This is a genomic window from Streptomyces sp. NPDC058295, assembly GCF_042880655.1.
Taxonomy (GTDB): Bacteria; Actinomycetota; Actinomycetes; order Streptomycetales; family Streptomycetaceae; genus Streptomyces; species Streptomyces coriariae.
Window position 1 is genome coordinate 1 of sequence record NZ_JBHVYO010000012.1, and the last position, 57,671, is coordinate 57,671.

A 57,671-nucleotide genomic window follows, 5' to 3' on the forward strand; every position below is an offset into this window, starting at 1 on the left:
CAGCCCGGTATCCTCCGGGTGCCCGCGTCGCATTGCGTTCAGCGGCGAGTTACTCTGAGTTGTCCCGTTCCCGCTTGTGATGGAGCGCACACTCTCCGTGAGTTTCACTGTGGTAACCCTGGGGAAAATCGCTGTCCGCATGCTGGTAACGTGCACCGTGGTCCCGGTGGCCAAAGGCATGCACACCGTGACCCCGGCCGATGAACACATCCGGTCTTCCCACCGGACACGGCTGACTTTCCGCAAGGCGCCTTCGGGGGGCGGGGTCCTGTGCACAACCCGTCCGCCCCGCTCACCGGCGCCGACGGACAACCAGGGATGCGGCCGTGCTGAGCATCGACACGGTCTCTTCCCGACCATGCATGACGTGGTGCGGCTTAGAGGTCGCCGTAGAGGAGGGGATGTCGATGACCGACGCCCATGAGTTCGTACCGGCCGCCAAGCCCGTGATCGGCGAGGAGGAGATCGAGGCCGCGGTGCGCGTGCTGCGCAGCGGCATGGTCGTCCAGGGGCCCGAAGTGGCCGCCTTCGAGGAGGAGTTCTCGGAGCTCGTCGACGGACGCCACTGCGTCGCGGTCAACTCCGGTACCTCCGCCCTGCACCTGTCGCTCCTCGCCCTCGGCCTCGGCCCGGGCGACGAGGTCATCGTGCCGTCGTTCTCCTTCGCCGCCTCCGCGAACGCGGTACGGCTGGTCGGCGCCGACGTGGTCTTCGCCGACATCGACCCGGAGACGTACTGCCTTCACCCGGCCGCCGTCGAGGCCGCCCTGTCGCCGCGCACCGCCGCGATCATGCCGGTGCACCTGTACGGCCATCCGGCCGCCATGGACAAGATCATGGCGATCGCCGAGCAGCACGGGCTCGCCGTGATCGAGGACGCCTGCCAGGCCCACGCGGCCGCGCTGAACGGCACCCCGGTCGGCGCCTTCGGTGCCGCGGGCACCTTCAGCTTCTACCCGACGAAGAACATGCACAGCCTCGAGGGCGGCATGATCTCCACCGGCGACGCGGAGACCGCCCGCACCCTGCGCCTGCTGCGTAACCAGGGCATGGAGAAGCGCTACGCCAACGAGATCGTCGGCGCCAACGTGCGGATGACGGACGTGTCCGCCGCGATCGGCCGCGTCCAGCGCCGCAAGCTGGACGGCTGGACCGAGCAGCGCATCGCCAACGCCGCGTACCTCACCGAGCACATCACCACGCCGAACGTGATCACGCCGAAGGTCGCCGAGGGTGCCCGGCACATCTACCACCAGTACACCGTGCGCGTCCTGGGTGACCGCGACGCCGCCATGGCCAAGCTGACCGAGGCCGGCATCGGCAACGCCGTGTACTACCCGACTCCCATCCACCGGCTGAAGCCGTACTGGGAGCCGGACCAGAAGGCGGGCCGTGACTGGGACCTGCCCGAAACGGACCGCGCGGCCGCCCAGGTCGTGTCCCTGCCCGTGCACCCGGCCCTGTCCGCCCAGGACCTGGAGCGCATCGTCACCGCCGTCAATGCTCTGGGGGAGCAGCTGTGAGTACCGGGAAGTCGCTGCGAGCCGGACTCGTCGGCCTCGGTTCCATGGGGCGTCACCACGCCCGCGTGCTGTCGGGTCTGGAGGGCGTCGACCTCGTCGGCGTCGTCGACCCGATGGGCGACAAGTTCGGTGCCGCCCACGGCGCGCCGATTTTGGACACCGTCGAGGAGCTCATCGCGCTCGGCGTGGACTACGCCGTCGTGGCCTGCCCCACCGCCCTGCACGAGCCGGTCGGCCTGGCGCTCGCCGAGGCCGGCGTGTGCGCGCTGGTCGAGAAGCCGGTCGCCGACACCGTCGAGGGCGCCCGTCGTCTCGTCGAGGCCTTCGAGTCGCGCGGCCTGGTGGCCGGCGTGGGTCACATCGAGCGCTGCAACCCGGCGCTGATGTCGCTGCGCGCCCGTCTGGAGGCCGGTGAGCTCGGTGACGTCTACCAGGTCGTCACCCGCCGCCAGGGCCCCTTCCCGCACCGCATCGCGGACGTCGGCGTCGTCAAGGACCTCGCCACCCACGACATCGACCTCACCGGCTGGGTGACCGGACGCCAGTACGTGTCCATCGCCGCGCACACCGTCTCCAAGAGCGGCCGTGAGCACGAGGACATGGTCTCCGCGGTGGGGCGTCTCGACGACGGCACCATGGTCAACCACCTGGTGAACTGGCTGAGCCCGCTCAAGGAGCGGTTCACCTCGGTCACCGGTGATCGCGGCTGCTTCATCGCCGACACGCTCACCGCCGACCTGACGTTCCACTCCAACGCCGCCGTGACCACCGAGTGGGAGGCCCTGCGGGCGTTCCGCGGGGTGTCCGAGGGCGACATGATCCGGTACGCCATCCCGAAGCGCGAGCCGCTCCAGGTCGAGCACGAGCTGTTCCGGGACGCGGTACTCGGCAAGCCCGCCGACATCTGCACCCTGCGTCAGGGCATGCGCACCGTCGAGGTGGCCGCGGCGCTCCTTGAATCGGCCACGACCAACACCAGCGTTACCCTTCCGGTGGAGGACCTGGCCGTCCATGGCAGCTGAGCATCACACATCGGGGGAACGATGCGTGCTCGGTAGGACTCCTATGTTCTGTGAGACTTTCCCCGCAGGACCCAGCCGCGCCGGCTGGCGGAGACCAGGAGCCCGAGAATGAGTGCTGCGCCTGACGTCAGCGTCGTCGTCGCGGTCTACAACACGATGCCGTACCTGACGGAGTGCCTGAACTCCTTGGTGGAACAGAGCATCGGACGGGAGCGGCTGGAGATCGTCGCTGTCGATGACGGTTCCACGGACGACAGCGGCCGCGAACTCGACCGGTTCGCGGCGCTGTACCCGGACACCGTCAAGGTGATCCACCAGCCGAACTCCGGTGGCCCGGCAGCGCCCAGCAACCGGGCGCTGGAGGTGGCCACCGGCCGCTACGTGTACTTCATCGGCTCCGACGACTACCTCGGCGAGGAAGCGCTGGAGCGGATGGTGGGCTGCGCCGACAAGCACGGCTCCGACGTCGTGGTCGGCAAGATGGTCGGCACCAACGGCCGTTACGTGCACCAGGCGCTGTACAAGCAGAGCGACCCGGACGTCAGCCTGTACCACTCCGCGCTGCCCTTCACGCTGGCCAACACCAAGCTGTTCCGGCGGGACCTGGTCGAGAAGTACAAGCTGCGCTTCCCCGAGCACCTGCCCGTGGGCAGCGACCAGCCGTTCACCATCGAGGCGTGCGTCCGCGCCAAGAAGATCTCGGTGGTGGCCGACTACACCTGCTACTACGCGGTCAAGCGCGGCGACGCCAGCAACATCACCTACCGCGCCGACCACCTGGCGCGGCTGCGGGCCGCCGCCGAGATCATGGACTTCACGGCCGGTCTCGTCGAGGCGGGTCCCGAGCGGGACGCGCTGCTGCGCCGGCACTTCACCTGGGAGCTCGCCAAGCTCGTCCAGGACGACTTCCCGGGCCTGGACCGCGAACTCCAGCGGCAGATCTGCGCGGGTATCGCGCGGCTCGCCGACATCTACTTCACCGACGGCATCCGTGACGCGATGGACGTCAAGCGCCGGGTGCGCATAGCCCTGGCCAGGGCCGGGGCGATCGACGAGCTCGCCGAGGCGATCAGCTCGGAGAAGGAGCACGGGGCGCCGCCGTTCGTCCTCGAGGGCGAGCGCGCCTACGCCCGGTACGCCGGTTTCCGCGACCCGCGCATCGGCCTGGCCGACCGGGTCTACGAGCTGGTCGGGGAGTCGGTGCCGGGCCGTCTCGCCCAGGGCACCGAGCTGCTGGCCTCCGCCTGGGAGCAGCAGGGCGAGGCGCTCACGTACACGCTGTCCGTGCGGGTGCCGGTGCTCGGCGATGTCGACGGCGCGGTGCTGCGGCTCGCCGACAAGGCCATGCCCAAGTCGGCCGACAAGCCCGGCGCGCGCCGGCTGAAGGCGGGCCATGTGCTGCCGGCGCCGGTGGGCGGGTTCACGCTCGAGCCTTCCGCGGACGGCGCGGCCACCGTGCTGCACGCCCGGGTCCCGCTGGCGTACGTCACCGCGAAGCGGGGCGTGCGGGTATATCTGGACGTGGCCGGTTCGACGTACGAGATTCCCGTCCGTGGCAAGGACCTGCCCATGCCGCTGGCGCGTCAGTGGGGCCGGGAGGGGGACCCCTACCGGGCGTCGGCCCTGGTGAACGACAAGGGGCGTGTCGTGATCGACACGGCCCAGATGTACCCGCCGAGGATCGCGGTGCTCCGCCGGGGGCTCGAGAGACTCGCGCGGAAACTGAAGTCCGGGGCCGGCCGCCTGAAGCGGGCCGTCGGCGCCAAGAAGTCCAAGCCGAACGGCTCCAAGAAGCCGACCGGTTCCAAAAGGAAGTAGCGACCCTCCATGAACATCTGTGTAGTAGCACTCGGCAAGATCGGCCTGCCGCTGGCCGTGCAGTTCGCCGCCAAGGGCCACCGGGTCATCGGCGCGGACGTCAACGAGAAGGTCGTCGAACTGGTCAACGCCGGCGTCGAGCCGTTCCCCGGCGAGCACGACCTCGACGTCAAGCTGAAGCAGGCCGTCGACGCCGGGCTGCTGAGCGCGACCACGGACACCGCGTCCGCCGTCGCCGAGTCCGAGGCCGTCGTCGTGGTCGTCCCGCTGTTCGTGGACGCCGAGGGCACCCCGGACTTCGGCTGGATGGACTCCGCGACGAAGGCGATCGCGCAGGGCCTCAAGCCCGGCACCCTGGTCTCGTACGAGACGACCCTCCCGGTCGGCACCACCCGCACCCGCTGGGCGCCGATGCTGGCCGAGGGCTCGGGGCTGACCGCGGGCGAGGACTTCCACCTGGTGTTCTCGCCGGAGCGCGTCCTCACCGGCCGCGTCTTCTCCGACCTGCGCCGCTACCCCAAGCTGGTCGGCGGCGTCGACGAGGCGTCCGCCGCCCGCGGCGTCGAGTTCTACGAAGCCGTCCTCGACTTCGACGCCCGCGACGACCTGCCCCAGCCGAACGGCGTGTGGGACCTGGGCACCGCCGAGGCCTCCGAGCTGGCCAAGCTTGCCGAGACGACCTACCGGGACGTCAACATCGGCCTGGCGAACCAGTTCGCGCGCTTCGCCGACAGCAACGGCATCGACGTCAAGAAGGTCATCGAGGCCTGCAACTCGCAGCCCTACAGCCACATCCACCAGCCTGGCATCGCCGTCGGCGGTCACTGCATCCCGATCTACCCGCGGATGTACCTGTGGAACGACCCGGCCGCGACCGTCGTGCGCTCCGCCCGTGAGGCGAACGCCGCGATGCCCGAGTACGCCGTCGACCTGCTGGCCGCCGCCTACGGCGACCTGACCGGCGTGAACGTGCTGGTGCTGGGCGCCGCCTACCGCGGTGGCGTGAAGGAGACCGCCTTCTCCGGCGTGTTCCCGACCGTCGAGGCCCTCAAGGCGCGGGGCGCGGTGCCGTTCGTCTCGGACCCGATGTACACGGACGAGGAGCTCACCGCCCACGGTCTCACCCCGCACGCGGGCGAGAAGGTCACCGCGGCGATCCTCCAGGCCGACCACGCCGAGTACCGCACGCTGACCCCGGCCGACCTGCCGGACGTCACGGTCCTGGTCGACGGTCGCCGTACGACGGACCCGGAGGCCTGGAAGGGCGTCCGCCGCGTCGTCATCGGCGGCTGAGCGACACCCGCGTAACAGACGGCTCGGGCCCTTCCTCGTACGGACGAGGAAGGGCCCGAGCCGTTCTTCTGGTCGACTACTGTGCGCCCACGGTCGGCCGGGGTTCGGGTCGGCTGGAGCGCTGCACGGACGGTCCGGCGCGGCGCAGCCACCGTTCGGCCGGGTGCTCCACCCAGTGGTAGGCCGTGCCCGCGGCAGCCAGGCTGACGACCAGCACACCCGCCCAGAACAGAAGCGTTTCGGCGCCCGGGGCGGGCTTGCCCCAGTGGAAGACGGCCGCGCGGATCACGATCTCGTGGATGAGGTACCAGGCGAACGACCAGTGCCCCAGTCTGATCATCCAGGCCCCGCCGAGTCCGGTGCGCCTGCCGTCCAGGTCGGCGCGGGCGGCGGCGCAGATCAGAGCCGCGAAGATCGGTGCCGACAGCCATTGCGAGGCGGTGTAGGGGCTGTACCAGAGGGCGTCCGGGACGGCGTGCGACCAGGGGATCAGGGCCAGGTGCCAGCCGACGACGAGTCCCGCGGCCGCCCACAGTGGCACGGGCGGCCGCCAGCCGCGCTTGAGCGCGAGACCGGCCACCACGCCCAGCACGAACTGAAGGGCGCGGGTCAGCGGCAGATAGTCCAGCGCCCAGCTGCGCGTGGTGGGCGAGAGGCCCGACAGGGCCGGCCACAGGACGAGGGCGGCGAAGGTGACCCCGAGAGCCGTCCAGAGCCAGACCCGGGCGCGGCGACCCGAGAGGGCCGCCAGCAGCGCGGGGAAGAGCAGGTAGAAGAAGGCCTCGTCACTGAGCGACCAGGCCGCCGGGTTGCCCCCGGTGAACATCACCGGCTGCGGGAACCAGGCGTGCACCACCAGCAGCGTCGCGGCCACCGCCTTGAGCGACACGGCGTGGTCCATCACGGCCCATACGGCGACCGACAGCCCGACGCTGACGGCCAGCAGCGGCCAGATCCGGGCGAAGCGCCGCCACAGGAACACCTTGGTGGGCACGTGTGCGCCGTCGTACGTCCAGGCGAGGACGACACCCGACAGGACGAAGAAGAACGTCACACCGCTACGGCCGTACCAGACTGTGTCGCTGAGGTACGGGACGGTGCCGACCTGGCGGGACAGGTGATACAGAACGACCAGCAGGGCCGCCCAGAAGCGGAGCCCGGTCAGCGACGGAAGCCGGTCGCGACCGGGCCCGGGTATGGAGGTCAATGGGGATCCTTGTCAGGGAAGCAGAAGGCGGTCGAACTCCTCACGGACGACCGGCCAGTCCCATGCTGCCACCGCGTGCGCGGACGCCGCCTGTCCGGCGCTCCGCCAGCTCTCGGGTGTCGCGGTGACCTTCAGGATCCGCTCGGCGGCTTCCTCCGGCGAGGCGACGACCCAGTCGGCGGGGAACAGCGTGCGGGCGCCGTTGGCCTTGCCCGCGAAGAACGGCCAGTCGCGGCCGACCGGCACGGCCCCGCTCGCGGCGCCCTCGACGAACCCGCAGTGGAAGCTCTCCCGCACGGAGGAGCTGAGGATCACGCCGACGTCGGTCAGCGCGGCGGGGACGTCGTCCACCTGGCCCAGCCTGCGGACCGCGCCCGAGGGCTCCAGCTCGGCCAGGTCGCCCCGGTAGAGCCGGGCGTAGGCGCGGGCCGCGGCACTGAGCTTGGCGTCGACGTCCTCACCGATCAGCAGGAGCCGGTAGCGGGGGTCCTCGGCGCGCAGGATGCGCAGTACCTCGATCGCCCAGCGGGGGTCCTTGGCCACCGACGAGATCCCCGTCACCCCCAGGGTGAAGCGGGCATCGTCCGACTTGTGGCGCACCTGGCCCGTCAGGTCCATGGCGTTGGCGATGACGTGCAGCCGGGGTACTCGCTGCCGCCCCGTGGGCGCCAGCTGGGGCGCCACCGCGACCGTCAGATCCCGCAGATGGGCACCGACGAACACCAGGTCGTCGATGCGGGAGAAGTCGACCAGGAACGGCCAGGGGCTGAAGGTCTCAGCGCTGTGCAGCCGCACGACGATCCGGGTGCCGCCCGGATCCACCGAGGTCAGCAGCGCGGCCGGTCCGACGCACCAGTCGACGAAGACGGTGTCCGCCCAGTCCAGGTGGGGACGCAGGAGTTCCTCGGCCTGTCGGCCGAACTCCTGGTCGTCGCCCAGACGGTGGGCCGCGATCCGGTGGAGAGAGCCGGCCAGCTCGTCGAGCTCCGGGACGTCCTTCAGGTCGAGGGAGCGCACCTCGAGGCCCGGGTGCGCCCGGTAGTGATCGTGGATCGGCCGGAGAAAGTTCGCGTTGCCCCAGGTGACGAACAGCAGGCGCAGCGGCCGGTCGGCCGGCGGGGTCGCGGGCTCGGCGGCGCGGCCCGCTCCCTCGGTCAGCGCCCGGACGGCCGTACTGCTCCGCAGCGGGGCCAGGTAGGCGTCGGGGTCCTTGGCGAGCGGCGACGTGGTCCGGTCGAAGTGCAGCACCCGGTGGAAGGCCAGTTGGAGCGCCCGGACCACGGAGGCGGCGGCCGCCGCACCGTCACCTCCGGCCAACTGGGCGTCACCGTAGGCGAGTTCGGCGGAGACGGCGGCGGTCAGGGCGCGTGGGGCCCGGCCGCGGGCCAGCTCCAGACGAGCCGCGTCGCCGAGCAGGTCGGCCCGGTGCCGCGCGCTGGTCGTGCGGCGGGCTGCCGAGCTCAGGGTGAGGACCGCGCCCTCGGGCCGGTTGGCCTTGTCCAGGCCGTCCCGCACGCGCTGGGCGATGCGGAAGCGCAGCGAGTCGGACAGACCGGGAGCCGACACCACGAACCGCCAGGCGCGCGCACCCGCCCCGGTCCGCAGCAGCCTCGGATGCAGAGCGCTGCGGGCTACCGCTCCGGGCAGCCGCCGGACCCCCCGTTTGCCCGTCGTCATGCCCGCGGCCTCCCCGCGAGCGCCGGACGGATCGCCTCGCTCAGCTGCTCGGCCGCGGGGGCCATCAGCAGGCCGCGGGTGAACCGGGAGGCGTGGGCGCGCGCCTCGGCCCGCTGTTCGGGAGTCGTCTCCACGGCCATCCGGGCAGCCTTGACGAACGAGTCGGCGATGCCCTCGGCGTCCAGGCCGCAGGCCCCGGTCCACAGCGGGTGCCCCGCCAGCACGGCGGAGGCGTCGTGGTCCACCTCGTGGGCGGAGACCACCGGCAGCCCGGAGGCCATGAACTCGTATACCTTGCCCGAGGTGACGAAGCGTCCGCCGACGAGCATCAGGACCAGCGCGTCCCAACGGCCGTAGGTCGGTCCGACCTCCGCCTTGGGCACCGGGCCGCCGAAGAGCACGCCGTCGGATTCGGCCTGCCGGATAAGCGTCATATGGGCGTTTGCCTCGCGGCTGGCGCCCGCGCCGATGTGCCCGCGGATCTCGAACCGGGACCGGGCGACCAGCGGGTCGCGCTCCCGAGCCGCCCGCCAGCCGTCCAGGACGGTGGCCAGGAACGCCGGCTTGAAGTTGACCGAGCCCAGGTAACCGAAGGTCAGGCCCTTCTCGGGGTCCGGTTGGCCGTGCACCTCCGGGACGCTGTCCGGGTCGAACCCGTTGCGCACCACGTGGACCCGTTCGGCGAGCTGCGGGTAGCGCTCCCGGTAGAAGTCCGCGATCGGGTCGTTGACGCACCAGATCGCGACGGCGTCCGACAGGACGCGCTCCTCCCACTCACCCGCCACGGAGTCACGGGTGAAGGCCTCGCCGCCGCCGATGACGTCGACCGACCAGCCGTCACGGAAGTCGATGGCGTAGGGGACCTGGTGCGTCTCCCACAGCTTCCAGGCCGCGGCCAGGTTGACGTACGGCGCGCAGCTCGCCAGCAGCAGGTCGGCCGGGAACTCGCGGTGGATGTCCACGACGCCCTGCTCCAGGGCCGACCGCCAGCCGCCGAAGACCGGCTCGGGGAAGTGCTCCAGGTGGCGGTCCCGCTCCCGCTGCATCCAGCGGATCGGGTTCAGCGCCCGGTCCTCGGTGAACAGCCGGATGTCGGTCTCCAGGTCCTCGCGGGCCAGCGGGAGTTCGACGATCCGCACCCGCGGGTCCACCGGGTCGGAGAGCGTGTGGTCGAGACCGTACTCACGCTCCCAGGACTCCTCCGCGATGGTGAGCACGGTCACGTCCCAGCCGAGTTCGACGAACTTGTTCGCCGTCTCGCGCATCCGGTACGCACAGCTCTTGGCCGCCGGCGGGAAGCCGATGGCCAGGTAGATCATGTGCGGACGGACTCCGTCGGGTCGCGGGCCCGTCGTCCTGGGGCGCTTGATCACGTTTCGCAAGGGGTGCTCCGAGAGACTGATGGAACGGTGACGAGAGCGGCTGCGGGGTCAGGCCTCGACGATGGCCTGGACCGCGCGCACGGCGGCGTTCCCGTCACCGTACGGCGTTCCGCGCGGGGTCTCGGGCGCCGGACGGGTGGCGAGTTCGGTGAAACCGGGGGTCTCGTGCGGGTCGGGCACGAGGTGGTTCCAGCCGCCCTCGAGGGTCTCGACCCATTCGGTCTCCGGGCGCACCGTGGTGCAGGCGCGGCCCAGCAGGAAGGCTTCCTTCTGAAGACCACCCGAATCGGTGACAACGCCGGCGGAGCCGAGGACCGCGCCCACGAGCCCGGCGTAGGGAAGGGGACGGCCGACACGCACCGCGCCCTGGTTCAGGTCGATGCCGTGCTGCTCGGCGCGGGCCACCAGGCGCGGGTGCGCCAGCAGCGCCACCGGGACGGGCAGGGCGGCCAGGGAACCGATGATGGCGGCGAGCCGCTCGGGGTCGTCGGTGTTGTCCGGGCGGTGCAGCGTCGACACCAGGTAGGGGGCGTCGGCGTCGATGCCCTCGGGCAGCGTCGGGCGGGGGTGCTCACCGGCGAGTACGGCGTCGCGGATGCGCAGGCACACGTCGACCATCACGTCGCCGACGAGGGCGGAGCGGTGTGCCAGGCCCTCGTTCGAGAGGTGGCGCATGGCCTCCTCGGTCGGCGCGAGCAGCAGGTCGGCGGCGTGGTCGGTGAGGACGCGGTTGTGCTCCTCGGGCATCCGCCGGTTGAAGGAGCGCAGACCGGCCTCGAGGTGGGCGACGCGGTAGTGCAGCTTCACCGCGGAGAGCGCGCCGGCGACGGTCGAGTTCGTATCGCCGTACACCAGTACCCAGTCGGGCTTCTCCGTCTCCAGTACCTTGTCCATGGCCGCGAGGACCGCGCCGGTCTGCTCGCCGTGGCCGCCGGAACCGACACCGAGGTGCACGTCGGGGTCCGGAATGCCCAGGCCGGAGAAGAAGACATCGGAGAGGTCCGCGTCGTAGTGCTGGCCGGTGTGCACGATGACGTGCTCGTGGGGGGTGTCGGAGAAAGCCGCCGCGATGGGCGCGAGTTTGACCAACTGGGGGCGTGCGCCCACGACACTGATGACCTTCACGTGCGCTGCTCCTACCGAATAAAACGTATGGACGGCCGAACCCAGATCATACGGGCGCGTCAGGTACCGACGACGCGGCCCGGCGACAGCCCGGCGACAGCCGTGCAACGGCCCTGCAACGGCGCGGCCCGTGCCGTTGGGCGACTCTTCACTGACGGTATGCTTCGGTGGGCCGGGTTATCGGTTTATGCAGCCGTGCCGTCAGCGCCCCAGTGCACTGCGCGAGACGCCCGCTTTGGACGGAAACTGGTGTGCGGGCCCGAACATTCTTGCGGGCTCCAGCAACGTGCCAGACGCTTCAGATTCAGGAAAGGCACACATACATGGAGCTCGACAGCACCGACGGGCAGAGAAGGCCCAGAGCGGCCTCCCGAGGCCGAATTGTGATGCTGGTCGACAACGGTGTCCGAAATGACTCGCGTGTCCAGAAGTCGGCTCGATCCGCCGCCGAAGCCGGGTGGGAGGTCGTGCTCTTCGGAATTTCGCCCGCTCCCGAGCTCCAGACCTGGAACATCGGCGACGCCGAGGTCCGGCTGGTGCCCAAGCCGAGCCCGCTCGGCCCCAGCAGGCAGGACAGGCACGGCCTGCGCTGGCGCAGCCCGCTCGCGTACCGCTCGCCCCAGGTCGCCAAGTACCGCAAGCAGCAGGTGAAGGCCTGGCGCGCGGACCTCCGGTTCCGCGCCGCCGCCGCCAAGGCCGCCGGCCCCGGCCGGCCGAGCGCCAGTGGCGCGGCCGCCCGACTGTTCGTGCCCAAGGCCGCCGCGAAGGCGACGAGCAAGTGGGTCTCGCTGCGTTCCCGCCTGACGCACCGCGCCAAGCGCAAGCGCTCCAGGTTCGACACGCCGCTCGACAAGTTCCAGATCAAGTTCTGGCAGCTCACCATGGGGCAGCGCGCCTGGCGTCGGCTGCTGCCGTACCTGTGGGACTTCGAGCTGGCCTTCGGCCCGCACATCGACGAGCTCAAGCCCGACCTGATCCACGCGCACGACTTCCGCATGCTGGGCGTGGCCGCCAGGTCCGCCGTCCGTCTTCGGGCCGCGGGCCACCCGGTCAAGCTGGTCTGGGACGCGCACGAGTTCGTGCCCGGTCTGCACTCCCACCACGACCGCTGGATCCCGGGTCACGTGGCCTGGGAGAAGGAGCACGCGGTCTTCGCCGACGCGGCGATCACCGTCTCGCCCTCGCTCGCCGAGCTGCTGGTCAAGGGCCACAAGCTCAGGGAGACGCCCTACGTCGTCCTGAACGCCCCGGTGATGAAGCCGGCCCCCGACGAGGTGGCCGACGTGGAGCCGGTTCCCGACCTGCGGGAACTGTGCGGCGTCGACGCGAGCACCCCCCTGCTGGCGTACTGCGGTGGTATCAACCCGGTACGCGGCGTGGAGACCATCATCGAGGGTCTTACGCGGATGCCGGACGTGCATGTCGCGCTGGTCTCCCTGCCGCCGTCGGGCAAGCACTTCCCCGCCACGAAGAAGATCATCGAACTGATCGAGGAGCTGGGCGTGGGCGACCGCGCCCACATCCTGCCCTTCGTGCCGCACTGGCAGGTGCCCGAGTTCCTGTCCACGGCGAACGCGGCGGTCAGCCCGCTGCACCACCTGCCCAACCACGAACTGGCCCTGAGCAACAAGTTCTTCGAGTACTCCCAGGCCAGGCTGCCGATCGTGACCAGCGACATCCGCACCATGGCCGAGATGGTCGAGAAGACCGGCCAGGGCGAGATCTTCAAGGCGCAGGACGTCGAGGACTACGTACGTGCCGTCAAGGCCGTCCTCGCCAACCCGGAGCGCTACCGGGCCGCCTACGACGACCCGGGGCTGCTCGAGAAGTGGACCTGGGAGGCCCAGGCCGTGGTCCTGGACCAGATCTACAGCCGGCTGCTGCCCGGCGACGGGAAGACCGTGTGACGGGACGGCTGTGACCACGGCGTCGGTCCGGTGAGGGGACGGGGAAACGTCCCTTCGCCGGACCGACGTCCACAGCACGCCCCCCGCACGGACGCAGAACAGGTGGAGGACCTCCTCGCATGACCCACGTACTTCTGGTCGCCGGTACGGCGCCGACGCTCTCGATGCTGAAAGCCGCCGTCGAACAGTTCCGGGCCGCGGGAGCGACGGTGCGGCTGGCCGGCTACTTCGATCGCGAAGCGGTCGACGGCGTGCTCGACGCCGCGGACGTCTGCTCGCTGACCGAAGCGGCCGCCGAGCGGGGCGAAGTCTTCGCCAAGCGCGTCGCGAAGCTGCCTCCCGCCCGTAGGACCTGGGCGAGCGCGGAACGCACGCGGTGGATTCTGCGTGACGCCCGCCGGGCGCAGGTTCTGGTCGCCCTGGACGCGAACGCCGTTTACACCGTCTGGCGGCTCGCCGAGCGCAACCGGCGGGCCGACGCGGTCTTCGGCGTCGCACCCGGTCTTCGAGCTCTCCAGGCACGCGGCGAGCGCCCGGTGCAGTACGCGCTGCGTGACGCCGTCCGTACCGTTCCCTCGCCCACCGTCACCCTGCGCTCCACCAAGCGCGGGGTGCGGCACAGCGCCGGTGCCGTGCTGCGCCGGGCGTCGTCGCCCGCCGTGATGCGCACCGCGATCGGCGCCAAGGCCTGGCGGACCGCGGTGGTCGCGCCGCGCGTCCCGGACGCGATGCGGGCCAAGCTGGCCCGCCGGGTGAGCCTGAGCATGACGAAGGGCGGCCGCAAGACCGGCGCCACGCTGGTGCTGGACCAGGCCGCCGAGCGGATCGGCAACCGCAAGCTCAGCGCCGCCCTGCTGGCGGACGCCGCCCGCGCCGACCTGGCCCGTGGTCACGACAACCCGAAGCTGCGCAACAAGGCCATCGGGGCAGCGCTGAACATCGCGGACCAGCGCTTCAAGAAGCAGGACCTGGCGACCGCCGCCGACCAGCTCTCCACGGCGTTCGCCCTCGCCTTCAACCGGGGTCTGCACTTCGACGGGGTCTCCTCGCCGATGGCCGACGATCCCGACGCCTACCTCGCGGTCTTCCGCAAGAACGCCGCGTTCAAGGCCCTGTCCGCGCCACGCGGCCGTGCCCTGCCGGCCGCGCCCGCTCCGTCCGGACGCCCGCTGCGGCTGCTGGTCACGACGTACGCCAACGCCGCCTTCCTGAAGGCGATCCGAGACCGCTACGAGAACCACCCCGACGTCGAGATCCGCTATCTCGACGTCAACGAGGACGACACGCTGCGGCCGCTGGTCCGTGGCATCAAGCGGATCATGGAGCACGCGCTGGGCGGCCAGCCGGCCTTCCACGACAAGGTCGAGGAGGCGCTGCGGCCCCACCTCGACTGGGCGGACACCGTCTTCGTCGACTGGTGCACCAACGCGGCGGCGATCTTCACCGCCGTCGACCCCGGCACCACGCGCATGGTCATACGGCTGCACAGCTACGAGGCTTTCGCGTTCTGGCCGCATCTCGTGGACTTCACGCGGGTCGACGACCTGATCCTGGTCAGCGACCATCTGCGCGAGGTGGTGGAGAAGGTCCTGCCGCAACTGGCCGGAGCCGACACCGCCACGACGCACGTCGTCGCCAATGCCATGGATCTGCTGCCCTTCAACCGGCAGAAGACCGACCCGGACGTCCGTTTCAACCTCGGTCTGGTCGGCGTCAGCGCCGTGGCCAAGGACCCGCGCTGGGCGGTGCAGGTGCTGCGGCTGCTGCGCGAGAAGGACGAGCGCTACCGTCTGGTGGTCATCGGCGAGGGCCTGCCCCGCAAGGCGAGCGCGGCCGTCCGCGCCTACGACGACCTGCTTCAGGCGGACCTGGAGGAGCTGGAGGCGGCCGGCGCCGTACACCTGGTGGGCCAGACGGACGACGTGCCGGCGGCGCTCACCGAGGTCGGCGTCATCCTGAGCAGCTCGGTCCGCGAGAGCTTCCACTGCGGCCTGGTGGAGGGCACCGTCAGCGGTGCGCTCCCGGTGGTCCGCGACTGGCCGTTCTTCGCCTCGCTGGAGAACGGGCCGCGTACGCTCTTCCCGGCCGACTGGGTCGTCGCGACGCCGGAGGAGGCCGCGGAGCGGATCCTCAAGCTCACCGCCACGGAGGACAGCTGGCGCGCGGCGACGGAGCCGGCGGCGAAGCACGCGCTGACGATGTGGGACTGGTCGGTGGTGAGCCGGGAGTTCGACCGGCTGCTGCTGGGCGCGAAGGCGTAGCCGGTCACGGCGTCCGCCGAGGTGCCCGCCGCGGCGGGGATCGTCCGATCGTGGAAAAGGGTTCGGCCGCGTCCGACTGGACGTGGCCGAACCCTTTCTCCGTGACGGGGGGACGAGGGAGGGGCTAACCCGCGGCCCGCTCCACCAGCACGCCGTCCTTCTCGTCGTACAGCGCACCGGTCTGCGGGCACTCCCACACGTCGGCCTCACCCGCGCGCGCGACCAGCTTGACGCCCACCTTGCCGACCCAGCCGACCCGCCGTGCGGGAACACCGACGACCAGGCCGAAGTCCGGCACGTCCTTGGTGACGACGGCGCCGGCGGCGACCATGGCCCAGCGGCCGATGGTGAGCGGCGCGACGCACACGGCGCGGGCGCCGATGGACGCCCCGTCGGCGATCTTCACTCCGACGGCTTCCCAGTCGCCGCCCCGCTTCTGCTTGCCGTCGGGGTCCACGGAACGCGGGTTGTGGTCGTTGGTGAGGACCACGGCGGGGCCGATGAAGACACCGTCGCCGAGCTCGGCCGGCTCGTAGACGAGCGCGTAGTTCTGAAGCTTGCAGTTGTCGCCCATGTGGACGCCCGAACCGACGTACGCGCCACGGCCGATGACGCAGCCCTCACCGAGGCGCGCGCCCTCGCGGATCTGCGCGAGGTCCCAGACGCTGCTGCCGTCGCCGATCTCGGCACTGTCGTCGACCTGCGCGCTGGGCTGGACCCTGTAGTTCACTTCTGCTGCCTTCCGGTGTGGGGCTTCGGTTGGCGAGCATACGGGGCCGGGCGGACGGCGTTCACGCGCGGGCCGCAGCCGGTGCGACCGGCTGCGGCCCGCGCGTGAACGTGCCGGACGGCGCAGCCGCCGTCCGCTGCCGCCCGTCCGCTATCCGTCCGTCAGGACCGGCCCGTTCGGTACCCAGTACCCGGTCAGCCCGCCCGCGGTGATCCGCAGCATGGACCGGCCGTTGACGATGGCCCGCTGGTCGAAGGGGGCCTTGGAGCTCTTCGCGAACTTCACCGTCTTCGTCGTGCCGGTCTTGCCGTCGCTGCCGAACTTGATGCAGGTGATCGAGACGTCCGGCGGGAAGGTGGCGGTGCGCTGACCCAGGCGTCGGGAAGACGCAGTACAAGAGAGCGCGGCGCTCTGTCGAGAAGGTCCGGCGAGGGGGAGTCCAGAACCCCCGTGGCCTGCGCGGTGAAGGTTTCCCCCACTCACCACCGCGACTCCGGCGACCGAACCGCCGACGACCCTTGTGAATCGACTGCGCACCAGCTCGACACGTCTCTTCCAGGCATGACTTGTCCATCCCTCGGTGTTGATGGACCTCACGCGGTCGCGGTGACTGCTCCCTGCAACCCCTGCATCCCCGAGCCAGTAAAGGAGTTCAACTGAGCTGAGGAGAATAGGTAATTGGGGCATGTGTGTGTGAGATGGGGTATTCGGCGACGACCGTGGGGTTTCTGTGATGGAACTGTGACTATCTGAATGCGGCCATGTCGGACATGCATGTCTGGCGAGACGTAAGAGGTCGGTAAAGGATCTGGACGATCGACCGACTGTACGGGGATGGTGACTTCTGGTGGCCGGGGGCGGGGATGCGGCAAGGGCGCGGGGGCGCATGGCGACCCATGTCGAGACGATGACACTTCTCCAGTCAGGTCCGGAGCGAGATCGCTTCGATGTGACCGGCGCGTGCGGCGGGACGCGCCGGCGGATCCGGTGCCGACTTCAGCGGCGTCGTGGATCGTGACACCGCCGTCACGGATCCTCCGGCAACGCTGTCAGAGCGGTGCGCGCGTGCCCCCGGCCCCGTAGAGGCGTCTCGATCGTTGCCGCAGGCCGGTCCTGTACGGCCGGCGTTCCCAGCGTGGGCACGGTGACGACCGACTTCGCGGTTGTCGTCCGGACAGTGCGCCGGGTGTGAGTTCGCCCGGCCTCTGCCCCGCCCGGCCACCTGTTCCCGCCCGACCACCCGTTCCGGGAGATGGCGGTCGGCGTCGGGCTCGGCTGTGGAGTCACCGCGCGTGACGACGCGTCAGGAATCGTGTGCGCCGGTTCGTCGGGTTCCGCGCCCCCACAAGGCCATGGTCTGCCGGTCGGTCTCCTTGACCTTTTCCTCATGAGGTTCTCCTTCGATCAGGAAGTTGCCGAATGTTTCTGCGTGGCCGCTCACTGAGCCGCCGCATGCCCAGATCGACGGTTGTCGCGACGGTGCTCGGGCTCACGCTCGCGCTGTCGGCTTCGTCGGTTCAGGCATTGGCGCTCGACGACGGGGACCGGGGCCGTACCAGCCGCCCCGGCGTCCAGGACGACGGGGATCCCGCCAAGGGATCCGACGCGAAAGCGAAGTCCCGTCCCTCCGACCCTGCGCGCAAGGCGGCGGTCAAGGGCCTCGACAAGGCGGTGTGGCCGAAGCAGGGCGGCGCCGAGATGACGGTGGGCGCGGCCGGCGTGACCGAGGCCGGCGGTCTGCCGGTCAAGGTAGGCAAGGCGCTGAAGGCGTCCAAGGCCGCGAAGAGCGTTGCGGCGTCCGAGGCTGGGACCGCTGCCGAGAAGGTCCGTGTCGACGTCCTCGACCCGAAGCGCGCGGGGCAGCTCGGCGCCGGTGTTCTGCTGGGTGTGGAGCGTGCCGACGGTGAGGACGCGGCCGCGAAGGTCCGTCTCACGGTCGACTACTCGGAGTTCGCCGAGGGCTTCGGCGGCTCCTACGCCTCCCGCCTCCGGCTGGTCCAGCTTCCGGCGTGTGCGGCTGTCGCGACTCCGGGCAGCAAGGCCTGCCCCGAGCAGCCGAAGGCGCTGCCGACGGTGAACGACGTGAAGTCGGGCACGGTCTCCGCCGACGTGACGGCCGCCCCGGCTCCCGCCGAAGGCGTCTCGACGATGGCCGGCACCGCGACCTCCCTGGTGGCGGTGGCGGCGGGTCCGTCGAGCGCACAGGGCACGTACAAGGCGACGGCCCTGGCCCCGTCGTCCAGTTGGAGCGTCGCCCCTTCGTCCGGCGGATTCAGCTGGAACTATCCGCTGAACTCCGTCCCGACCCCGGGCGGTCTGACGCCGACCGTGGGTCTCGGCTACTCCTCGCAGTCGGCGGACGGCCGCACGTCGGCGACGAACAACCAGGGTTCGTGGATCGGTGAGGGTTTCTCCTACGACGCCGGTTACATCGAGCGGCGCTACAAGCCCTGTGCCGAGGACGGTCACGACAGTTCCGGTGAGCAGTGCTGGGCGTTCGAGAACGCCACGGTCATGCTCTCCGGTTCGTCCGGTGAGCTGGTCAAGGACGACGCGACCGGCACGTGGCATCTCTCGTCCGACGACGGTGCGAAGGTCGAGCGGCTGACGGGCGCCACCAATGGCGACGACGGCAGCACCGGTGACAAGGGCGAGCACTGGAAGATCACCACTTCGGACGGCACGGAGTACTACTTCGGGCTGAACCGTCTGCCGGGCTGGGCGACGGGCAATGAGGAGACCAACTCGGTCTGGACGGCTCCGGTTTTCGGTGACGACTCGGGTGAGCCGTGCTACAACGCGACGTTCACCAGTGCCAACTGCCAGCAGGCGTGGCGCTGGAGCCTGGACTACGTCAAGGACACGCACGGCAACGTGATGTCCTACTTCTACGACCGTGAGACGAACTACTACGCGCTCAACGGCAAGACGGACGTCAACGGCACCGCCTACCACCGCGGCGGTTACCTGAAGCGGATCGACTACGGTCAGCGCGACGGCAGTGTCTACGCGGCGAAGGCCCCGGCCCGGATCGTGTTCAACACCGCCGAACGCTGCCTGACGACGGCGGACTTCGACTGCGCGGAGAGCAAGCGCACGAAGGCGAACGCCTCCCACTGGCCGGACGTTCCGGTCGACCAGGAGTGCAAGTCCGCCACCAAGTGCACCTCGCCGGTCCAGACGTTCTTCACGACGAAGCGTCTGACTTCGGTCGTCACGCAGATGCGCAAGGACGCCACGACCTACCAGGACGTGGACGCCTGGACGTTCACGCACCTGTTCACCGACAACGGCGACGACTCCAAGACGCTCTGGCTGTCGAAGATCGAGCACGAGGGCCGCGTCGGCACCGCCGTGAAGCTGCCGTCCGTGGACCTCTTCGGTGAGCAGCTCGCGAACCGCGTCGACGCGATCGGCGACAACATCGCCCCGTTCTACCGCTACCGCCTCTCGATGGTCCTCAGCGACACCGGATCCCAGCTCGACGTGACCTACGCGCCGGCCGACTGTGCGAAGGCCTCGTTGCCGAAGCCGGGTGAGTCGACGAAGCGCTGCTATCCGGTGAAGTGGGCGCCGCCGGGCTATGTGGACCCGATCACGGACTGGTTCCACAAGTACGTGGTCTCGGCGGTCATCGAGACGGACCGCACCGGCGGCAGCGACTCGATGGTCACCCGCTATGACTACCAGGGCGACGCGGCCTGGCGGAAGGCGAAGCCGGACGGCATCACCGACGCGAAGTACCTGACCTGGGGCGGTTGGCAGGGCTACGGCAAGGTCAAGGTCACCAGCGGTACGGCCGACGTGCAGAAGTCCCGTGTCGACTACACGTTCATGCAGGGCATGGACGGCGACAAGGATGCCGATGGCAACACCCGCTCGGTGACGGTCAAGGACTCCACAGGAGCCTCCTACACGGACTCCGAGGAGTTCACGGGTCACCAGCTGGAGGTCGCCACCTACGACGGTGCGAAGCTCGTCTCCAAGACGATCGACACCCCGTGGAAGCACTACACGGCAACTCAGACCCAGAGTTGGGGCACCACTCACGCGGCGATCGTGAATACCCAGACCGGCCGGGGCTTCAGTCTGAAGTCCGACGGCACCTGGAGCGAGACGAAGTCCACGACGACGTACGACACCTCCAACGGCACAGGGCGCGTCCTGCAGGTCGACGACCAGGGCGACCTGTCCACCACCAAGGACGACACCTGCACGCGTACGACCTACGCGGACAACGCGGCGAAGAACATCCTGTCGCTGCCCGCCCGCAGCGAGGTCGTGTCGGTCAAGTGCGCCACGACACCGGACCGCAAGACACAGGTCCTGGGAGACGAGCGCACCTCGTACGACAACCTCGCGTTCGGCGCGGCACCGACCAAGGGTGACGCGACCAAGACCGAACGGCTGACCTCGCACAACGGCACCGCGGCGACGTATCAGGTCACCGGCGCCACGACCTACGACGACTTCGGCCGTCCGAAGTCCCAACAGGATGCCAAGCAGTACGGGACGTCCGACGCGACGAAGACCGTCTACACCGAGACCAACGGACTGCTGACGAAAACGGTCGTCACCAACGCCCTCGGGCACAACACCACCACCGACTACGCCCCCGCCTGGGGCATGTCGACCGGGCAGACCGACCCCAACGGCGAGCGCACCAGCCTCGCCTATGACGGCCTGGGCCGTTTGACGTCGGTGTGGCTGGCGGACCGGGCGTCGACGCAGACGCCGAGCATCAAGTACTCGTACAACGTCCGCAAGGACAAGGTCACCTCGATCAAGACCGAGAAGATCGAGAACGACGGCTCGTACGGCGCCGAGTACCAGCTCTACGACAGCATGCTGCGGGCCCGCCAGATCCAGACCGAGGGCGTGGACGGCACCCGCATGGTGGCCGACACGTGGTTCGACGGCACGGGCAACGTCAAGAAGACCAACTCCACCTACAACGCGGATGGCGTCCCCTCGGACGAACTGCTCCTCGTGAGCAACGGGCAGGTCGGCGCGCAGAGCCTGCTGGAGTACGACGGCCTGGGCCGGACGACCGCCGAGGTGTTCGCGTTCTCGGGCGCAGAGCAGTGGCGGACGAAGACCACCTACGACGGTGAGCTGACGCATGTCGACCCACCGGTCGGCGGAGTGCCCACCACGACGATCACCGACGGCTCGGGCAACCTCTCGGAGATCCGCCACTACAAGGGCGCCTCGCCGGGCGCGGGCGTGGCGTACGACTCGACGAAGTACACGTACAACACGGCCGGTCTGCTGGAGACGGTCACCGACGCCAAGAGCAACGTGTGGCGCTACGAGTACGACCAGCTGGGCCGCAAGACCAAGTCGGTCGACCCCGACGCGGGTACCTCCCGCACGGAGTACGACGAGCTGGACCGTCCGGTCGCGGCGTACGACGGGCGCAACAAGAAGACCTCCACGGTCTACGACAAGCTCGGCCGCGTCCTCACGACCTGGCAGGGCGACGCCGGTACCGGCACGAAGCTGAGCGAGACCAAGTACGACAAGGCGGGCTGGCTGGGACAGGCCTACGGCCACCTCAGCTACATCACGCCGACGGAGTACTTCGCCACGGCCGTCCAGTCGATGGACGAGTTCTACCGCCCGCTGCAGACCGCGTACCAGGTTCCGGCCTCGCAGGGATCCCTGGCCGGCACGTACGTCTACACCTCCACGTACAACCGGGACGGCACGCTCCAGAGCTCCGGCCTGCCCGCCATCGGCGACCTTCCGGCTGAGGCGCTGACCTACACGTACGACTCCCTGCAGCGTCCGATGACGATGACCGGCGGTACGTCGTACGTCACCAACACCGTCTACTCCAAGAAAAGCCAGCTGCAGCAGCTCGAACTGTCGTCGGGCAGCGGCAAGAAGGTCTGGCAGAGCTTCTTCTACGAGAAGGGCACCGACCGGCTGACCCGCTCGGTGGTCGACGTCTACGGGGCGACCGCCCCGGCCAAGGACTCGAACTACTCCTACGACCAGGTGGGTAACGTCCTGTCCATCGCGGACACGGCGAACTCCGCTTCGCCGGACGTGCAGTGCTTCGCCTACGACAGCAGGCAGCGACTGCAGGACGCCTGGACCCCGGCGGCCACGGCCACGACCGCGGCCGGTTCCGGAACCCGTGGCTCCACCACACCGGTGGACGGCACCGGGCCCACGGCCTGTGACCCGGCCGCCGGTTCGAGCGCGCTGGGCGGTCCGGCCCCGTACTGGAAGTCGTACGAGACCGACGCCATCGGCAACCGTGTCTCCGAGACCAATCACGACACCGCGCTCAACGCGGCGAACAACATCACCCGCAGTTACGAGTACGGCGGCGCGGGCACGCTCGGCGACGGACCGCACCAGGTCACCAAGGTCACCGAGCAGACCCCGACCGGGAACAAGCAGTCCTCGTACGAGTACGACGACTCCGGCAACACCACCAAGCGCACCATCGGCGGCAACGCCCAGTCGCTTCTCTGGAACGACCAGGGCAAGGTCAACGAGGTCACCGAGGCGAACGGCTCGAAGACGAGCTACCTGTACGACGCCTCCGGCAACCGTCTCGTGCGCAAGGACCCGACCGGCACGACGGTCTACCTGCCGGGCACGGAGCTGAAGCTGTCGGCGGACGGCACCAAGAAGGAGGCGACCCGCTACTACGACTACGCCGGCCAGACCGTCGCGGTCCGCACAGCGGCGAAACTCTCCTTCTCGGCTGCCGATCACCACGGCACGGGCGAGCTGGCGATCGACTCCGCCACCGGGGCGATCTCCCAACGGCGCTTCGACCCCTACGGTGTGGAGCGCGGCGAGAAGCTCGGTCCCTGGCCGGGGGAGAGGGGTTTTGTCGGCGGCACGATCGACGCCTCGACCGGTCTCACACATCTGGGAGCGCGCGAATACGACTCGGTGATCGGCAAGTTCATATCCGTCGACCCGATCATCGACTACACCAGGCCGAGCCAGATCAACGGCTACGCATACGCCGACAACACCCCGGTGACCCTGTCCGACCCGTCCGGCCTGGAGAGCTGCTTCCCGGTCTACTGCTCGGCCTACGCGGGCACCTACCCGAAGGAGACCGGCAACAAGGACGTCGACGACGCACAGTCGGATGCCGACGCTGCCTCCGCGAACGTGGCGTCGGCGCAGGCGCAGCAGTCCTCCGCCAAGCAGCGCATGAAGTCGGCCGGCAAGGCGCTGATCAAGATCGCCCGGGACATCCTGGGCGTGGACGCGGCGCTGGACTGCATCTCCAGTGGTGATGTCGGCGCCTGTGGCGAGACCCTGCTCAACATCGCAGGCAGCTTCGCGGGTGGCCTGGCGGGCAAGATCCTCGCCAAGTACGGCGCCCCGTGGAAGTGGGCCAAGGGCCTCAAACTTGTCAAGCGTGTCGCTGGGCTGGTCAAGGACCTGATCGGCGGCGCGAAGGGTTACTTCAAGGCGAACAAGGCGCTGGGCAAGGCCAAGATGGGGCTGGCCAAGGCGACGGAGAAACTGGCTGCGGCCAGGGCGAAGGCAGCGGCGGCCCTCAAGAGAGGCAAGGGCTCCTGCAAGACGCCCCACAGTTTCTTGCCCGGTACCAAGGTCCTGCTTGCACATGGCAAGGTCAAGCCGATCGAAGAGGTCAAGCTTGGCGACAAGGTCAAGGTGACCGACCCGAAGCTGGGCGGAACGACGCTCCGCGAGGTCGTGGGCACGATCACCACCAAGGACGACAAGCACTTCGTCGACCTCGCGGTGAAGGGGGCCTCCGGCAAGCAGGAGGCGCTGACCTCCACCACCACTCACCCGTTCTGGGTTGAGTCAGAGAAGCGGTGGATCAATGCCGGCGATCTGATGCCCGGTATGCAACTGCTCACGCCGTCCGGCGACACGGTGAGTTTGACATCGGCGCGCGAATACCATAAGACGCAGCGCACGCACGACCTGACGATCAGTGACATCCACACGTACTATGTCCTGGCCGAGTCGACCCCCCTGCTGGTGCACAACTGTGGCGTCAATACCCCCGATGACCCGTCCGGTACGGCGACGGTCCACCTGGACTACGGCGGCAATCCCCAGCACGCCTCCATCGAGGTCGAGCATGGCGGGACGGTCATTCACAGCGAGCAGGTCGGTGTTCCGGGCTCGGATGCTGTGGGCGCGTTCTTCGAGGGGGAGGTGTCGAGTAAATCGTTCACGATCAGGATCCCCCTGCCCAACGCGAAGAGGGCCCAGGCCTATCAGAAAGCAACCGAGGGACATACTTTCGGTTCCTACGACTACGACACGCAAAGCTGTGTCACCTACTGCGCGGACGTGTTGCGCGCAGGCGGGATCGGGCCGGAGGACCTCCCGAAGGGGATGGTCAACAATGACATCACCAGCTGGCTGTTCAGCAAGCATTGAGCACTGAGCACCGCCTGGAAAGACCGACGAAAGGAGAAAGGAGGAGACCGTGGAGAAAACATTCGACACGACGGGTGAGGCCCTCTGCTGCGCTGCGAGCGTCCGGTTGGGCGGAGCTTTGCGGGTGCTCGCCGCCCGGGCGGGACTGTCCGACCGCTACGACACCGTCATGGCAGGGATGGAGCACCTTGCGGCCTCCCTCGACGGGGGTGAGCTCGACGACGCCGTGCTCGGCCCCGCCTTCGGGGCGAACTGGAACCTGGGCACCAGGTACCCGGACGACCTGTCGGGCGTGGAGTTCTTCAGGAGCGGGCTGAAGATCGTGTTCGTCGCGCTCGTCCACACGCGGCCGGATCGGCAGGCCGTGCCGGCCGAAGGGCTGGAGTTCGCTCTGGAGGCGGCCGAGGCCTGGCCGTCGGACGTCCGCATCGACTCGTTCACGCGGCTCGCCGACTTCGAACAGGCCTGCCAGCAGGAGGCGGAGATACGGCTCCGGACGGATGGGCTGGCTGCCCTGTGGAAGCTGGCCGAGGAGCGCTGCGAGCAGTATCGGGGGGCGGCGGAACTGCTCGTCGGGTAGAAGCCCGGAAGGGTGTCGGATTAAGGGCGGGGGACCCGGTTCGACCCCTCAGGATGGGCTTTACCGGGTGCCTTGGGTGCGAGCGCTCGGCTGGGTTCTCCCGGCCGAGCGCTCGCCGCCGAGTCGACCTCGGACTCGACCCGGGATGTCGACCGGATCGACACGATGGAGTCGTACGGGCGGGTTGTCCCCGTGTATTTGCTTATGGACATGGGGAGCAGGGAGATCGACGTCCTCCGGCATCCGTCTCCCGAAAGCCGTCGGTCCCGGACCGATGTTCCCTTCGGGTGGCCCGTGTGTATCCCGGCGCCCTTTGGCTTCGAGCGGGACACCTCGGGGTCCTGTCGTCCGGAGATGATGACGAAGCCCTCCCCACCAGCGCGGGAAGCCGGCACCGAGGCCGGTGATCCTTGGGGTCGACGCCCCGCGTCCAGCCGTCGTGAGGATACGTGAGTCCATCGGCGGCCCCTTCCTTCGGCGGCGGGTCCGGATTGCCCGACTGCCTGGCATATGCCGGGAGCCTCTAGGGTGACGCGCTTTCTTATGTGATTCATGTCATGCTCAGGGAAACATGACAGGTGTTGCATGTGCACTTCATGTAAAGGGATGATCCCTTGACCTTCTTTAATTCCTCTTTATTTACGGGGCATTTGTGTCAAGGGTGGGGAAAGTGTGGCGGCGTGGTTCCGTCACCGTTTTGGCAGGGGCATTGCTGACCTGGGGGCTGGGGATCGGCGGTACGCCCGCCGTGGCCGCCGTCGCGTGTCCCTCGGGCGTCGAGTCGGACTTCAACGGGGACGGGATCAGGGACACGGCGGTCGCCGACCCCGAAGCCACCGTCAGCGGCGCGGCCAGGGCGGGGGAGGTGCAGATCGTCTACGGTGGCGGCAAGGGTGTCCTCACCCTGTCGCAGGCCCTCGACAACATCCCGGGGGCGCCCGAGGCGGGCGACCAGTTCGGCCATTCGCTGGCCGTGTACGACGCCGACCTCGACGGGTGCAGCGACCTGGTGGTCGGCATCCCCTACGAGGACATGGGCACCGTTCCCGACGCCGGCAACGTGCACCTCATCTACGGCTCCACGAGCGGGCTCAACGCCGGCACCAAGGCCGTCAAGGAGCTCTACCAGGGCACTGACAAGATCCTCGGCGGTGGTCAGGAGCCCGAGGACTGGGTGGGCTACGCGTTGGCCGCCGGCAAGACCTCGGCCGGCACGCCGTACCTGATCATCGGCGTCCCCGGTGAGTCGATCGGCGACATCGAGGACGCGGGCGGGTTCCACTACCTCAGCGGCACCGCGCAGACCATGGCCTTCGTCCACCAGGACACCGACGTCGCCGGCGCTGTCCCCGGCACCGCCGAGCAGGACGACCGCTTCGGCTCCACGCTCGCCGCGACCCCGACCCACTTCGCGGTCGGCACGCCCGGCGAGGCGCTCGGCACCGTGACCTTCGCGGGCGGCGTGGCCTTCTTCAACCACACGCTCACCTCCAACTCCCCGAAGCCGCTCGGCGGACTCGGCCAGGACCAGGACGTGATCTCCGGGGCCGAGGAGGTCGGCGATCAGTTCGGCGCCGCGCTCGCCATGGTCCCGTACCGGGCCTCCGGCGCGACCTCCACCACCGAGTCGCTGCTCGCCGTGGGCGTCCCGGGCGAGGACCTGTCGACGACCGTCGACGCCGGCGCCGTCCAGGTCTTCAAGCTGGCCGCCAACGGCACCTTCACCGAGACCGCCTGGATCGACCAGAACTCGGCCGATGTGGAACAGGAGTCCGAGGCGGGCGACTTCTTCGGCAAGCGGCTCGCCGCCGTCAACTCCTCCCCGAACGCGGTCTCCACCGCCACCACCACCCGGCTCGCGATCGGCGTGCCCGGCGAGGAGTCGTCCGAGGAGCACGCGGAGAAGGGCGGAGTCCAGATCGTCCCGCTGGTCGGCGCGCCCGGCGCCTCCGACCAGTGGCTCGACCCCGGCTACGGCGTCGGGCCCACTCCCGCGCCGCGCATGCTCACCGGTATCTCCCTGGCCGCCACCCCGTCGTTGCTGTACGTCGGTGTGCCCTACGGCCCCGCGGAGACCCGCGCGGTCTACGGCTTCCCGTGGAACGTGGCGTCCGGCGGGGCCGCGACACAGACGATCAAGCCCGGTGAGGGCGGAGTGCCGGCGACCGGTGTCGCGTTCGGCGCGGTCATCGGCTGATCACCGCGGCCCTTCAGCCCTGGCGGCTTTCCGCTCCTTGGTTCGTCACCGCCGCGTCCGGTTGTCCGGGCACGGCGGTGACGAACCGCACAGACACCACCAGCACACCCAGCCTCACGGGGAGGAACACCCATGTCCGCACGCGGACACCGGCCGGAAGACCAGACGGTTCGCCGTCGCCTGCCCGGTCGAAGACCCCCGACACCCGCCGGTTCAGGCGCCCGTCGCACTGCCGCCGGATCGCTCGCGGCGGCGCTGCTGCTCCTGGGCCTCACCGCCGGTGGCACCCCGGCCGTGGCCGCCGTCGCCTGCACGGCCGGCACCTCGTCCGACTTCAACGGCGACGGTGTCCGGGACACGGCCATCGCCGACCCCGACGCCACGGTGTCGGGCCACGCGCGAGCGGGCCTCGTCCACATCGTGCTCGGCGGCGGCAAGGGGGTCGTCGAGATCTCGCAGGACACCGCCAACGTGGCCGACGCCCCGGAGGACGGCGACCAGTTCGGCTTCTCGCTCGCGGTGTACGACGCCAACAAGGACGGCTGTAGCGACCTGGCGGTGGGTATCCCGTACGAGGACGTCGGCACCGTCAAGGACGCCGGTTACGTCCAGGTGATCTACGGCTCGACGACCGCTGTCGGCTCGGAGTTCAACAGCAAGGGCTTCATCCAGGGTGAGACCCAGCCGCTCGGCGGCGGCACCGAGACCGACGACTGGCTCGGCTACGCGGTCGCGGCCGGCACCTCCTCGACCGGCTTCCCCTTCCTGGTCATCGGAGTTCCGGGCGAGGACGGCGCGGCCGGTGTCGACATCGGCGTGATCGGCTACGTCTACGGCACCGACTACCAGGCCGCGTCCGTGGGCCAGGACACCACCGGAGTGTGGGAGGACGCCGAGCCCTACGACCGTTTCGGCGCATCGATCTCCGCGACTGACCGGCACTTCGTGGTCGGCGCCCCCGGCGAGAGCCTCGGCACGGCCGCCTTCGCGGGCGGTGTCGTGGCCTTCCGGCCGTCGATCAACACCAATGGCATCCCCGACCCCCTCTTCGGCATGGGACAGGCCCGCACCGTCGGAACCAACCCGGACCTGGCCGCCCAGACCGACGACCGGTACAGCGCCGCCCTCGCGATGGCCCCGTACCGCCCGACGGGCGCGGCCACCGTCACCGACTCGCTGCTCGCCGTGGGCGTGCCGGGGGAGGACCTCGGTACCACCGTCGACGCCGGAGCGGTGCACGTCTACCACGTCAAGGCGGACGGCACGGTCGTCCTGCTCAACTGGATCGACCAGAACCAGGACGGCGTCGAGGGGGATGCCGAGGCGGGTGACTTCTTCGGCCAGCGGCTCGCGGCCGTCAACACCACCACCAACGTGGTGAGTACGGCGGCCACGATGCGTCTCGCGGTGGGTGTGCCCGGCGAGGAGTCGACGGACGGGGCTCCGGAGGCGGGCGGGGTGCACGTCCTGCCGATGATCGGGGCGCCCGGCGCTTCGGACGCGTGGATCGAGCCCGGCAACGGCATCCCCTCCGGCCCGTCGGCCCGGACGTACGCGGGCATCGGCCTCGGGGCCAGTCCGTCGCTGCTGTACGTGGGTGTGCCCTACGGGCCGGCCGAGGGCCGCGCGGTCCACGGCTTCCCGTGGAACGTGGCCTCGGGCGGCGCGCCGACCCAGACCTGGAAGCCCGGTGAGGGCGGTATCCCCGCCGGCGGTGCCGCGTTCGGGACGGCGGTCCGATGACAGCTCACGACAGACGACCGGCTTCTCGCAAAAAACTCGACACAACTGACCTGACCCAACGGGAGAGTGGACGCGTGTCCGCAGACACACAGAGACCGATACGGAGAAGCGTGCTGGTGCGCGCCGCCGTCGCGGCCGCCGTCGCTGGCGCGGTGACGGCCGGGACCCTGGCGGTCCTGCCGGGCGGTGCTCCGGCGGGACCGGCACCGGTCGCCGCCGACCAGCCGATGGTGACCGAGCAGCAGGCCATGGCTGCGGCCAAGGACAGCGGCAAGAAGACCGAGGTCGTGGGCCTGCGCACGGAGCGCCGGGAGATCTTCGCGGAGCCGGACGGTACGTTCACGGCCCGGGAGTACACCGAGCCGGTGCGTACGGTGCAGGGCGGCAAGTGGGTCAAGGTCGACCCCACGCTGGTGAAGCACGCCGACGGCAGCTGGGGCCCGAAGGCCGCCACCGTCGACCTCAGCTTCTCCGCCGGTCAGGCCGGCAAGCCGTTCGTCACGATGCAGCGGGTGGGGCGTGAGTTCGCTCTGACCTGGCCGTACGGCAAGCTGCCCGCCCCGGTGGTCGAGGGCGACACGGCCACCTACGTCGACGCCCTGCCCGGCGTCGACCTGACCGTGCGCGCCGAGGCCGACGGCTTCGGCCACCTCGTGGTCGTCAAGACCCCCGAGGCGGCGGCGGACCCGAGGCTGGCCCAGCTCGACCTGGGGATGACCACCGACGGCCTGAAGGTCGCGGAGGACGCGAGCGGGGCGATCCTCGCCGAGGACGCGGTCGTCGGCGGCACCGTCTTCCAGGCGGGCAAGCCCTCGATGTGGGACTCGGCCGCCGTCCAGGAGGCCGCGACGAAGAAGCAGGGCCCGAAGGCTGTCGCGAAGGCGCTGAAGGCCGCGTCGGCCGCCGTGGCCGACGCCGACCGGACCGCGTCCGCCGCGGCTTCCCCGGCCACCGCCACACCCACGGCCACCGCCACTTCCGCGGCCGCACCCGGCCCGCAGGCGGCCCCCGAGCCCGCCCTCGAGGGCCCGGGCGGCGGCGGTCGTGTCGCCCCGCTGGGTGTGGAGGTCGGCAAGGACAAGCTGCGTCTGGTACCCGACCAGAAGCTGCTCAAGGGCGCGAACACCGTGTTCCCGGTCGTCATCGACCCGATCCAGCGCACCACCTCGCGCACCTCGTGGACCGGCGTGATGTCGGGGATGCCGAGCGAGCAGGACTGGAAGTACTCGGGCAGCGCGGGCGTGGGCAAGTGCCCGACCGACTACAACCCGGTGTCCTGCAACGGCGTCGGCACCCGTCGGGTGATGTTCACGATGCCGCTCTCCTTCTACAAGGGGAAGCAGATCCTGGGCGCGACGTTCTCGGCGCGGGTCGAGCACATCTACAGCGCCTCCCCGACCGCGGAGCCCATCCAGCTGTACCGGATCGGCGGCCAGAACTACTCGCTGACGTCGTCCAGCAACTGGTCCAACACCTCGGACGACTGGGACGACTATCTCCAGACCGTCGACAAGGCGATCTCCCCGACGTCCTGCTCCAGCCAGGCCAACCTGCACTTCGAGAGTGGTGCGTCCGGTGAGCTGACGAGCGAGATCAAGACGGCCGCGGCCGGCGGCTGGAACTCGATGACGCTGGGCCTGCGCGCCGCCGACGAGTCCCGCTTCGCCGAGTGGAAGCGGATCTGCGGCAACGCCTACCTGTCCGTCTCGTACAACAACCTGCCGCGGCAGATCAAGACGTCCGACATGTCCACCGACCCGGGTGGCGTGTGCAAGTGGGGCGCGACCCGTCCCACCGTCGACACTCCGCCCAAGCTGCGGGCCATCGCGAGCGACCCCGACCACGGCAACGGCCAGACCGACAAGGTCAAGGTCGAGTTCAAGATCGAATGGGGCGGGACCACTCCGGGCTCGTACACCTACATCACCAAGGACGCGCTCTCCCCGACCGCGAACACCAAGTTCGAGCACACCGTCAAGTCGTCCATCCCGCAGAACACCGTCATCTACTGGAGCGCACGCGCCAACGACGGTGATGGCAACGGCCCCTGGAGCTCGGACGGGGACCCCGCCCAGCGCTGCGAGTTCGTCTACGACGCGATGTGGCCGGGCAAGCCGCTCGTGATGTCGAAGCAGTACCCGTCGGACACCGTCTACCACGACGGCGTGGGCACCTACGGCAGCTTCACCTTCTCGCCCAACCCGAACGACAAGATCGCGGACACCGACGTCGTCAAGTACCAGTACTCCTTCGACGGCGCCGCGCTGACCACCCTGACCCCAACCACCGGGGGCGGATCCGTCACCACGCAGTGGGTGCCGACCAGGGCCGGGCGGCACGTGCTCGAAGTGATCGCCATCGACAAGGCGGCGCACGCCAGCAGTAACTCCTACGACTTCCTGGTGGCCGAGGGCCGCCCGGTCGTCGGGCAATGGAACCTCGCCGACGAGGCCGGCGGCGAGGCCCACGACGAGAGCGGCGAGTACTCGGCGACCGTCGGCAGCGCCGTCACCTTCGGCGTGGATGGCCCCGGCGGGAAGGTCGACAAGGCCGCCCGCTTCGACGGCACCGCCGAGTCCTACCTCGACGCCAACGAGACCGTCCTCGACTCCGCCAAGAGCTTCAGCGTCAGCGCCTGGGTCCGGCCCACCGCGCTGGACAAGAACATGACGGTGGTCAGCCAGGACGGCACCGGCGAGCCCGGCTTCACCCTCGGCTACGACGCGTCCGCGCAGACCTGGAAGTTCTCCGTCCCGGTCAACGACGTGGACTCGCTCGGCGAGTGGAAGGCCGTCTCCACCGGAATCTCCGTGGTCAAGGACCAGTGGGTGCTGCTGACCGGCGTGTACGACGCGCAGAAGACCGGCGGACCGGTGCTCCAGCTCTACATCAACAAGGACCTGAAGGCGTCCGCCGCGCGGCGCTCCACCTGGAAGTCGTACGGCCCGCTGCAGATCGGCCGCACCACGGCCAAGAGCGGCTACCGCGACAACTTCACCGGTGACCTCGCCGAGGTCCGCGTCTTCGACCGTGTCGTCTCGGCGACCGAGGTCGCCGAGCTGCTGACCGTCAAGCCCGCGCGCAAGGGCTACTGGCAGCTCGACGACGCCACCAGCGGCGCCTCCGTCGAGACCGGCGGTGGCCAGGCCCTCACCCTGGCGGGCAACGCCTCCATCTACCGTCCCGCCGACCCGCTGTTCGACACCGCCGCCCTGGTCGGCGACGGCAACCTGGTCCTGGACGGCGACGGGGACTACGCGTCCACCGCGACCGCCCCGGTCACCGGCACCACCAGCTTCACCGTGACCGCCCGCGCCCAGCTCACCTCGCTGGACCCGGAGAAGTCGCAGACGGTGCTGTCCCTGCCGGGCGCCAACGCCAACCGTGTCCAGGTCCGCTACCAGGCGACCACCGGGCAGTGGGAGCTGGCCGTCGCCAAGTCGGACGTGGCCGCCCCCGCGGTCGTCACCTTCACCGACGACCAGGAACTGCCCGACACCGGCGGTTCCGGTCAGCACCTGGCGGTCGTCTACGACGCCTTCGCCAACACGATCCGTCTGTACGTGGAGGGCCAGCTGGTCGCCGGCGCCTACGGCACGGACGACACCCTGTGGTCCGCCACCGGCGGTCTCCAGGTGGGCCGTTCGCTGCGCGGGGCGAGCGAGTACTTCGCCGGCGCGATCGACGAGGTCCGCGTCTACAGCGGCGCCGCCGACCCGATCGCGGTGCAGCAGATGGCCGCGCTGACGGCCGTCTCCGACCTCTGACCGATCGGATAGCTCGTCAGTTCTGAGGTGTGCCGGGTCCTTTGAGGGCCCGGCACACCTGTCCTGTCACCTTTCCTTCGCCTTCCCTTCATCACGTTCTCCTTCGATCAGGAAGTTTCCGAATGTTTTTCCGTGGCCGCTCACTGAGCCGCCGCATGCCCAGATCGACGGTTGTCGCCACGGTGCTCGGGCTCACGCTCGCGCTGTCGGCTTCGTCGGTTCAGGCATTGGCGCTCGACGACGGCGACCGGGGCCGCACCAGCCGCCCCGGCGTCCAGGACGACGGGGATCCCGCCAAGGGATCCGACGCGAAAGCGAAGTCCCGTCCCTCCGACCCTGCGCGCAAGGCGGCGGTCAAGGGCCTCGACAAGGCGGTGTGGCCGAAGCAGGGCGGCGCCGAGGTGAGTGTCGGCGCGGCCGGCGTGACCGAGGCCGGCGGTCTGCCGGTCAAGGTCGGCAAGGCTCTGAAGGCGTCCAAGACGTCCAAGGCCGCGAAGGGCGTCGCGTCGTCCGAGGCGGCCGAGAAGGTCCGCGTGGACGTCCTCGATCCGAAGCGCGCGGGCCAGCTCGGCGCGGGCGTCCTCCTGGGTGTGGAGCGTGCCGACGGCGAGGACGCGGCCGCCAAGGTCCGCCTCACGGTCGATTACTCGGAGTTCGCCGAGGGCTTCGGCGGCTCGTACGCCTCCCGTCTCCAGTTGGTGCAGCTGCCGGCGTGTGCCGCTGTCGCGACTCCGGGCAGCAAGGCCTGCCCCGAGCAGCCGAAGGCGCTGCCAACGGTGAACGACGTGAAGTCGGGCACGGTCTCCGCCGACGTCACGGCCGCCCCTGCCCCCGCCGACGGCGTCTCGACGATGGCCGGCACCGCGACCTCCCTGGTCGCGGTGGCGGCGGGTCCGTCGAGCGCGCAGGGCACGTACAAGGCCACGGCTCTCGCCCCCTCGGCCAGTTGGAGCGTCGCCACCTCCTCCGGCGCCTTCAACTGGAACTACCCCTTCCGATCCGTCCCGACCCCGGGCGGCCTCACCCCGACCGTCGGTCTCGGCTATTCCTCCCAGTCGGCGGACGGCCGTACCTCGGCCACCAACAACCAGGGTTCCTGGATCGGTGAGGGTTTCTCCTACGACCCGGGCTACATCGAGCGGCGCTACAAGCCGTGCTCCGAGGACGGCCACGACAGCTCGGCCGAGCAGTGCTGGGCGTTCGAGAACGCCACGGTCATGCTCAACGGCTCTTCCGGTGAGCTGGTCAAGGACGACACCACCGGCAAGTGGCACATGTCGTCCGACGACGGCAGCAAGGTCGAGAAGCTGACGGGCGCCACCAACGGCGACAACGACGGCGAGTACTGGCGCATCACCACCTCGGACGGCACCGAGTACTACTTCGGACAGAACCGTCTGCCGGGCTGGGCGACGGGCAACGAGGAGACCAACTCCACCTGGACGACCCCCGTCTTCGGCGACGACTCCGGTGAGCCCTGCTACAACGCCACCTTCACGAGCGCGTACTGCCAGCAGGCGTGGCGCTGGAGTCTGGACCACGTCAAGGACACGCACGGCAACGTGATGTCCTATTTCTACGACCGTGAGACGAACTACTACGCGCTGAACGGCAAGACGGACGTCAACGGCACCGCGTACCACCGCGGCGGCTACCTGAAGCGCATCGACTACGGCCAGCGCGACGGCAGTGTCTACGCTGCGAAGGCCCCGGCCCGGATCGTGTTCAACACCGCCGAACGCTGCCTGACGACCGCCGACTTCGACTGCGCGGAGAGCAAGCGCACCAAGGCGAACGCCGCCTACTGGCCGGACGTCCCGGTCGACCAGGAGTGCAAGTCCGCCACGAAGTGCACCTCGCCCGTCGCGACCTTCTTCACCACCAAGCGGCTGACGTCGGTCGTGACGCAGATGCGCAAGGACGCCACGACGTACCAGGACGTGGACGCCTGGACCCTGACCCACCTGTTCACCGACAACGGCGACGACTCCAAGACGCTGTGGCTGTCGAAGATCGAGAATGAGGGCCGGGTCGGCACTGCGGTCAAGCTGCCGTCCGTGGACCTCTTCGGCGAGCAGCTCGCCAACCGCGTCGACGCGATCGGCGACAACATCGCGCCGTTCTACCGCTTCCGCCTCTCGATGGTCCTCAGCGAGACGGGCGCGCAGCTCGACGTCACCTATGCGCCGGCCGACTGTGCGAAGGCGTCGCTGCCGAAGCCGGGCGAGTCGACGAAGCGCTGCTATCCGGTGAAGTGGGCCCCGCCGGGCTATGTCGACCCGATCACGGACTGGTTCCACAAGTACGTGGTCTCGGCGGTCATCGAGACCGACCGCACCGGCGGCAGCGACTCGATGGTCACCCGCTACGACTACCAGGGCGACGCGGCCTGGCGGAAGGCGAAGCCGGACGGCATCTCCGACGAGAAGTACCTGACCTGGGGTGGCTGGCAGGGCTACGGCAAGGTCAAGGTCACCAGCGGTACGGCCGACGTGCAGAAGACCCGGGTCGACTACACGTTCCTTCAGGGCATGGACGGCGACAAGGACGCCGAAGGCAACACCCGCTCGGTGACGGTCAAGGACTCCACGGGAGCCTCTTACACGGACTCCGAGGAGTTCACCGGCCAGCAGCTGGAGGTCGCCACCTACGACGGCGCCAAGCTGGTCGGCAAGACGATCAACACGCCCTTCAAGTACAACACCGCTACACAGAAGAACAGCTGGGGAACCAGCAACGCGGTCATGGTGCGTACCCAGACCGGCCGGGGCTTCAGTCTGAAGTCCGACGGCAGCTGGAGCGAGACGAAGTCCACGACGACGTACGACACGTCCAACGGCACCGGCCGGGTCCTGACCGTCGACGACCAGGGCGACGTCTCCACCACGAAGGACGACACCTGCACGCGTACGACCTACGCGGACAACACGGCGAAGAACATCCTTTCGCTGCCCGCCCGCAGCGAGGTCGTGTCGGTCAAGTGCGCCACGACGCCGGACCGTAAGACGCAGGTCCTGGGGGACGAGCGTGTGTCGTACGACGGCGGCGCGTTCGGCGCGGCGCCCACGAAGGGTGACGCGACCAAGACGGAGCGGCTGACCTCGCACGACGGCACCACGGCCACGTACCAGGTCACGGGAGCAACGACCTACGACGCCTTCGGCCGTCCGCTCACGCAGAAGGACGCCAAGCAGTACGGGACGTCGGACCAGACCAAGACCGTCTACGTCGAGACGAACGGCCTGCTGACCAGGACGACCGTCACCAACGTCCTCGGGCACAACACCATCACCGACTATGTCCCCGCCTGGGGCATGTCGGCAGGCCAGACCGACCCGAACGGCAAGCGGACGGACCTGGCCTACGACGCGCTGGGCCGTCTGACGTCGGTGTGGCTGCCGGACCGGGCCTCGACCCAGACGCCGAGCATCAAGTACTCGTACAACGTCCGCAAGGACAAGGTCACCTCGATCAGGACGGAGAAGATCGAGAACGACGGCTCCTACGGCGCGGAATACCAGCTTTTCGACAGCATGCTGCGATCTCGTCAGATGCAGACGGAGGGCCCGGACGGCACCCGCATGGTCGCCGACACGTGGTACGACGGCACCGGCAACGTCAGGAAGACCAACTCCACCTACAACGCGGCCGGCGTGGCCTCCGACGAGCTGCTGCTCGTGAGCAGCGGTCAGGTCGGTGCGCAGAGTCTGCTGGAGTACGACGGCCTGGGCCGTACCACCGCACAGATCTCCGCGGTCAGTGGCGCCGAGCAGTGGCGCACCACGACCAGCTACGACGGTGAGCTGACGCACGTCGACCCGCCGGTCGGCGGCGTGCCCACCACGACGATCACCGACGGCGCGGGGAACCTCTCCGAGATCCGCCACTACAAGGGCGCCTCGCCGGGCGCGGGCGTGGCGTACGACTCGACGAAGTACACGTACAACACGGCGGGTCTGCTGGAGACGGTCACCGACGCCAAGAACAACGTGTGGCGTTACGAGTACGACCAGCTGGGCCGCAAGACCAAGGCGGTCGACCCGGACGCGGGTACCTCGCGTACCGAGTACGACGAGCTGGACCGGCCGGTCGTGGCATACGACGGCCGCAACAAGAAGACCTCGACTGTCTACGACAAGCTCGGGCGTGTGCTCGCGACCTGGTCGGGTGACGCCGACACGGGTACCAAGCTGACGGAGACGAAGTACGACAAGGCGGGCTGGTTGGGCCAGGTCTACGGCACGCTCAGCTACACCTCGCCGACGGAGTACTTCGCTACGGCCGTCCAGTCGATGGACGAGTTCTACCGCCCGCTGAAGACCGCCTACCAGGTCCCCGCATCGCAGGGCTCCCTGGCCGGCACGTACGTCTACACCTCGACCTACAACAGGGACGGGACGCTCCAGAGCACCGGCCTGCCCGAGATCGGTGACCTGCCGGCGGAGGCGGTGACCTACACGTACGACGCCCTTCAGCGCCCGATGACGATGACGGGCAGCACCTCCTATGTCACGAACACGGTCTACTCCAGGACCAGTCAGCTCCAGCAGCTGGAGCTGTCCACGGGCAGCGGCAAGAAGGTCTGGCAGACCTTCGGTTATGAGAAGGGCACGGACCGGCTGACCCGTTCGACAGTCGATGTCTACGGCGCGACCACCCCGGCGAAGGACTCGTACTACTCCTACGATCAGGCGGGCAATGTCCTGTCGATCGCGGACACGGCGAACTCCGCTTCGACGGACGTGCAGTGCTTCGCCTACGACAGCCGTCAGCGCCTGTCGGACGCCTGGACCCCGGCGGCCACCGCGACGACCGCGGCCGGCTCCGGCACTCGCGGCTCCACCACGCCGGTGGACGGCACCGGGCCCACGACCTGTGACGCCGCTGCCGGTTCGACCGCGCTGGGCGGTCCGGCCCCGTACTGGAAGTCGTACGAGACCGACGCCATCGGCAACCGTGTCTCCGAGATCAACCACGACACCGCGCTCAACGCGGCGAACAACATCACCCGCAGCTACGAGTACGGCGGCGCGGGCGCCCTCGGCGACGGACCGCACCAGGTCACCAAGGTCACCGAGCAGACCCCGACCGGGGACAGGCAGTCGTCGTACGAGTACGACGACTCCGGCAACACCACCAAGCGCACCATCGGCGGCAACGCCCAGGTTCTCAGCTGGGACGACTCCGGTGCGCTGAGCAAGGTCACGGAGGCGGGCGGTTCGCAGACGAACTATCTGTACGACGTGACCGGCAACAGGGTGCAGCGCAAGGACCCCTCCGGGACCACTGTCTACCTGCCGGGCACGGAGTTGAAGCTGTCGGCCGACGGCACCAAGAAGGAGGCCACCCGCTACTACGAGTACGCCGGCCAGACCGTCGCGGTCCGCACCGCGGCGAAGCTCTCCTTCGTTGCCTCTGACCATCACGGCACGGGCGAGGTGGCGATCGACTCGGTCACCGGGGCCGTCTCCCAGCGCCGCTTCGACCCCTTCGGTGTCGACCGCGGCGAGAAGACCGGCACCTGGCCGGGGGAGAAGGGCTATGTCGGCGGCACGATCGATGCCTCGACCGGCCTGACCCATCTGGGGGCGCGCGAGTACGACTCGGTGATCGGCAAGTTCATCTCCGTCGACCCGATCATCGACTACACCCAGCCGCAGCAGATCAACGGCTACGCCTACGCCAACAACTCCCCGGTCACACACGCCGACCCCAGCGGCATGATCGTCCCGGAATGCCGGGAGGGCCTTATCGAGTGCCGTGGCGGCATCCCCGTCACCGACACCGACCCGGAGGTCTCCAAGGCGCAGTCGGAAGTCAGCAAGGCGTCCGGCGACGTGGCGGCCGCGCAACAGCAGCAGTCCTCCGCCAAGCAGCGCATCAAGTCCGCGGGCAAGGCCCTGGTCAAGATTGCCCGAGACATTCTCGGGGTGGACGCGGCCCTGGACTGTATTTCCACGGGTGACGTCGGTTCCTGCGGCGAAACGCTGCTCAACATCGCCGGCAGCTTCGCGGGCGGCCTGGCGGGCAAGATCCTCGCCAAGTACGGGGCGCCGTGGAAGTGGGCCAAGGGCCTCAAACTCGCCAAGCGGGTCACCAACCTGGTCGGGGACCTGATCGGCGGCGCCAAGAGCCTGTGGAACGCCAACAAGGCGGTGGGCCGGGCGAAGCTCGGACTCTCCAAGGCCGCAGAGAAGTTGGCGGACGTCAGGAAGAAGGCCGCGGCGGCCCTCAAGAAACGCAAGAAGACCGAGGACGCCGGCACCTGCCCGATCAAGGGTAAGCACAGCTTCCTGCCCGGCACCAAGGTGCTGCTCGGCAACGGCAAGACCAAGCCGATCGAAAAGGTGAAGCTCGGTGACAAGATCACCGTCACTGACCCGGAGACGGGCGGCACGACGGTCCGTGAGGTTGTCGGCACCATCGTCACCGAGGACGACAAGCACTTCGTCGACCTGACGATCAGGAGTGAGCCGGGAACGTCCGAGTCCCTGGTCTCCACCACGACCCACCCCTTCTGGTCCGACTCCGAGCGGGCTTGGATCGAGGCGGGCGATCTGAAGCCGGGCATGCGCCTGCACACGGCGAACGGCGACGCGGTCGAACTCACGGCCGTCCGCGCCTTCGACCAGCGTCGGCGCACCCACGACCTGACGGTCGCGGACGTCCATACGTACTACGTGACGGCGGGCAGCACGGCCCTTCTCGTCCATAACTGCGGTGATGCAGACGACGACCTCCTCGACTTCGCCGACGAGGCGCTGAGCATCGACTCGTCGATTCGTCCGAACGTCGCCACCAAGGCGACATCGGCAGACGGAAAGCACACGGTCTACTCCTACGCCCAGGACTCGCGAACCGGTGGCATGCCGGAGAAGACGGCCAGGGCCGTGGCTCAGTCCGGTCACCATGGAGGCTGCGGTGAGGTCGGCTGTGCCGTCCAGCTGGAGAACTTCCAGGCACTGGAGGGCGCGACGTTTCAGTCGGTGAAGATCGGGGGAGGCGCGAGAGGCAATGCCTTCCCGCTGGACGAACATGGCGAGCTGCTGGGGCCGTGTCCCGCCTGCACTCGCCTCCTCCCGCTGATCGGAGGCAAGGGATAGCGATGACCATTCCGGACGAGCTTCGAAGCGCTCTGCGTGACTTTCGGGCGGTACGTGCTCAAAAGCCGCTCGCATCCGCTGAGGCGGCGGAGTCCGTCGACTGGCACGAGAGGATGGCGGTCGCTCTGGAGTCCCTCGCGGAACACCTGATCCATGAGACGGACCGGGTTCAGGCGAGAGACGCCGCCACCAGGAACAGGGAGGAAGCGGCACGGCTTCGGCGCTCGCCGACCTGAGCCGTCCCTCACCTGAGCGAGTGCTCCCGGGGCCCGGTTTGACCCCTCAAGCCGGGCCCCGTAGCCTTGTCCCTCGGCGTGTCGGTTGACGTGCCACATCTCCGTAAACCCTCTTCCTCCCGGGTACCGGTACCTAGGTGGCCGGGAGAGGCCGTCCGTGTTCGTTCCCGGGCGGCTGGACTGCGGGGATGCCGTCCCAGAGCGAGAGAGTGAGATCCGCGTGTACGCCATCGTGCGCAGCGGTGGTCGCCAGCACAAGGTTGCTGTCGGCGACATCGTTGAGGTTGACAAGATTTCCACTGCCAAGGTTGGCGACACGGTCGAGCTCTCGACCCTGCTCGTTGTCGACGGCGACGCTGTGACCAGCGACCCGTGGGTGCTGGCCGGCATCAAGGTCCAGGCCGAGGTCGTGGACCACCACAAGGGCGTCAAGATCGACATCCTTCGCTACAAGAACAAGACCGGTTACCGCCGTCGTCAGGGCCACCGCCAGCAGTACACGGCGATCAAGGTCACTGAGATCCCCGCGGCTGCGAAGTAAGGGACTGAGGAGACATGGCACACAAGAAGGGCGCATCGTCCACCCGGAACGGTCGCGACTCCAATGCCCAGCGGCTCGGCGTGAAGCGCTTCGGCGGTCAGGTCGTCAACGCGGGTGAGATCCTGGTCCGCCAGCGCGGCACCCACTTCCACCCCGGTGCGGGCGTCGGCCGTGGCGGCGACGACACGCTGTTCGCGCTGAACGCCGGTGCGGTGGAGTTCGGTACCCACCGTGGCCGCAAGGTCGTGAACATCGTTCCGGTCGCCTGAATCCTCTGATTCACGGCTTCGACCGAACGTTTCGCGAGGCGGACCTCACTTCCCTTCCGGGAAGGCGGGTCCGCCTTTCGCGTGTTAGAGCAGTAGATAGTTCCTTACGTTTTCGTAGTGCTGGAGGCACCCACCATGACCACCTTCGTGGACCGCGTCGAACTGCATGTCGCCGCGGGTAACGGAGGCCACGGCTGTGCCTCCGTCCACCGTGAGAAGTTCAAGCCGCTCGGCGGCCCGGACGGCGGCAACGGCGGCCGTGGCGGCGATGTGATCCTGGTCGTCGACCAGTCGGTCACCACGCTCCTCGACTACCACCACAAGCCCCACCGCAGCGCCACCAACGGCAAGCCCGGCGAGGGCGGCAACCGCTCCGGCAAGGACGGCCAGGACCTGATCCTGCCGGTCCCGGACGGCACCGTGATCCAGGACAAGGCCGGCAACGTGCTGGCGGACCTGGTCGGCCACGGCACCTCGTTCGTCGCCGCCCAGGGCGGCCGCGGCGGCCTCGGCAACGCGGCGCTGGCCTCGGCCCGCCGCAAGGCGCCCGGCTTCGCGCTGCTCGGCGAACCCGGCGACTTCCAGGACATCGTCCTGGAGCTGAAGACGGTCGCGGACGTGGCCCTCGTCGGCTACCCGAGCGCGGGCAAGTCGTCGCTGATCTCCGTCCTGTCGGCCGCCAAGCCGAAGATCGCGGACTACCCGTTCACGACCCTGGTCCCGAACCTGGGCGTGGTGACGGCCGGCTCCACGGTCTACACGATCGCCGACGTGCCGGGCCTGATCCCGGGCGCCAGCCAGGGCAAGGGCCTGGGCCTGGAGTTCCTGCGCCACGTCGAGCGGTGCAGCGTCCTCGTGCACGTGCTGGACACGGCGACCCTGGAGTCCGAGCGCGACCCGCTCTCCGACCTCGACATGATCGAGGAGGAGCTGAAGCAGTACGGCGGCCTCGGCAACCGGCCGCGGCTCGTGGTGCTGAACAAGATCGACGTACCGGACGGCAAGGACCTCGCCGAGATGGTCCGGCCGGATCTGGAGGCGCGCGGCTACCGCGTCTTCGAGGTGTCCGCGGTCGCCCACATGGGCCTCAAGGAGCTGTCCTTCGCCGTCGCCGAGATGGTGGGCGCCGCACGCGCGGCCAGGCCGAAGGAGGAGGCGACCAGGATCGTCATCCGTCCGAAGGCGGTCGACGACACCGGCTTCACCGTCACGCTGGAGGAGGACGGCCTGTTCCGCGTCCGGGGCGAGAAGCCCGAACGCTGGGTGCGGCAGACCGACTTCAACAACGACGAGGCCGTCGGCTACCTCGCCGACCGGCTCAACCGCCTCGGTGTGGAGGCCGCGTTGATGAAGGCGGGCGCCCGGGGCGGCGACGGCGTCGCCATCGGCCCCGAGGACAACGCGGTCGTCTTCGACTGGGAGCCGTCCGTGACGGCCGGCGCCGAGATGCTCGGCCGCCGAGGCGAGGACCACCGCTTCGAGGAGCCGCGTCCCGCGACGACGCGTCGCCGGGACAAGCAGGCCCAACGCGACGAGGCAGCCCAGGAGTTCGAGGGCTTCGAGCCCTTCTGAGGCATCCCGTAGTCGGTCGTACCGATTCGGCGGGGCGGGGCCCCGTGCGGCACAAACCGCACGGGGCCCCGTCCCGCCGTTCCTGTTTCCCGCCCCGTTCTCGACGTCGGGGAAATCGCCGGCCGGCGCCCGGGACTCATCTGCGCCCCAGGCTCCTCTCAGCGTCCCCTAAGGAACCCCTCTTACCGTCTTCTGACCATGGAGACGGACTGTACGAACCCCTCGGACCGTACGAGCGACGGCGCCCCGGCCCCCGGGAAACCCACCCCGTTGCCCGCCGGCACCCGCCTGCTGCACATCGGGCCGCACAAGACCGGGACCACCTCGATCCAGGGCGCCCTCTTCGCGGCGAAGGAGAAGCTGCCGGCGTACGGCGTCGTGTACCCGGCGCAGAGCAGACATCCGATGCAGGCCGTGCTGGCGGCCTGCTCGCGGACCGGGATGATCGGCGACACCACGCCCACCGAACGGCACTGGACGCGGCTCGTGGACCAGGTGCACGCCACCGGCCGCCACACCTGCGTGATCAGCAGCGAGTTCTTCGCCGACGCCCCGGACGACGCGACCGCCGGGCGGATCGTCGAGCAGCTCGGCGGGGAGTCGGTGCAGGTGCTGGTCACCCTGCGCCCGCTGGTGCGGATCATGCCCTCGCAGTGGCAGCAGTACGTGCAGAACGGCCTGCGCATGGGCTACGAGGAGTGGCTGGAGCACATGCTCCGCAAGGCCCCCTACGAGAAGCCCACCCCCAGCTTCTGGCGCCGGCACCGGCACGACCGGCTGGTCGAGCGGTGGGTGCGGGTGGTCGGGGCCGACCGGGTCACCGTCGTCGTGGTGGACGACCGGGACCGGGGCGGGCTCATGCGGGTCTTCGAGGGACTGCTCGGACTGCCCGCCAATCTCCTTCAGCCCGTTCCGGACACGGCGAATCGATCTCTCACCCTCGCCGAGACCGAAATGCTGCGCAACCTCAACAAGGAATTCCGCGGTAATGGCCTCCCTGACGAGCTCTATTCCCTGCTGGTTCGTAACGGCGCGGTCATGCATATGAAGAACACGTGCAGTCCCACCTCACAGGACGTGAGGATCTCCACACCCGACTGGGCGGTCCGGGCGGCCACCGGGATCGGCGCCGAGATGGCCGACCGGATCGGGTCGACGGGGGTGCGGGTGATCGGTGACCCGGCCCTGCTGTCCGCTCCGTCCGCTGTGCCCGAGTCCGCCGGGCGAGGGCCGGGGGAGGCCCGGATCGCTCCCGAGGTGGCCGCTCAGGCCCTGTACGGGGCGCTCGCCGCGGTGGCCGCGGCGCCCGGCGGGGGCGCGGCGCGCGCGGTGCACCAGACCTCGTCGAAGGAGCTCGTGCGGGTTCTCGGGCACCGTTGCCTCAAGCGGTTGCGGCGGCACTGACACCGTCCGGCGCCGCCCGTGTCCGTGGCGCTCCGTCACTCTCGGCAATGACATACTTCCTGTGGAGTAACTCACAGGATTTCCAGGGACCATCCATGGGAAGCCGCGTCGGTGTTCAAGCAATCACCGGCGACGCAAGGTGAATGCCGGGTTGCGTGCACATTTGCAGCGAACGGCGCTCACCTTGCATTGCGGTTACCGCAAGTGGGACCATTTCCCCGTTCCCTGTCGCCCCAAGGTAGGTCCTCTGTGTCCCAGCACATAGCCAAGCCCCGTACCACCGCAGTGATCCTGGCCGGTGGCACCGGTCAGCGGGTGGGTCTGTCGATCCCCAAGCAGCTGCTGAAGATCGCCGGCAAGGCAGTCATCGAGCACACCCTGACCACCTTCGAGAAGGCCGACTCGGTCGACGAGATCATCGTGCTGATGGCACCGGGCTATGTGTCGGACATCGAGAAGATCGTGTCCAAGGCCGGTTTCAAGAAGGTCCGGAAGATCATCGAGGGCGGCTCCACGCGGAACGAGACCACCGAGCGCGCCATCGCGGCCCTGGGCGAGGGGCTGGCCGACGGCGAGGACCTCAACGTCCTCTTCCACGACGCCGTGCGCCCCCTGCTCTCGCGGCGGGTCATCGACGACTGCGTCACGGCGCTGGAGCGCTACCAGGCGGTCGACGTCGCCATCCCGTCCGCGGACACCATCATCGTCACGCGCACGCACGGCGAGGACGGCGAGTTCATCACCGAGATCCCGGACCGCTCCCGGCTGCGCCGCGGTCAGACCCCGCAGGCGTTCAAGCTGTCCACCATCCGCCGGGCCTACGAGGTGGCGGCGGGCGACCCGAACTTCCAGGCCACCGACGACTGCACCGTCGTGCTGCGCTACCTGCCCGACGTGCCGATCCACGTCGTCGCGGGTGACGAGTACAACATGAAGGTGACCCAGCCGGTCGACGTCTTCATCGCCGACAAGCTCTTCCAGCTGGCCTCCTCGGCCGCCCCCGAGCAGATGGGCGAGGAGGTCTACCGCGAGCTCCTCACCGGCAAGACCGTGGTCGTCTTCGGCGGTTCGTACGGCATCGGCAAGGACATCGCCGAACTCGCCGAGTCCTACGGGGCCAAGGTCTACGCGCTGGGCCGCTCCACCACCGGCACGCACGTGGAGAACCCGGAGGAGGTCGACGACGCGCTGTCCAAGGCCTACAACGAGACCGGGCGCATCGACTACGTCGTCAACACCGCGGGCGTGCTGCGCATCGGCAAGCTGGCCGAGACCGACAACGCGACCATCGAGGAAGCGCTGAAAGTCAACTACCTGGCACCGGTGCAGATCGCACGTTCGGCGTACAAGTACCTGGCGGAGACGAAGGGCCAGCTGCTGCTGTACACCTCCAGCAGTTACACCCGGGGACGTGCCGAGTACAGCCTGTACTCCTCGACCAAGGCGGCCATGGTGAACCTCACCCAGGCCCTCTCCGACGAGTGGGCCGGTGACGGCATCCGGGTGAATTGCGTCAACCCCGAACGCACGGCCACACCCATGCGCACCAAGGCCTTCGGGCAGGAGCCCTCGGGCAGTCTGCTCTCCTCCGAGGCCGTCGCCCGCACCTCGCTCGACGTGCTGCTCTCCGAACTCACCGGACACGTGATCGACGTCCGCCAGCAGGACCCGACGGCGGCCGCCGGCCGGGCGTCGGACTTCGAGCAGGCCCTGGCCGGAGTGCTCGACCGACAGGATGGCATGGCATAATCCCGCGTAAATAGCCATCGATTTTTCAGGCCTCTGTGACTCCCTGTTTACGGAGAATTCACAGAGGCCTGATCCGTAAAATTCCCGAAACCTTCACAAAGGATTTTCCGGACTTTTAGTACCTCTGACCGGCCCCCTCCCAGAGCAGGTTTCTCCGTGATATCCACCGCTATTCGCGTAGCCCGGGTGGGCAGCGCGGCCGAACTGGCCGCGGCGGTCCTCATGATGCTGGGCTACCCCGGCCTCATGGCGGCCGCGCTCGTTCCGAGCGCCCCCGCCTTCGCCGCCGCGGCCGCCGTGACGTACCTGGCGGACCTTTACCTCCACCGCAAAGGCAGTCGCCTCATCGCCCTCCTGGGCAAGGTGCGGGCCGGTCTGTCCACCCGGTTCCTGGTCCGCGAGCTGCTGCTGATCCTGCTGCTGGCGAGACTCGACCTCTCCCAGGAGCCGGTCTTCTACGCGGCGATCGCGTGCTTCACGGTGTTCTTCGGTCTCCAGGCCCCGCACGGCGCGCTGATCACCCTGATCGGCAAGCGCCGTCAGATGCCGGTCGTGACCAGGAACGTCGACCTGGCCTCCAGGCTGCGCATCCCCGACGCGCCGCCGCGCCGGCTGCTGAGCCGCGCCACCGTGAAGATGCTCCACCTCGACCTCGCGGCCGTCGTGGGTCTGCTCGTCAGCGCGGTCACCGACTCCGAGGCCGCGGGCTTCGCCGGCATCGGCGTCACCCTGGGCCTGGGCGCGCTGTACGTGCTGGCGCTGGTGCCGCACCTGAGGGCGAAGCGGCTGCCGCCGAAGGCCGACAAGGTGCTCGGCACGGTCAGTGCCTGGCTGCGCGAGTACCGGCCGCAGACGGTGCTGTACTTCTCCGGCTCCGACGACTCCGCCTACCAGGTCAACATGTGGCTGGAGACCATGGAGCAGATGGAGTCCCGGCCGCTGGTCATCCTGCGTGAGCGCACCGTCCTGGAGAAGATGGCGCCCACCTCGGTCCCTGTCATCTGCGTGCCCGGGGGGGTGCACCTGATGAACATGGACCTGTCCATGGTGCGGGTCGCGTTGTACTGCGCGAACGTCGGCAAGAACATCCACCTGCTGCGGGTGCCGACCATGAAGCACGTCTTCATCGGCCACGGCGACAGCGACAAGCTCGCCAGCGTCAACCCGTTCAGCAAGGTCTACGACGAGGTGTGGACCGCCGGCCGCGCGGGCCGCGACCGCTACGCCATCGCCGACGTCGGCATCCGCGACGAGGACATCGTCGAGGTCGGCCGACCGCAGCTGGCGCCGATCAGGACCTCGCAGGGCACGCCCGCGGGACGTATCCCGACGGTCCTGTACGCGCCCACCTGGGAGGGCTGGGACGACAACCCGGGCAACACCTCGCTCCTGCTGGCCGGCGAGAACATTGTGAAGAAGCTGGTCGCGGCCGATCCCCCGGTCCGCGTCCTGTACAAGCCGCACCCCTTCACCGGCACCCGCAGCGCCAAGGCGGGCGCCGCGCACCGGCGGATCACCGCCCTGATCAAGAAGGCCGCCGCCCAGCGCGCGGGCGACCCCCGCTTCACCGCCGACCCGGCGTCCGAGGCCAAGGCGAAGGCGGAGCTGACCCGCCTCAAGGCCCGACTGGACGGTCTCTCCCTCGCGTTCGACGAGCGCGCCGACGAGGCCGTGACGAGCCGTGACGGCATCGTCGACGTCCGCAAGCACCAGGAGGCCGCCCGGCTGCGCGCCGAGTGGAACGAGACCTACTGGCGCTCCTTCCCCTCCTTCGAGCACCGGGTGATCACCGGCGCCGGACCCCGCCTGTACGACTGCTTCAACGCCTCCGAGGCGATGGTCTCGGACATCTCCAGCGTGGTCTCCGACTTCATCGCGAGCGGCAAGCCGTATGCGGTCGCGGACTCCGCGGAGCTGGGCGCCGAGGAGTTCAGGCGGCAGAACACCGCCGTGCGCGCGGCGGTGATCCTCACCAACAGTGCCGCCGAGCTGGACCAGCTGCTCGACGCGGTCGCCAACCCGGCCGCCGATCTGCTGGCCAAGGACCGCAAGGAACTCAAGGAGTACCTGCTCGGACCCGACGAGCCCACCTCGCTCGAACAGTTCGACACCGCGATCACCGACCTCGCGCTGAAGGCCGAGGCACGCAATGTGGGCCAGGAGTCGCACGCCGCCTCGGCGGACAACGCGGTCGGTGCCGCGCCGGACGACGCGACGGAACTGCCCAAGGATGCCAAGGGCGTTACGGCCGGCTGACGCCGGTGTTTCCTGAGGCCGGGCCCCCGGAGAGAACTCTCCGGGGGCCCGGCCTCAGTCGCGTTCTGTGATGTGGGACACGTACCGAAACCCAGGCAACCCACCCCGTTCATCCATCGTCTACCGGGTATCCAAAGTGTTCATGCGGGGGAACCGGTGCGTGATGAGAGGGAAAAGTGACCGCTGCGCAGCCTGACGTCACGGTGGTCATCGGGGCGTACGAAGCGATGCCGTATCTGGTCGAATGCCTGGCATCGGTCGAGGCACAGACCCTGGACGCGGCGCGCCTGGAGGTCATAGCGGTGGACGACGGCTCCCGGGACGGCACCGGGGAGTACCTGGAGGAGTTCGCCGCCCGCGTGCCCATGGCCGTCACCGTGATCCGCCAGGAGAACTCCGGCGGCCCCAGCGGCCCGCGCAACGTCGGCCTCTCCAAGGCCACCGGGCGCTACGTCTTCTTCCTCGACGCCGACGACCGGCTCGGCGCCGAGGCCCTGGAGCGCATGGTGGCCATGGCCGACCGCAACGGCACGGACGTGGTCCTCGGCCGGGTCGAGGGCATCAACCGCAAGCCGCCGAAGTCGATGTGGGGCGAGACCCTCGACCGTACGGACGTCTACTCCTCCAACATCAAGTTCACCCTCAGCGCGCAGAAGCTGTTCCGCCGGGAGTTCCTGGAGCGCCACGGCATGCGCTTCGACGAGTCGCTGTGGACGGGCGAGGACGCCCTGTTCACGATGGAGGCCTATCTGCGGGCCGACGGTGTCTCCGTGGTCGCCGACTACACCTGCTACTACCTGGTGGGCCGCACCGACGGCAAGCATGTGACGAAGAGCGGGAGTTACACCCTGCGCTTCGACTCCGCGCGCGCCCTGATGGGCCTGCTGGAGCGGCTCGTCCCGCCCGGCGCCAAGCGGGACGTGCTCATGGTCCGCCCCTTCCTCGTCACCGTGCTGCCGCAGTTCGGGCCCGTCTTCCTCAGGAACGACGAGGAGATCCGGCGCACCAAGATGGAGCTGGCCAAGCCGCTGATGGACACCTACTGGAACGAGGGCGTCGCCCAGCGGCTCCGGGTCCACGAGCGGCTGCGTCTGGAGCTGGTGGCCCGGCAGCGCCCCGAACTCCTCGTGGACGTCCTCGAGTTCATCAAGGCCAAGAGCGAGCCGGTCCCGGTCCTGAAGAAGCGCAACACCCAGCTCTACCTGGCCTACCCGCACTACGGCTCCCGCACGGCCGGCCTGCCCGACCGGATCTACCTGGCCGAGCCCCGCGAGGCGAAGGACTTCCCCGGCTGGCGCAAGGACCCGACCGAGACCTTCCTCCGCGGCTTCGTCCGCAAGGTCCGCCGCAGGCTTCGCCGGCTCCGGCGCCCGATGCGTCCGGGCGGCACGGCGGCCGCGTGAGACCGCGTGCGGTGCCGCCGTGCCGTGGTGCCGCCCGGCCGTGTGCCGTGTGCTGTGCGGTCGTGCGCCGCCCTGCCTGGTGTCGTCCGGTCGTGGTGTGGCCCGGCCGTGGTGCCGTTCGCTCGTGCTCGGCGGGGTCTACTTGCCCGGCTTCAGCGCGCGGCGCAGCGGGACACCCACGGCGCGCTTCGCGCGACGGTAGATGGACGGGGCGGGGATGACCGCGGCGGCCTTGGCCGCGGCCTTCGCGCCGGGCCGGCTCTTCGCCAGGTCCCGCTTCAACTGGGCGTTTTGGGTGTCCAGTTCGGTGATGCGCTGCTGGAGCCAGCCGAACCGGCCGGCCAGCGAGGCGAGGTCGGTGTCGTTCCAGGGGCGCACGCCCGGCGGGAAGGACAGCGAGCGCAGCTTCTTCTCGAAGGCCACGCCGCCGTCGCCGTGGGTGAAGGTGTTCGGCAGCCCGTTCTTGTCCAGGAACGCGGTGAACCGGTCGAAGCGCTCCTTGTGGTTACCGGAGAGCCCGCTGAAGTCGGCCTCCTCGTAGAGGTCGGCCGGGTCGAGGTCCGCGGGCACCTCGCTGAGCAGCCGGTGCGGTATCTCGAAGTAACGGCACAGCTCCAGCGTGCGCGAGTCGAAGGCCAGCACGGTCGCGGGCGTGCCCGCCAGCAGCGCCGCGATGTTGCCGTGGATACGCGAGCCGAACGAGTAGTCGAAGTCCCGCAGGTCGTCGATCCAGGTGATCGGGTCTATGTAGACCCGGGCCTTGTCCTCCCGGTACATCGGGTGGTCGGGGTGGGTCGGCATCTCGGTGATCCGACCGGCCGGGGAGTCGACGTCCCGCCAGTGCAGCTGCTTGGCGTCGGTGAGGTTCTGACCTATGTAGCGCAGGTTCGGGTAGCGCTCGTGGGTACGGGTGATGACCTTGTGCAGACCGCCGCCGCGCACCGCGGTGTGCGAGCCGTTGATGCCGATCCGCGACTCCGCGGTCAGTGTCGGCGTCTTCTTCTCGACGGGCAGCCGGTCGCCGTGCATGAACATCGACGGGCAGCCGATGACCTCGACGTCCCGGAAGCCCATGTCGTTCAGGTACTGCTCGGTGAACTCGCCCCGCACACCTATGGAGGCGCTGTGCTCCAGCACCGCCGCGCAGAAGGCGCGCACGCTGGCCTCCATGGGCTTCAGCCGCGCCGGGTCGTAGGTCACACCCGTCTGCGCGCCGACACCCATCACCACGACCGGGATCTTCAGCTTTCCGATGAGCCTGGTCAGCCGCTGGAGCGGCTGCTCGAAGGTCGGCCGGAAGGCGTTGGCGAGGGGCACGACGAAGGCGTCGTACTCCTCGTTGATCCGGGCCGCCGCGCTCACGTCCGTGCGCATGCCGTTCGAGAAGACCTCGGAGTCCGGCGTGGTGAGGATCTTGTGGGCGGCATCACTGAAGATCAGGTTGCCGGAGTTGGTGGCGATCACGTCGCGGTGGAGGGCTTCCTCGACCGGGACGACGTCGAAGGGGCTCTTCCCCGATCTCAGGAGTATGCGCTTCACAGGGCGAACTGTAGGTGACACAAACTTCAAAATAAATTTGTGTTCTCTTCAAATCACATGGGGAACCAGTACAACCTTTTTGCCGTACGCAAAGTGTGAGCGAACGGTTACGGCGCCGGCCTGTCCGCGAGCTGAAACCCCCGCGCGGCCTCCGCCCCCGTTCGCGTAGATTGCCAGGCGGGCAGCCGTCGACCTACGCGAGGAGCGAAGACCAAGGTGGCAGGGGCAAGGCAGGCCGTGAGCGAGGCCCGCAGGATCGTCGTCAAGGTCGGCTCCTCGTCGCTGACCACCGCCTCCGGCGGGCTCGACGCCGACCGGGTCGACGCGCTCGTCGACGTCCTCGCCAAGAGCCGCAGCGGGGGCGAGAAGGAGATCGTGCTCGTCTCCTCGGGTGCCATCGCCGCCGGCCTGGCTCCGCTGGGCCTGCGCCGCCGACCCCGGGACCTCGCCCGCCAGCAGGCCGCCGCGAGCGTCGGCCAGGGCCTGCTCGTCGCCCGCTACACCGCCTCCTTCGCCCGCTACGGCGTCCGTGTCGGACAGGTGCTGCTGACCAGCGACGACATGAGCCGGCGGGCCCACCACCGCAACGCCTCGCGCACCCTCGACGCGCTGCTCGCGATGGGCGCGTTCCCGATCGTCAACGAGAACGACACCGTCGCCACCGACGAGATCCGCTTCGGCGACAACGACCGGCTCGCCGCCCTCGTCGCCCACCTCGTCCACTCCGACCTGCTGATCCTGCTGTCCGACGTCGACGGCGTGTACGACGGCGACCCCGGCAGGCCCGGCACCTCGCGGATCGCCGAGGTGCGGCGCCCCGAGGACCTCGCGCACGTCGAGATCGGCAGCACCGGCAAGGCGGGCGTCGGCACCGGCGGCATGGTCACCAAGGTCGAGGCCGCCCGGATCGCGGCCGCCGCCGGCATCCCGGTGGTCCTCACCAGCGCCGTCCACGCGGCCGACGCCTTCACCGGCGGCGACACCGGCACCTACTTCCACTCCACCGGCAAACGTTCCGCCGACCGGCTGCTGTGGCTCCAGCACGCCTCCACCCCGCAGGGCTCGCTGACGCTGGACGACGGGGCGGTGCGCGCGGTCGTCGAGCGGCGCACCTCGCTGCTGCCGGCCGGGATCGCCGCCGTCGAGGGCGAGTTCAGCGCGGGGGACCCCGTCGAACTGCGCGACACCCGGGGCCGTGCGGTGGCCCGCGGGCTCGTCAACTTCGACGCCAAGGAGATCCCCCAGCTGATCGGGCGGTCGACCAGGGAACTGGCGCGGGAGCTGGGCGCGGAGTACGAGCGCGAGGTCGTCCACCGGGACGACCTGGTGATCCTGCACCCGTAAACCCGCTCGAACGGTCCGTACCGGTGGGGGACGTTCCGTGAAACCGCCCCGCGGAGCCGTGCGGCCTGCTCAACTTTGTTCCAGGGACCGAGAACGCGGGACACATTCCGCACGAGCGCTGCGTAAAGGAGGCCGTCGTGAGACGAGTGCGCCCTGGGGTGGCAGCGACCCGTGGGAGTACCGGCGAAACCGGTTCGGCGGCGCCGCGTGCGGCCGGTCCGGCGTCGTCACGCGCCGCGAGTCCGGCCCCCTCGCGCGCGCCGGGTGAGGAGCGTGCCCTGACCAGCGTGGCGGCGGGCGAACGGTACCTGGCCCAGGAGGGCGCCGAGTCGAAGGGCGGGCAGCCCGTGGACGTCCCGCGGCTGTGGCACGTCACCCTCAGCGTCTCCGGTGAGGAAGCCCCGCTGAAGGAGGTCCGGAGGGCCCTCGAGCAGCTCGCCCACGACCACTCCTTCCTCCTGACCAGCAGGTACGCGGGCGACCACGCCGAGATCCGGTACTGGGAGGAGGCCCGCGACCTGCACGACGCGGCCGCCGTCGCCCTGCGGCTGTGGGGGGAGCACCGCCAGACCGCCGGCCTGCCGCCCTGGGAGATCGTCGGCCTGGAGGTCATCGACCGCCAGACCTACCACCAGCGCATCGCGGAGGGCTACGGACCGGCCCCCGCGACCCCGGTCGGCGTCCACCCGTACTGAGCCGCTCGCCGACGGGCCTCGGGGTGTTCCGGCGGCACATCTCGGGGTGTGGAACGAACGGTGGACCGGCCCGCGCGGCGCACTACCCTTCCCTTATGACCACGCTCTCGCCGTACGACTCCATGTCCCCGGTCACCCGCGCCGCCTACCGCGCCAAGGCGGCCGCCGCCGACCTCGCGCCGCTGCCCAGGGCCGCCAAGGACGACGCGCTGCTCGCCATCGCGGACGCGCTGGAGGTCCGTACGAGCGAAATCGTCGAGGCCAACGCGAAGGACATCGCCAAGGCCCGTGAGGCGGGCACCAGCGAGGCCATCGTGGACCGGCTGACCCTCACCCCGGAGCGGGTGCGGGCCATCGCCGCGGACGTCCGGGACGTCGTCGCGCTGCCCGACCCGGTCGGCGAGGTCGTCCGCGGTTCCACCCTCCCCAACGGCATCGACCTGCGCCAGGTCCGCGTCCCGCTCGGTGTCGTCGGCATCATCTACGAGGCCCGCCCGAACGTCACCGTGGACGCCGCCGCCCTCTGCCTGAAGGCCGGCAACGCGGTCCTGCTGCGCGGCTCGTCCTCCGCCTACGAGTCGAACACCGCCCTCGTCCGGGTGATCCGCGACGCCGTGGGCGGGGCCGGCCTGCCCGCCGACGCCGTACAGCTGGTGCCCGGCGAGGGCCGCGACAGCGTGCGCGAGCTGATGCGGGCCCGCGGCCTGGTCGACGTCCTCATCCCGCGCGGCGGCGCCTCGCTCATCCGGACCGTGGTCACGGAGTCCACCGTCCCGGTCATCGAGACCGGTACCGGCAACTGCCACGTCTATGTCGACGCCCACGCCGACCTCGACATGGCGATCGACATCCTGATCAACTCCAAGGCGCACCGGGTCAGCGTCTGCAACGCCGCCGAGACCCTCCTGGTCCACCAGGACATCGCCCCCCGGTTCCTGCCGCGCGCCCTCGACGCCCTCGCGGAGGCGGGTGTGACGGTGCACGCAGACGAGCGTGTGCTGGCCTACGCCGAGGGCTCCAAGGCGACCGTGGTCGAGGCCACGCCCGAGGACTGGGAGACGGAGTACCTCTCCTACGACATCGCCGCCGCCGTCGTCGACTCGCTGGACCGGGCCGTCGAGCACATCCGGCTGTGGACCTCCGGCCACACCGAGGCCATCGTCACCACCTCGCAGCAGGCCGCCCGCCGTTTCACCCAGTTGGTGGACTCCACCACGGTGGCCGTGAACGCCTCCACCCGCTTCACCGACGGCGGCCAGTTCGGCTTCGGTGCGGAGATCGGCATCTCCACCCAGAAGCTGCACGCCCGGGGCCCGATGGGCCTCCCGGAGCTGACCAGCACCAAGTACATCGTCACGGGCGACGGGCACGTACGGCGCTGAAACCCCCTCCGGGGCGTCGTGAGAGGTGTCTCATCCGGCGGATGAATTTGCCTACCGACTGCCCAAATTGACCCCCCAGGTCTACTCTGGATTCGTGCCGGAGGACGTGGGGGGCAGGCCGTTTCCTGACGGCTGGGAGCCCGACGACGACCACGACCGCGGGGTGTCGGACGAAGAGTTCGCCTCCGTGGTCTTCGACGAGGCGTTCGTCAAGGCGGCCGTGGTACACGAGCCGACCGCCGTGGAGCGCCTCCTGGCCGCCGCGGAGGCGAGAGCCGAGGCCTCCGAGGCCGAGGCCCGCCGGGCCCGCGCCAGAGGCGACCACTACGACGATGCCTACGGTTCCGACGGACCCGGCGATTTCGGCCATGATCCCGATCTCGACGAGCTGGACGACGCCGACCCCGAGGCGTGGGAACGCCGCTACGGCGCCCCCGGGGCATACGGCAGGCAGGTCCGCTGGCATCGCCCCGTCGCCTGGATGCTCGCCGTCGTCATGGGTGTCGGCATGGTCGCGCTGGCCTTTGCCGCGGTCTACCGGGGCGCCTCGTCGAGCAGCCGGGACCAGTTGCCCTCGCCCGCCACCACCGGTCTCGAACAGGGGAGCGTGCCGCCTCCCTCGGCGTCCGCCGACTACTCCCGGCCACCTGTCTCGGCGGTTCCGCGCACGCCCTGAGCATCTGTCAGAAGTTGTCGTGCGGCAGGGCGTTTACCTGAGGTCCGTGCGACCTACTCTGAAAGTATGGCCGGGCCTGGAGACCCACCGGAGGGGACACCCGAGGGCACTCCCGGAGGTGGAGAGGACGAGTACCGATCCGTCGTCTTCGACGAATCGTTCGTCCGTGCTGCCCGCATCCAGGAGTACTCCGCGCAGGAGCGCATGGCCGACCACGCGCCCGCCGTCCGCCGCAGACCGCCCAGGCGCCGGGGCCTGTCGCGGCAGGTACTGATCCTGGTCATGCTGATCGCCGTCGCCTTCGGGACCGCCATCTACATGGGCGTCCGCAACCCCTACCAGAGCTCCGTGGCCCGCCGGTCCGTCGAACCCCTGCGGATGACCGTCATCCCGCTCTCCCCGCAGGGCGTCGTGCCCGGCGCGGCCGACGCCGAGTCGCTGTTCGCGCACAGTCCCGCCGCGCACTTCCGTATCGGCGCCGAGGGCATCCCGCTGCCCGCCTCGCGGCGCACCGCGCACTTCTCCGACAGCCAGGTCGTCACCGCCCTGACCGCGGCCAAGGAGTACATCGTGCACTCCTCCCTCTACCCCGAGGTGCTCACCCGGCAGCAGGTGCGGCCCGTGCGGGCCCTGGTCGCCGCCGAGCAGCTCGACCAGTTCGACGAGAGCTTCAGCCATCCGGCCGCCGACGGCCGGCACGCGCCGACCGGCTGGCTGGTCCGCTTCGACCCCGCCCAGGCCCAGCTGGCCGACAGCGACATCCGCGTCCAGGGCACGCTCCAGGCAGCCGAGACCGACTCCGCGACCCTCGAGGTCACCGCGGACCATACCTTCGTGTACGCGCTGCGGCCGGCCGGCGCGGGCGCCGACACCTCGGCCTCCCTCTTCACCGTCCGCCGCGAGCTGCACTTCCGCTTCGACCGCACCGACCTGCGCACCCACCAGGTCCAGTTGATCGTGTCCTACGTCCAGGCCGGCCCGCTGTCCTGCGCCGAGGACTCCACGAACCACCTGCGACCCCTGCTGGCCGGCCAGACCGCCAAGACGGGCGGCCCGGCCGGCACGGACCCCTACGCGACGGGCGGCGCGACGGCCCTGTGCGGATCGCTGGCGACGAGCGCCCAGCCCAGGGTGTGACTTCGCTCCGGGCCACAGCCCAGGGTGTGACTTCGCTCCGGGCCGTGCTGCGGATCAGTTGTCGGCGCGCGGAGGCGTGTCCGTAGGCCCGTCCGAGCCGTCCGCTGCGTCCGATCCGGCCGAGCCGTTCCTCGGGGGCTGGTCCTCCGCGGGAGCCGAGCCCGCGAACCCGCCGAAGCCGCGCCGCACCCGGCCGCCCAGGTCGCCCGCCCCGCCCGCGAGGTCGCTGACCAGCTTCATCAGCGGGTCCTTGGAGCTCTTGACGCTCGTCGCGTAGTGGCTCGCGGACTCGCGGAAGGAGTCCGTGACCGAGGTGTCCTTGTCCTCGGTGCGCCGCGGGTAGTGGCCGTCCATGATCCGCTGGTGGTCGCGGGACTCGGCCCACTTCTTCAGCTCGGCCGCGCGCACGGTGGTGAAGGGATGCGTGCGGGGCAGCACGTTGAGGATCTTCAGCACGGAGTCGCGCAGGTCGCCGCCCGCCTCGTACTCCTCGGCCTGCTTCAGGAACGCGTCCACGTTCATCTCGTGCAGGTGGTTGCCGCCGGCGATCTTCATCAGGCCGCGCATCGAGGCCTTCAGGTCCTGGCCGACGAGAAGACCCGCCCGGTCGGCGGAGAGCTCCGACTTGCGGAACCACTCGCGCAGCGCCGTGACGATCGCCATGATCGCGAGGTTGCCCAGCGGAATCCACGCGATCCGGATCGCCAGGCTCGTCAGGAACAGCAGGATCGTGCGGTACACGGCGTGTCCGGAGAGGGCGTGGCCCACCTCGTGGCCGACGACCGCGCGCATCTCCTCCTCGTCGAGCAGCTCGACGAGCCCGGTGGTGACCACGATGATCGGCTCGTCCAGACCGATGCACATCGCGTTGGGCTGCGGGTCCTGGGTGACGTACATCGGCGGGACCTTCTCCAGGTCCAGGATGTAACAGGCGTCCCGCAGCATGTCGTTGAGGTGCGCGAACTGCTGGTCGGAGACCCGTACCGAGTCGGACAGGAACATCAGCCGCAGGCTCCGCTCGGGCAACAGCCCGCTGAGCGCCTTGAACACGGTGTCGAAGCCGCTCAGCTTGCGCAGCGCCACCAGGGCGGAGCGGTCGGCCGGGTGCTCGTACGCACGGGAGGAGATTCCCGGGAAGCGCCTGCGCTGCCTGCTGGGCACGTTCTCGTGGCCGGTGCCGTTCTGCTCGTGGCCGTCGTCGGACATGTCTTCCCCCATGTGCGTCTGTGTGGCCGCTACCTGCTGTGTGGCCTCTGCCTGACCCTTTACGGACCCTTGTGCGGCCCTTTGCGCCCCCGAAGCGGATCCCAGCCTAGGCGGAGTTACCGTGGACGGGCACTACACCGAAGGAGTCCCGCCCCATGGAGCACCACCCCGCAGCCGCCTGGCTCACCGAAGCCGCCGGCGCCGCTCAGCAGCAGGGGGCGGGGAATCTGCTCCGCGTCGTACTGGTCGTGATGATCCTGGGCTGCGTGCTCACCGCGTGGTTCCTGCTGCGGGGCTACAAGCGGAAAGACGACTGAGCCGCCGGGAAGGTTCCCAATGGCGGAGTCGGCGTGATCGCCGCGCGGGCGCCCGCTTACCATGGGCCGACATCTTTATCCCGCCCACCGGATAGGTCCTGCCGAAGATGAGCCTTCACAGCGCCGCTGCCCAGCTGGTCACTCTCGCCGCCGAGGGCGAGGAACACGGTGGCAACCACGAGAGCCTCAGCCCGCTGGTCACCGGCG

34 protein-coding genes (1 of these 34 running past the window's edge) are annotated in these 57,671 nt (G+C 69.5%); 27 read left to right on the forward strand and 7 right to left on the reverse strand.

Annotated features, from left to right (window positions below):
• The first annotated feature begins 407 nt into the window (after positions 1 to 407).
• The 4 genes from ACFVYS_RS14960 (at position 408) to ACFVYS_RS14975 (ending at position 5,656) form a co-directional block, all read left to right on the forward strand.
• Positions 408 to 1,523, forward strand: a complete 1,116-nt coding sequence (locus ACFVYS_RS14960; protein ID WP_389502147.1) for a DegT/DnrJ/EryC1/StrS family aminotransferase — start codon at positions 408 to 410, stop codon at positions 1,521 to 1,523.
• The gene (locus ACFVYS_RS14965; RefSeq protein WP_389502149.1) at positions 1,520 to 2,545 is read left to right on the forward strand and encodes a Gfo/Idh/MocA family protein; all 1,026 of its coding nucleotides are present in this window, start codon (positions 1,520 to 1,522) and stop codon (positions 2,543 to 2,545) included. The genes ACFVYS_RS14960 and ACFVYS_RS14965 overlap by 4 nt, the downstream gene beginning before the upstream one ends.
• 108 nt (positions 2,546 to 2,653) lie before the next feature.
• Positions 2,654 to 4,363: a glycosyltransferase family 2 protein gene (locus tag ACFVYS_RS14970; protein WP_389502151.1), complete on the forward strand. Its 1,710-nt coding sequence runs from the start codon at positions 2,654 to 2,656 to the stop codon at positions 4,361 to 4,363.
• 9 nt (positions 4,364 to 4,372) lie between these two features.
• Positions 4,373 to 5,656: a nucleotide sugar dehydrogenase gene (locus ACFVYS_RS14975; protein WP_389502153.1), complete on the forward strand. Its 1,284-nt coding sequence runs from the start codon at positions 4,373 to 4,375 to the stop codon at positions 5,654 to 5,656.
• 76 nt (positions 5,657 to 5,732) lie between these two features.
• Here ACFVYS_RS14975 and ACFVYS_RS14980 read toward each other — a convergent pair whose 3' ends face one another.
• From ACFVYS_RS14980 to wecB, 4 genes are all read right to left on the reverse strand, one after another.
• Positions 5,733 to 6,863 (reverse strand): acyltransferase family protein, encoded by a 1,131-nt coding sequence (locus ACFVYS_RS14980; protein ID WP_389502154.1) that lies wholly within the window; start codon positions 6,861 to 6,863, stop codon positions 5,733 to 5,735.
• A gap of 12 nt (positions 6,864 to 6,875) precedes the next feature.
• On the reverse strand, positions 6,876 to 8,540 hold the full coding sequence (locus ACFVYS_RS14985) for a hypothetical protein (protein WP_389502156.1): 1,665 nt from the start codon (positions 8,538 to 8,540) through the stop codon (positions 6,876 to 6,878).
• Positions 8,537 to 9,859 carry a glycosyltransferase gene (locus ACFVYS_RS14990; protein WP_389502157.1) on the reverse strand — a complete coding sequence of 441 codons (1,323 nt, stop codon included), beginning with the start codon at positions 9,857 to 9,859 and terminating at the stop codon, positions 8,537 to 8,539. The genes ACFVYS_RS14985 and ACFVYS_RS14990 overlap by 4 nt, the downstream gene beginning before the upstream one ends.
• 111 nt (positions 9,860 to 9,970) lie before the next feature.
• Positions 9,971 to 11,047, reverse strand: coding sequence for a non-hydrolyzing UDP-N-acetylglucosamine 2-epimerase (wecB, locus tag ACFVYS_RS14995; RefSeq protein WP_389502159.1), 1,077 nt, complete (start codon positions 11,045 to 11,047; stop codon positions 9,971 to 9,973).
• A 323-nt stretch (positions 11,048 to 11,370) separates the two neighbouring features.
• Here wecB and ACFVYS_RS15000 point away from each other — a divergent pair, with 323 nt between their 5' ends.
• On the forward strand, positions 11,371 to 12,954 hold the full coding sequence (locus ACFVYS_RS15000) for a glycosyltransferase family 4 protein (protein WP_389502160.1): 1,584 nt from the start codon (positions 11,371 to 11,373) through the stop codon (positions 12,952 to 12,954).
• Positions 12,955 to 13,073: 119 nt separating this feature from the next.
• The gene (locus ACFVYS_RS15005; protein WP_389502162.1) at positions 13,074 to 15,215 is read left to right on the forward strand and encodes a glycosyltransferase; all 2,142 of its coding nucleotides are present in this window, start codon (positions 13,074 to 13,076) and stop codon (positions 15,213 to 15,215) included.
• A gap of 124 nt (positions 15,216 to 15,339) precedes the next feature.
• Here ACFVYS_RS15005 and ACFVYS_RS15010 read toward each other — a convergent pair whose 3' ends face one another.
• The gene (locus ACFVYS_RS15010) at positions 15,340 to 15,945 is read right to left on the reverse strand and encodes an acyltransferase (RefSeq protein WP_389502163.1); all 606 of its coding nucleotides are present in this window, start codon (positions 15,943 to 15,945) and stop codon (positions 15,340 to 15,342) included.
• Between the two features lie 208 nt (positions 15,946 to 16,153).
• On the opposite strand from ACFVYS_RS15010, the gene ACFVYS_RS15015 reads away from it, so the two are divergent.
• From ACFVYS_RS15015 to ACFVYS_RS15080, 14 genes are all read left to right on the forward strand, one after another.
• Positions 16,154 to 16,315, forward strand: coding sequence for a hypothetical protein (locus ACFVYS_RS15015; RefSeq protein WP_389502165.1), 162 nt, complete (start codon positions 16,154 to 16,156; stop codon positions 16,313 to 16,315).
• A 1,082-nt stretch (positions 16,316 to 17,397) separates the two neighbouring features.
• The gene (locus ACFVYS_RS15020; RefSeq protein ID WP_389502166.1) at positions 17,398 to 24,348 is read left to right on the forward strand and encodes a polymorphic toxin-type HINT domain-containing protein; all 6,951 of its coding nucleotides are present in this window, start codon (positions 17,398 to 17,400) and stop codon (positions 24,346 to 24,348) included.
• 49 nt (positions 24,349 to 24,397) lie between these two features.
• A complete protein-coding gene (locus ACFVYS_RS15025; RefSeq protein WP_389502168.1) occupies positions 24,398 to 24,928 on the forward strand; it encodes a hypothetical protein in 531 nt (176 codons plus the stop codon).
• Positions 24,929 to 25,625: 697 nt separating this feature from the next.
• Positions 25,626 to 27,125, forward strand: a complete 1,500-nt coding sequence (locus ACFVYS_RS15030) for a VCBS repeat-containing protein (protein ID WP_389502170.1) — start codon at positions 25,626 to 25,628, stop codon at positions 27,123 to 27,125.
• A 132-nt stretch (positions 27,126 to 27,257) separates the two neighbouring features.
• Positions 27,258 to 28,868, forward strand: coding sequence for a VCBS repeat-containing protein (locus ACFVYS_RS15035; RefSeq protein WP_389502172.1), 1,611 nt, complete (start codon positions 27,258 to 27,260; stop codon positions 28,866 to 28,868).
• A 110-nt stretch (positions 28,869 to 28,978) separates the two neighbouring features.
• Positions 28,979 to 32,635: a LamG domain-containing protein gene (locus tag ACFVYS_RS15040; RefSeq protein ID WP_389502174.1), complete on the forward strand. Its 3,657-nt coding sequence runs from the start codon at positions 28,979 to 28,981 to the stop codon at positions 32,633 to 32,635.
• Positions 32,636 to 32,790: 155 nt separating this feature from the next.
• Entirely contained in the window at positions 32,791 to 39,738 is a 6,948-nt protein-coding gene (locus ACFVYS_RS15045) for a polymorphic toxin-type HINT domain-containing protein (protein ID WP_389502176.1), read from the forward strand.
• 456 nt (positions 39,739 to 40,194) lie between these two features.
• Positions 40,195 to 40,515, forward strand: coding sequence for a 50S ribosomal protein L21 (gene rplU, locus ACFVYS_RS15050; protein WP_007381993.1), 321 nt, complete (start codon positions 40,195 to 40,197; stop codon positions 40,513 to 40,515).
• A 14-nt stretch (positions 40,516 to 40,529) separates the two neighbouring features.
• Positions 40,530 to 40,784, forward strand: coding sequence for a 50S ribosomal protein L27 (gene rpmA, locus ACFVYS_RS15055; RefSeq protein ID WP_007381992.1), 255 nt, complete (start codon positions 40,530 to 40,532; stop codon positions 40,782 to 40,784).
• 135 nt (positions 40,785 to 40,919) lie between these two features.
• Positions 40,920 to 42,356 carry a GTPase ObgE gene (gene obgE / locus ACFVYS_RS15060; RefSeq protein ID WP_389502417.1) on the forward strand — a complete coding sequence of 479 codons (1,437 nt, stop codon included), beginning with the start codon at positions 40,920 to 40,922 and terminating at the stop codon, positions 42,354 to 42,356.
• A gap of 198 nt (positions 42,357 to 42,554) precedes the next feature.
• The gene (locus ACFVYS_RS15065; RefSeq protein ID WP_389502179.1) at positions 42,555 to 43,760 is read left to right on the forward strand and encodes a hypothetical protein; all 1,206 of its coding nucleotides are present in this window, start codon (positions 42,555 to 42,557) and stop codon (positions 43,758 to 43,760) included.
• A gap of 249 nt (positions 43,761 to 44,009) precedes the next feature.
• On the forward strand, positions 44,010 to 45,509 hold the full coding sequence (locus ACFVYS_RS15070; RefSeq protein ID WP_389502181.1) for a D-ribitol-5-phosphate cytidylyltransferase: 1,500 nt from the start codon (positions 44,010 to 44,012) through the stop codon (positions 45,507 to 45,509).
• Positions 45,510 to 45,695: 186 nt separating this feature from the next.
• Complete coding sequence (locus ACFVYS_RS15075) at positions 45,696 to 47,765, forward strand: hypothetical protein (protein ID WP_389502419.1); 2,070 nt, start codon at positions 45,696 to 45,698, stop codon at positions 47,763 to 47,765.
• Between the two features lie 176 nt (positions 47,766 to 47,941).
• The gene (locus ACFVYS_RS15080) at positions 47,942 to 49,168 is read left to right on the forward strand and encodes a glycosyltransferase family 2 protein (protein WP_389502183.1); all 1,227 of its coding nucleotides are present in this window, start codon (positions 47,942 to 47,944) and stop codon (positions 49,166 to 49,168) included.
• 138 nt (positions 49,169 to 49,306) lie between these two features.
• Here ACFVYS_RS15080 and ACFVYS_RS15085 read toward each other — a convergent pair whose 3' ends face one another.
• Positions 49,307 to 50,707, reverse strand: coding sequence for a polysaccharide pyruvyl transferase family protein (locus ACFVYS_RS15085; RefSeq protein WP_389502185.1), 1,401 nt, complete (start codon positions 50,705 to 50,707; stop codon positions 49,307 to 49,309).
• 237 nt (positions 50,708 to 50,944) lie between these two features.
• On the opposite strand from ACFVYS_RS15085, the gene proB reads away from it, so the two are divergent.
• From proB to ACFVYS_RS15110, 5 genes are all read left to right on the forward strand, one after another.
• On the forward strand, positions 50,945 to 52,051 hold the full coding sequence (proB, locus tag ACFVYS_RS15090) for a glutamate 5-kinase (RefSeq protein WP_389502421.1): 1,107 nt from the start codon (positions 50,945 to 50,947) through the stop codon (positions 52,049 to 52,051).
• Between the two features lie 137 nt (positions 52,052 to 52,188).
• Complete coding sequence (locus ACFVYS_RS15095; RefSeq protein WP_389502187.1) at positions 52,189 to 52,746, forward strand: hypothetical protein; 558 nt, start codon at positions 52,189 to 52,191, stop codon at positions 52,744 to 52,746.
• 95 nt (positions 52,747 to 52,841) lie between these two features.
• Complete coding sequence (locus ACFVYS_RS15100) at positions 52,842 to 54,128, forward strand: glutamate-5-semialdehyde dehydrogenase (RefSeq protein ID WP_389502189.1); 1,287 nt, start codon at positions 52,842 to 52,844, stop codon at positions 54,126 to 54,128.
• A gap of 67 nt (positions 54,129 to 54,195) precedes the next feature.
• Positions 54,196 to 54,804 carry a hypothetical protein gene (locus tag ACFVYS_RS15105; protein WP_389502191.1) on the forward strand — a complete coding sequence of 203 codons (609 nt, stop codon included), beginning with the start codon at positions 54,196 to 54,198 and terminating at the stop codon, positions 54,802 to 54,804.
• A 66-nt stretch (positions 54,805 to 54,870) separates the two neighbouring features.
• Positions 54,871 to 55,941, forward strand: a complete 1,071-nt coding sequence (locus tag ACFVYS_RS15110; RefSeq protein ID WP_389502193.1) for a hypothetical protein — start codon at positions 54,871 to 54,873, stop codon at positions 55,939 to 55,941.
• 54 nt (positions 55,942 to 55,995) lie between these two features.
• Here ACFVYS_RS15110 and ACFVYS_RS15115 read toward each other — a convergent pair whose 3' ends face one another.
• Entirely contained in the window at positions 55,996 to 57,147 is a 1,152-nt protein-coding gene (locus ACFVYS_RS15115) for a M48 family metallopeptidase (RefSeq protein WP_389502423.1), read from the reverse strand.
• 155 nt (positions 57,148 to 57,302) lie between these two features.
• Here ACFVYS_RS15115 and ACFVYS_RS15120 point away from each other — a divergent pair, with 155 nt between their 5' ends.
• The gene (locus ACFVYS_RS15120; RefSeq protein WP_020127786.1) at positions 57,303 to 57,464 is read left to right on the forward strand and encodes a hypothetical protein; all 162 of its coding nucleotides are present in this window, start codon (positions 57,303 to 57,305) and stop codon (positions 57,462 to 57,464) included.
• 107 nt (positions 57,465 to 57,571) lie between these two features.
• A protein-coding gene (locus tag ACFVYS_RS15125; RefSeq protein WP_107450361.1) for a hypothetical protein crosses the window boundary here: on the forward strand, positions 57,572 to 57,671 show its 5' portion. 65 nt of this gene lie beyond the right edge of the window; 100 of the gene's 165 nt are visible here — the first part of the coding sequence; the start codon lies at positions 57,572 to 57,574; the stop codon falls past the right edge of the window.

What these genes read in the sequence shown, in the direction of transcription:
- ACFVYS_RS14960 (WP_389502147.1), top strand. Translation starts at nt 408, where the DNA reads ATGACCGACGCCCATGAGTTCGTACCGGCCGCCAAGCCCGTGATCGGC.
- ACFVYS_RS14970 (WP_389502151.1), top strand. Translation starts at nt 2,654, where the DNA reads ATGAGTGCTGCGCCTGACGTCAGCGTCGTCGTCGCGGTCTACAACACG.
- ACFVYS_RS14975 (WP_389502153.1), top strand. Translation starts at nt 4,373, where the DNA reads ATGAACATCTGTGTAGTAGCACTCGGCAAGATCGGCCTGCCGCTGGCC.
- ACFVYS_RS14985 (WP_389502156.1), bottom strand. Translation starts at nt 8,540, where the DNA reads ATGACGACGGGCAAACGGGGGGTCCGGCGGCTGCCCGGAGCGGTAGCC.
- ACFVYS_RS14990 (WP_389502157.1), bottom strand. Translation starts at nt 9,859, where the DNA reads ATGATCTACCTGGCCATCGGCTTCCCGCCGGCGGCCAAGAGCTGTGCG.
- ACFVYS_RS15000 (WP_389502160.1), top strand. Translation starts at nt 11,371, where the DNA reads ATGGAGCTCGACAGCACCGACGGGCAGAGAAGGCCCAGAGCGGCCTCC.
- ACFVYS_RS15005 (WP_389502162.1), top strand. Translation starts at nt 13,074, where the DNA reads ATGACCCACGTACTTCTGGTCGCCGGTACGGCGCCGACGCTCTCGATG.
- ACFVYS_RS15020 (WP_389502166.1), top strand. Translation starts at nt 17,398, where the DNA reads ATGCCCAGATCGACGGTTGTCGCGACGGTGCTCGGGCTCACGCTCGCG.
- ACFVYS_RS15035 (WP_389502172.1), top strand. Translation starts at nt 27,258, where the DNA reads ATGTCCGCACGCGGACACCGGCCGGAAGACCAGACGGTTCGCCGTCGC.
- ACFVYS_RS15045 (WP_389502176.1), top strand. Translation starts at nt 32,791, where the DNA reads ATGCCCAGATCGACGGTTGTCGCCACGGTGCTCGGGCTCACGCTCGCG.
- rpmA (WP_007381992.1), top strand. Translation starts at nt 40,530, where the DNA reads ATGGCACACAAGAAGGGCGCATCGTCCACCCGGAACGGTCGCGACTCC.
- obgE (WP_389502417.1), top strand. Translation starts at nt 40,920, where the DNA reads ATGACCACCTTCGTGGACCGCGTCGAACTGCATGTCGCCGCGGGTAAC.
- ACFVYS_RS15065 (WP_389502179.1), top strand. Translation starts at nt 42,555, where the DNA reads ATGGAGACGGACTGTACGAACCCCTCGGACCGTACGAGCGACGGCGCC.
- ACFVYS_RS15100 (WP_389502189.1), top strand. Translation starts at nt 52,842, where the DNA reads ATGACCACGCTCTCGCCGTACGACTCCATGTCCCCGGTCACCCGCGCC.
- ACFVYS_RS15110 (WP_389502193.1), top strand. Translation starts at nt 54,871, where the DNA reads ATGGCCGGGCCTGGAGACCCACCGGAGGGGACACCCGAGGGCACTCCC.
- ACFVYS_RS15115 (WP_389502423.1), bottom strand. Translation starts at nt 57,147, where the DNA reads ATGTCCGACGACGGCCACGAGCAGAACGGCACCGGCCACGAGAACGTG.
- ACFVYS_RS15120 (WP_020127786.1), top strand. Translation starts at nt 57,303, where the DNA reads ATGGAGCACCACCCCGCAGCCGCCTGGCTCACCGAAGCCGCCGGCGCC.